This is a genomic window from Sphingomonas lycopersici, from assembly GCF_026130605.1.
Lineage (GTDB): Bacteria > Pseudomonadota > Alphaproteobacteria > Sphingomonadales > Sphingomonadaceae > Sphingomonas > Sphingomonas lycopersici.
In genome coordinates this window covers 53659-109550 of sequence record NZ_JANFAU010000007.1, presented here as the reverse complement: position 1 = coordinate 109550, position 55892 = coordinate 53659, and the positions used below count along the sequence as shown (strand labels likewise).

General features: G+C 68.3%; 53 protein-coding genes (2 of these 53 only partly in view). 36 read left to right on the top strand and 17 right to left on the bottom strand.

The annotated features are described in order from the left end of the window. Together NED98_RS14925 and NED98_RS23190 are read right to left on the bottom strand one after the other, a co-directional pair. Positions 1 to 261, bottom strand: the beginning of a protein-coding gene (locus tag NED98_RS14925) for a glutaminyl-peptide cyclotransferase (protein ID WP_265313532.1). Its footprint begins 528 nt before the window's first position; only the first 261 of its 789 coding nucleotides appear in the window; it begins with the start codon at positions 259 to 261; its stop codon lies beyond the left edge, outside the window. A 239-nt stretch (positions 262 to 500) separates the two neighbouring features. Further along, a complete protein-coding gene (locus tag NED98_RS23190) occupies positions 501 to 1298 on the bottom strand; it encodes a cold-shock protein (protein WP_179513009.1) in 798 nt (265 codons plus the stop codon). Between the two features lie 366 nt (positions 1299 to 1664). Here NED98_RS23190 and NED98_RS14905 point away from each other — a divergent pair, with 366 nt between their 5' ends. The 5 genes from NED98_RS14905 (at position 1665) to rpoN (ending at position 5905) form a co-directional block, all read left to right on the top strand. Then, positions 1665 to 2285 (top strand): ribonuclease D, encoded by a 621-nt coding sequence (locus NED98_RS14905; protein ID WP_265313531.1) that lies wholly within the window; start codon positions 1665 to 1667, stop codon positions 2283 to 2285. After that, complete coding sequence (lptC, locus tag NED98_RS14900; RefSeq protein ID WP_179513007.1) at positions 2278 to 2916, top strand: LPS export ABC transporter periplasmic protein LptC; 639 nt, start codon at positions 2278 to 2280, stop codon at positions 2914 to 2916. The genes NED98_RS14905 and lptC overlap by 8 nt, the downstream gene beginning before the upstream one ends. A gap of 8 nt (positions 2917 to 2924) precedes the next feature. Further along, positions 2925 to 3500, top strand: a complete 576-nt coding sequence (locus NED98_RS14895) for an LptA/OstA family protein (protein WP_265313530.1) — start codon at positions 2925 to 2927, stop codon at positions 3498 to 3500. Positions 3501 to 3600: 100 nt separating this feature from the next. Then, positions 3601 to 4377, top strand: a complete 777-nt coding sequence (gene lptB / locus NED98_RS14890) for an LPS export ABC transporter ATP-binding protein (protein ID WP_265313606.1) — start codon at positions 3601 to 3603, stop codon at positions 4375 to 4377. Between the two features lie 52 nt (positions 4378 to 4429). Continuing rightward, positions 4430 to 5905 carry an RNA polymerase factor sigma-54 gene (gene rpoN / locus NED98_RS14885; RefSeq protein WP_265313529.1) on the top strand — a complete coding sequence of 492 codons (1476 nt, stop codon included), beginning with the start codon at positions 4430 to 4432 and terminating at the stop codon, positions 5903 to 5905. A 109-nt stretch (positions 5906 to 6014) separates the two neighbouring features. Here the strand turns inward: rpoN and NED98_RS14880 are convergent, their stop codons facing one another. Continuing rightward, positions 6015 to 6875, bottom strand: coding sequence for a LysR family transcriptional regulator (locus NED98_RS14880; protein ID WP_265313528.1), 861 nt, complete (start codon positions 6873 to 6875; stop codon positions 6015 to 6017). A gap of 129 nt (positions 6876 to 7004) precedes the next feature. On the opposite strand from NED98_RS14880, the gene NED98_RS14875 reads away from it, so the two are divergent. Further along, on the top strand, positions 7005 to 8501 hold the full coding sequence (locus NED98_RS14875) for a CoA-acylating methylmalonate-semialdehyde dehydrogenase (protein ID WP_265268788.1): 1497 nt from the start codon (positions 7005 to 7007) through the stop codon (positions 8499 to 8501). Positions 8502 to 8610: 109 nt separating this feature from the next. Here the strand turns inward: NED98_RS14875 and NED98_RS14870 are convergent, their stop codons facing one another. After that, positions 8611 to 8919, bottom strand: coding sequence for a GIY-YIG nuclease family protein (locus NED98_RS14870; RefSeq protein WP_265268789.1), 309 nt, complete (start codon positions 8917 to 8919; stop codon positions 8611 to 8613). A gap of 100 nt (positions 8920 to 9019) precedes the next feature. Here NED98_RS14870 and NED98_RS14865 point away from each other — a divergent pair, with 100 nt between their 5' ends. From NED98_RS14865 to alr, 7 genes are all read left to right on the top strand, one after another. After that, positions 9020 to 10165, top strand: coding sequence for an acyl-CoA dehydrogenase family protein (locus NED98_RS14865; RefSeq protein ID WP_265313527.1), 1146 nt, complete (start codon positions 9020 to 9022; stop codon positions 10163 to 10165). After that, entirely contained in the window at positions 10162 to 11196 is a 1035-nt protein-coding gene (locus NED98_RS14860; protein WP_265313526.1) for an enoyl-CoA hydratase/isomerase family protein, read from the top strand. The genes NED98_RS14865 and NED98_RS14860 overlap by 4 nt, the downstream gene beginning before the upstream one ends. A 114-nt stretch (positions 11197 to 11310) precedes the next feature. Next, positions 11311 to 12093, top strand: a complete 783-nt coding sequence (locus NED98_RS14855) for an enoyl-CoA hydratase-related protein (RefSeq protein WP_179512999.1) — start codon at positions 11311 to 11313, stop codon at positions 12091 to 12093. A 186-nt stretch (positions 12094 to 12279) separates the two neighbouring features. Next, positions 12280 to 13164, top strand: a complete 885-nt coding sequence (mmsB, locus tag NED98_RS14850; RefSeq protein ID WP_179512998.1) for a 3-hydroxyisobutyrate dehydrogenase — start codon at positions 12280 to 12282, stop codon at positions 13162 to 13164. After that, entirely contained in the window at positions 13161 to 13634 is a 474-nt protein-coding gene (locus tag NED98_RS14845; protein WP_179512997.1) for a GreA/GreB family elongation factor, read from the top strand. The genes mmsB and NED98_RS14845 overlap by 4 nt, the downstream gene beginning before the upstream one ends. Before the next feature lie 148 nt (positions 13635 to 13782). Continuing rightward, a complete protein-coding gene (locus NED98_RS14840; protein WP_265268794.1) occupies positions 13783 to 15390 on the top strand; it encodes an MFS transporter in 1608 nt (535 codons plus the stop codon). Between the two features lie 40 nt (positions 15391 to 15430). Further along, positions 15431 to 16456 carry an alanine racemase gene (gene alr, locus NED98_RS14835; protein WP_265313525.1) on the top strand — a complete coding sequence of 342 codons (1026 nt, stop codon included), beginning with the start codon at positions 15431 to 15433 and terminating at the stop codon, positions 16454 to 16456. Positions 16457 to 16462: 6 nt separating this feature from the next. On the opposite strand, the gene NED98_RS14830 is transcribed toward alr, so the two are convergent. The 3 genes from NED98_RS14830 to NED98_RS14820 are packed head-to-tail and all read right to left on the bottom strand — an operon-like array spanning position 16463 to position 19112. Continuing rightward, positions 16463 to 16849, bottom strand: a complete 387-nt coding sequence (locus NED98_RS14830; protein ID WP_179512994.1) for a VOC family protein — start codon at positions 16847 to 16849, stop codon at positions 16463 to 16465. Further along, positions 16846 to 18021 (bottom strand): acetyl-CoA C-acetyltransferase, encoded by a 1176-nt coding sequence (locus tag NED98_RS14825; RefSeq protein ID WP_179512993.1) that lies wholly within the window; start codon positions 18019 to 18021, stop codon positions 16846 to 16848. Before NED98_RS14825 ends, NED98_RS14830 begins: the two co-directional genes overlap by 4 nt. Continuing rightward, positions 18018 to 19112, bottom strand: coding sequence for an alpha/beta fold hydrolase (locus NED98_RS14820; RefSeq protein ID WP_265313524.1), 1095 nt, complete (start codon positions 19110 to 19112; stop codon positions 18018 to 18020). The genes NED98_RS14825 and NED98_RS14820 overlap by 4 nt, the downstream gene beginning before the upstream one ends. A 14-nt stretch (positions 19113 to 19126) precedes the next feature. Between NED98_RS14820 and phaR the strand changes: the two genes are divergently transcribed. Beyond that, complete coding sequence (gene phaR / locus NED98_RS14815) at positions 19127 to 19666, top strand: polyhydroxyalkanoate synthesis repressor PhaR (RefSeq protein WP_179512991.1); 540 nt, start codon at positions 19127 to 19129, stop codon at positions 19664 to 19666. Positions 19667 to 19790: 124 nt separating this feature from the next. Here phaR and NED98_RS14810 read toward each other — a convergent pair whose 3' ends face one another. The 3 genes from NED98_RS14810 to ada form a co-directional block, all read right to left on the bottom strand. Continuing rightward, on the bottom strand, positions 19791 to 20984 hold the full coding sequence (locus tag NED98_RS14810; RefSeq protein ID WP_265313523.1) for an aspartyl protease family protein: 1194 nt from the start codon (positions 20982 to 20984) through the stop codon (positions 19791 to 19793). A 181-nt stretch (positions 20985 to 21165) separates the two neighbouring features. Then, positions 21166 to 22680 (bottom strand): TadA family conjugal transfer-associated ATPase, encoded by a 1515-nt coding sequence (locus NED98_RS14805; protein WP_179512989.1) that lies wholly within the window; start codon positions 22678 to 22680, stop codon positions 21166 to 21168. Between the two features lie 57 nt (positions 22681 to 22737). Continuing rightward, the gene (ada, locus tag NED98_RS14800) at positions 22738 to 23766 is read right to left on the bottom strand and encodes a bifunctional DNA-binding transcriptional regulator/O6-methylguanine-DNA methyltransferase Ada (protein WP_179512988.1); all 1029 of its coding nucleotides are present in this window, start codon (positions 23764 to 23766) and stop codon (positions 22738 to 22740) included. 81 nt (positions 23767 to 23847) lie between these two features. On the opposite strand from ada, the gene NED98_RS14795 reads away from it, so the two are divergent. The 7 genes from NED98_RS14795 (at position 23848) to NED98_RS14765 (ending at position 30686) form a co-directional block, all read left to right on the top strand. Continuing rightward, positions 23848 to 24627, top strand: coding sequence for an enoyl-CoA hydratase (locus NED98_RS14795; protein WP_265313605.1), 780 nt, complete (start codon positions 23848 to 23850; stop codon positions 24625 to 24627). Between the two features lie 144 nt (positions 24628 to 24771). Further along, positions 24772 to 25341, top strand: a complete 570-nt coding sequence (locus NED98_RS14790; RefSeq protein WP_432423331.1) for a F0F1 ATP synthase subunit delta — start codon at positions 24772 to 24774, stop codon at positions 25339 to 25341. A 5-nt stretch (positions 25342 to 25346) separates the two neighbouring features. After that, positions 25347 to 26876 (top strand): F0F1 ATP synthase subunit alpha, encoded by a 1530-nt coding sequence (gene atpA, locus NED98_RS14785; protein WP_179512987.1) that lies wholly within the window; start codon positions 25347 to 25349, stop codon positions 26874 to 26876. A 48-nt stretch (positions 26877 to 26924) separates the two neighbouring features. Next, entirely contained in the window at positions 26925 to 27803 is an 879-nt protein-coding gene (locus NED98_RS14780; RefSeq protein ID WP_179512986.1) for a F0F1 ATP synthase subunit gamma, read from the top strand. 24 nt (positions 27804 to 27827) lie between these two features. Beyond that, positions 27828 to 29297 (top strand): F0F1 ATP synthase subunit beta, encoded by a 1470-nt coding sequence (gene atpD, locus NED98_RS14775; RefSeq protein WP_265268800.1) that lies wholly within the window; start codon positions 27828 to 27830, stop codon positions 29295 to 29297. Between the two features lie 45 nt (positions 29298 to 29342). Then, complete coding sequence (locus tag NED98_RS14770; RefSeq protein WP_179512984.1) at positions 29343 to 29594, top strand: ATP synthase F1 subunit epsilon; 252 nt, start codon at positions 29343 to 29345, stop codon at positions 29592 to 29594. Between the two features lie 147 nt (positions 29595 to 29741). Continuing rightward, the gene (locus tag NED98_RS14765) at positions 29742 to 30686 is read left to right on the top strand and encodes a phosphatase PAP2 family protein (protein WP_265313522.1); all 945 of its coding nucleotides are present in this window, start codon (positions 29742 to 29744) and stop codon (positions 30684 to 30686) included. On the opposite strand, the gene NED98_RS14760 is transcribed toward NED98_RS14765, so the two are convergent. Then, positions 30683 to 32851 carry a primosomal protein N' gene (locus NED98_RS14760; RefSeq protein WP_265313521.1) on the bottom strand — a complete coding sequence of 723 codons (2169 nt, stop codon included), beginning with the start codon at positions 32849 to 32851 and terminating at the stop codon, positions 30683 to 30685. The two genes, NED98_RS14765 and NED98_RS14760, sit on opposite strands and share 4 nt — an antisense overlap. Before the next feature lie 246 nt (positions 32852 to 33097). Here NED98_RS14760 and NED98_RS14755 point away from each other — a divergent pair, with 246 nt between their 5' ends. Beyond that, on the top strand, positions 33098 to 33994 hold the full coding sequence (locus NED98_RS14755; RefSeq protein ID WP_265313604.1) for a tyrosine recombinase XerC: 897 nt from the start codon (positions 33098 to 33100) through the stop codon (positions 33992 to 33994). Between the two features lie 89 nt (positions 33995 to 34083). Here the strand turns inward: NED98_RS14755 and gshB are convergent, their stop codons facing one another. The 3 genes from gshB to rsmI form a co-directional block, all read right to left on the bottom strand. Further along, positions 34084 to 35049 carry a glutathione synthase gene (gshB, locus tag NED98_RS14750; RefSeq protein WP_265313520.1) on the bottom strand — a complete coding sequence of 322 codons (966 nt, stop codon included), beginning with the start codon at positions 35047 to 35049 and terminating at the stop codon, positions 34084 to 34086. A gap of 182 nt (positions 35050 to 35231) precedes the next feature. Beyond that, entirely contained in the window at positions 35232 to 35585 is a 354-nt protein-coding gene (locus tag NED98_RS14745; RefSeq protein ID WP_179512980.1) for a YraN family protein, read from the bottom strand. Further along, on the bottom strand, positions 35582 to 36409 hold the full coding sequence (gene rsmI / locus NED98_RS14740) for a 16S rRNA (cytidine(1402)-2'-O)-methyltransferase (RefSeq protein ID WP_265268819.1): 828 nt from the start codon (positions 36407 to 36409) through the stop codon (positions 35582 to 35584). The genes NED98_RS14745 and rsmI overlap by 4 nt, the downstream gene beginning before the upstream one ends. Positions 36410 to 36422: 13 nt before the next feature. Between rsmI and NED98_RS14735 the strand changes: the two genes are divergently transcribed. After that, positions 36423 to 37613: a penicillin-binding protein activator gene (locus NED98_RS14735; RefSeq protein WP_265268820.1), complete on the top strand. Its 1191-nt coding sequence runs from the start codon at positions 36423 to 36425 to the stop codon at positions 37611 to 37613. Positions 37614 to 37661: 48 nt separating this feature from the next. Here NED98_RS14735 and hemW read toward each other — a convergent pair whose 3' ends face one another. After that, positions 37662 to 38810: a radical SAM family heme chaperone HemW gene (gene hemW / locus NED98_RS14730; RefSeq protein ID WP_265313519.1), complete on the bottom strand. Its 1149-nt coding sequence runs from the start codon at positions 38808 to 38810 to the stop codon at positions 37662 to 37664. A gap of 12 nt (positions 38811 to 38822) precedes the next feature. On the opposite strand from hemW, the gene NED98_RS14725 reads away from it, so the two are divergent. The 6 genes from NED98_RS14725 (at position 38823) to pdeM (ending at position 46309) form a co-directional block, all read left to right on the top strand. After that, positions 38823 to 39401 carry a CAP domain-containing protein gene (locus NED98_RS14725; RefSeq protein WP_265313518.1) on the top strand — a complete coding sequence of 193 codons (579 nt, stop codon included), beginning with the start codon at positions 38823 to 38825 and terminating at the stop codon, positions 39399 to 39401. A 106-nt stretch (positions 39402 to 39507) separates the two neighbouring features. Then, positions 39508 to 40428 (top strand): helix-turn-helix domain-containing protein, encoded by a 921-nt coding sequence (locus NED98_RS14720; protein ID WP_179512975.1) that lies wholly within the window; start codon positions 39508 to 39510, stop codon positions 40426 to 40428. A 164-nt stretch (positions 40429 to 40592) separates the two neighbouring features. Next, positions 40593 to 43013, top strand: coding sequence for a ligase-associated DNA damage response DEXH box helicase (locus NED98_RS14715; protein WP_265313517.1), 2421 nt, complete (start codon positions 40593 to 40595; stop codon positions 43011 to 43013). Positions 43014 to 43055: 42 nt separating this feature from the next. Next, positions 43056 to 44003 carry an aspartyl protease family protein gene (locus NED98_RS14710; RefSeq protein WP_265313516.1) on the top strand — a complete coding sequence of 316 codons (948 nt, stop codon included), beginning with the start codon at positions 43056 to 43058 and terminating at the stop codon, positions 44001 to 44003. Positions 44004 to 44077: 74 nt separating this feature from the next. Next, positions 44078 to 45475, top strand: coding sequence for a M20/M25/M40 family metallo-hydrolase (locus tag NED98_RS14705; protein WP_265268826.1), 1398 nt, complete (start codon positions 44078 to 44080; stop codon positions 45473 to 45475). Positions 45476 to 45646: 171 nt separating this feature from the next. Next, positions 45647 to 46309: a ligase-associated DNA damage response endonuclease PdeM gene (gene pdeM / locus NED98_RS14700; protein ID WP_265313515.1), complete on the top strand. Its 663-nt coding sequence runs from the start codon at positions 45647 to 45649 to the stop codon at positions 46307 to 46309. Positions 46310 to 46436: 127 nt separating this feature from the next. Here pdeM and NED98_RS14695 read toward each other — a convergent pair whose 3' ends face one another. Next, a complete protein-coding gene (locus NED98_RS14695; RefSeq protein ID WP_265313514.1) occupies positions 46437 to 47651 on the bottom strand; it encodes an FAD-dependent monooxygenase in 1215 nt (404 codons plus the stop codon). A gap of 119 nt (positions 47652 to 47770) precedes the next feature. On the opposite strand from NED98_RS14695, the gene NED98_RS14690 reads away from it, so the two are divergent. Next, positions 47771 to 50050, top strand: a complete 2280-nt coding sequence (locus NED98_RS14690; RefSeq protein WP_265313513.1) for an FtsK/SpoIIIE family DNA translocase — start codon at positions 47771 to 47773, stop codon at positions 50048 to 50050. Between the two features lie 186 nt (positions 50051 to 50236). On the opposite strand, the gene NED98_RS14685 is transcribed toward NED98_RS14690, so the two are convergent. Next, positions 50237 to 50938 carry a dienelactone hydrolase family protein gene (locus tag NED98_RS14685; protein WP_265313512.1) on the bottom strand — a complete coding sequence of 234 codons (702 nt, stop codon included), beginning with the start codon at positions 50936 to 50938 and terminating at the stop codon, positions 50237 to 50239. 138 nt (positions 50939 to 51076) lie between these two features. Between NED98_RS14685 and NED98_RS14680 the strand changes: the two genes are divergently transcribed. The 6 genes in view from NED98_RS14680 to NED98_RS14655 are tightly spaced (at most 8 nt apart) and all read left to right on the top strand, a layout consistent with a single transcriptional unit that may run on beyond the window. Then, on the top strand, positions 51077 to 51310 hold the full coding sequence (locus NED98_RS14680; RefSeq protein WP_179512968.1) for a DUF6489 family protein: 234 nt from the start codon (positions 51077 to 51079) through the stop codon (positions 51308 to 51310). Beyond that, positions 51310 to 52587 carry a tRNA uridine-5-carboxymethylaminomethyl(34) synthesis GTPase MnmE gene (gene mnmE, locus NED98_RS14675; protein ID WP_265313511.1) on the top strand — a complete coding sequence of 426 codons (1278 nt, stop codon included), beginning with the start codon at positions 51310 to 51312 and terminating at the stop codon, positions 52585 to 52587. The genes NED98_RS14680 and mnmE overlap by 1 nt, the downstream gene beginning before the upstream one ends. Before the next feature lie 8 nt (positions 52588 to 52595). Next, a complete protein-coding gene (mnmG, locus tag NED98_RS14670; RefSeq protein WP_265313510.1) occupies positions 52596 to 54308 on the top strand; it encodes a tRNA uridine-5-carboxymethylaminomethyl(34) synthesis enzyme MnmG in 1713 nt (570 codons plus the stop codon). Then, entirely contained in the window at positions 54305 to 54919 is a 615-nt protein-coding gene (locus tag NED98_RS14665; RefSeq protein WP_265313509.1) for a 16S rRNA (guanine(527)-N(7))-methyltransferase RsmG, read from the top strand. The genes mnmG and NED98_RS14665 overlap by 4 nt, the downstream gene beginning before the upstream one ends. Further along, a complete protein-coding gene (locus NED98_RS14660) occupies positions 54916 to 55698 on the top strand; it encodes a ParA family protein (protein WP_179512964.1) in 783 nt (260 codons plus the stop codon). The genes NED98_RS14665 and NED98_RS14660 overlap by 4 nt, the downstream gene beginning before the upstream one ends. Then, a protein-coding gene (locus tag NED98_RS14655; protein WP_265268833.1) for a ParB/RepB/Spo0J family partition protein crosses the window boundary here: on the top strand, positions 55695 to 55892 show its start. It continues 699 nt past the right edge of the window; 198 of the gene's 897 nt are visible here — the first part of the coding sequence; its start codon is at positions 55695 to 55697; the stop codon falls past the right edge of the window. The genes NED98_RS14660 and NED98_RS14655 overlap by 4 nt, the downstream gene beginning before the upstream one ends.

The window sequence follows — 55892 nt, the reverse complement described above, 5'->3', positions numbered from 1 at the left end:
GGCGCGCGCCAGCACGCGCCCGCTGGCGAGATCGACGCGCCGTACGTCCGACTGCCCTTCGAGCCCGACGCTCTCGTAGAGATGACCACGATGCCACAACAGCCCCTCGGTGAAGGCCTGGGGATCATGCGGATAACGCGCAACGACGACCGGGGTGATGACCGCCGGCCGCGATTCGGCGGGGGCGGCCTGGGGCGGCGCGGCGGCCGCGCTCCCCGGCATCGGGGCGGCGGCGAGCAGCAATAGGGGGAAAAGACGCATCGCCCGATTCGCTAGCACGATGCGGCGAACGCCGTGCGTAAAATATGAGGCGTTCGCCCTGAGCGTGTCGAACGGCTGCCCTTCCTCTGCGGAAGAAAATGCAGGGTTTCGACAAGCTCAGCCCGAACGGGGAAAGGGACCCCCCGATTCAATCCACCACGAACGGCATCCGCCCCAAAACGACAGCGGCCCGCCCGACTCGCCAGTCGGACGGGCCGCCATCAATCGATCGGGTTCGATCAGCTCGACTGCTGCAGGTTCACTGCGGCATATTTGCCGCGACGATCGACCTCCAGCTCGAACGACAGGCGATCGCCTTCGTTGAGACTGCTCATCCCGGCGCGCTCGACGGCCGAGATGTGGACGAACGCATCGGGCTGCCCGTCGTCGCGCTGAATGAAGCCGAAGCCCTTCATCGCGTTGAAGAACTTGACCGTGCCGGTCGCCTTCTCGCCGGTCAGCTGGCGCTGCGGGCCACCCGCACCGCCGGCGCCGCCACGCGGGGCGCCGCCGAAGCCGCCGTCACGCGGCGCGCGTTCCTCGACCGGCATCGGCTCGCCGTCGATCTTCAGCTCGGTGGCCGAGATGCGGCCGCCGCGATCGACGAGCGTGAAGCCGAGCGGCTGGCCTTCCGCCAGACCGGTCAGCCCCGCCTGCTCGACGGCCGAAATGTGGACGAACACGTCCTCACCGCCGTCATCGCGAACGATGAAGCCGAAGCCCTTCTGGCCGTTGAAAAATTTAACGACGCCCGTGCCCTCGCCAACGACCTGGGGGGGCATGCCGCGGCCGCCGCCGAAGCCGCCGCCACCGCCGAAGCCACCACCGCCGCCGCGCGGGCCGCCGAAGCCGCCACCGCCGCCACGGAAGCCACCGCCGCCGCCACGATCACCGAAGCCGCCGCCGAAACCGCCACGGTCGCCGAAGCCGCCGCCGAAGTCACTGCCGCCGCCGAAATCATCTCCGCCGCCGAAACTGTCGCGCTTGTCGCGGCCACGTCCGCCACGATGCCCGCGGCTACCTCTGTCGAAACTCATAACCCCGTTCGTTTTCCTGTCCGCCCGACTTCGCCGTCAAGAGGTGCGCGCCGGACGGCGAACAGCAACCACACCTCTTCGGGCGCCAAACCTTTTGCGCCACACAACATGCCATAGCGGAGCTTTGGCCAGACAGCGAACAGAATCGTGCGAAAAGTGGGCAGAAAGTGGCTAATCGTTGCACTACTGTCGCATCATTAGCACAGGTTGGCGCAGTTCACGCCTTATGACGACGCGAAGATCGATCGCAACGGGCGCGAGAATCATGCCTAAATAATTGTTCGGCCGTTGATTCGCAGTCTTTTCTTCGATCTTGCCGATTCGCGGACCATTGAGCCGCGCGATGCACCCCGCTAGTGCGGGCGAATGACCGTGCATTTTCATGAGGAAGATCTTCCGCTCGACGTCTTCGCCCCGGGTGCGTCGATCGCCGTCGATACCGAGACGATGGGGCTGATCACCCCGCGCGACCGGCTGTGCGTGGTGCAGCTGTCCGACGGCGGCCCGGACGAGCATCTCGTGCGGTTCGGCCCGACCTCGGATTATGCCGCGCCGAATCTGCGCGCGGTGCTGGCCGATCCGGCGCGGCTCAAGCTCTATCATTTCGCGCGGTTCGATCTCGCCGCGATCGGCCATTATCTCGGCGTCGTCGCGGCCCCGGTCTATTGCACCAAGATCGCCTCGCGGCTGGTGCGCACCTATACCGATCGCCACGGGCTCAAGGAGCTGGTGCGCGAATTGCTCGGGCAGGACATTTCGAAGCAGCAGCAATCGTCCGACTGGGGCGGGCCGGAATTGTCCGACGCGCAGAAGGATTATGCCGCGTCCGACGTGCGTTTCCTCCACCAGCTCAAGACCGAGCTCGACCGGCGGCTGACGCGTGAGGGCCGCGCCGGGCTGGCGCAGGCATGTTTCGATTTCCTGCCGCATCGCGCGGCGCTCGATCTGGCCGGCTGGCCGGAGATCGACATTTTCGCGCATGTCTGAAGCCGCTGCCCCGCCGCTCGACGCGCGCCAGCGCTGGGCAGCGCCGGACAGCCCGCACGACCGTATCGTCACCACCGCCAATTGGGTGCTGCCGGTGCTGATCGGGGTGCTCTCCGCCTTTCTGGTGATGGCGCCGCTGACCACCGGGGGCGACGTGTCGTTCGTGCTCGACAAGAACAAGGTCGAGGTGGCGAAGGAGCGACTCAAGATCCAGGCGGCGCGCTATCGCGGCGCCGACGGCAAGGGGCAGCCGTTCGAGCTGACCGCGGGCTCGGCGATCCAGAAGAGCTCGGCCGAGCCGATCGTCCGCCTCCAGCAGCTCGCCGCCGACATCAAGCTCAACGACGGCCCGGCCTCGCTCGTCGCCGAGCACGGGCGCTACAATATGGATACCGAGCAGGTGAAGGTCGACGGCCCGATCTCGTTCCGCGGCCCCGACGGCTATACGCTCGACACCGTCAACGCGACGGTCGATCTCAAGACGCGCAAGATGCAATCGGGCGGCGCGGTGACCGGCACCGTCCGGCAGGGAACGTTCAGCGCCAACCGGCTCGACGCCGATCTCGACGCGCATAGCGTGACGCTGACCGGCAACGCCCGCTTGCACATCGTGCCGCGAGGGGCGAGATAGCGGCGACCATGAAGCGCCTGATCCCCCTCCTCCCGCTGCTCGCCGCCACCGCGGCCGGCGCGCAGACGCGCCACGACACCAACGCGCCGATCGATTTCGGGGCGAACCAGATCCAGCTCCAGGACAAGGCGAATCGCGCCGTGCTGACCGGCAGCGTCGCGGTCAAGCAGGCCGAGATGACGCTCAACGCGCAACGCGTGACGGTCGCCTATACCGGCCAGGTGGTCGACGGGAATCCGCAGGTCTCGCGGCTCGACGCGGCGGGCGGCGTGGTGGTGCGGCGGCCCAATCAGGTCGCGAAGAGCCAATATGCGGTCTATGACCTCAATCGGCGCGTCATCACGATGATCGGCGCGGTCTCGCTCCAGCAGGGCGGGGCGAACACCGTCAACGGCGGGCGGCTGACGATCAACCTCGACAGCGGGCGCGCGGTGATCGACGGCTCGACCGCCGCGGGCGGCAACAGCCCGGTGCCCGGCGGCACCGTGACCACCGCGCCCTCGGGCCGCGTGACGGGCACCTTCTCGGTGCCCAAGCGCGCGCAATCGGACAAGCCGTCGCCCCCGTCCGACAGCAAGAACTGATCCACCCGATGAGCTTTCGTCGCGGCGGGGGTTTCCTCGACGCGCGGGCTCGGGCAAAAGGACATGCATGAATCCTGCCAACCGCGAGGCCGGCGTCGATATGGATGAAGTGACCAGCCTGGGCACGATCGAGCCGATCACCGAGCCGCCCGTCGCCAACGGGCTGCAGGTGGTGTCGATCGCCAAGAGCTACGACAAGCGCGTCGTGCTGAGCGACGTTTCGGTCTCGGTCGGGCGCGGCGAGGTGATCGGCCTCCTCGGCCCCAATGGCGCGGGCAAGACGACCTGTTTCTATTCGGTGATGGGGCTGGTGAAGCCCGACGCCGGGCGCATCATGCTCGACGGGCGCGATATCACCGGGCTGCCGATGTATCGCCGCGCGATCCTCGGGCTCGGCTATCTGCCGCAGGAAACCTCGATCTTCCGCGGGCTGACGATCGAGAAGAACATCCTCGCGGTGCTCGAGCTGAGCATCCCCGATGCGGCGACGCGGCAGGACCGGCTCGACAAATTGCTCGACGAATTCGGCCTCACCCGGCTGCGCGCCGCCCCGGCGATGGCGCTGTCGGGCGGCGAGCGGCGCCGCGCCGAGATCGCGCGCGCGCTAGCGGCGGACCCGACGATCATGCTGCTCGACGAGCCCTTCGCCGGGATCGACCCGATCTCGATCGCCGACATCCGCGATCTGGTGAAGGATCTGAAACGGCGCGACATCGGGGTGTTGATCACCGATCACAATGTGCGCGAGACGCTCGATATCGTCGACCGCGCGTACATCATCTACGACGGCCGCGTGTTGTTCACCGGCTCGCCCGAAGAGCTGGTCGCCGACGCCAATGTCCGCCGGCTCTATCTCGGCGAGGGATTCTCTTTGTGATGCGACGGCTTGGCTTCGCCTCGCGGGCGGCGCCGGATTTGCGGGACCGATAATGTCGCTCGCGCCGCGCCTCGATCTGCGCCAGTCGCAATCCCTGGTGATGACGCCGCAGCTCCAGCAGGCGATCAAACTGCTGGCGCTCTCCAACCTCGAGATCGAGGGCGTCATCGCCGAGGAACTCGAGCGCAACCCGTTGCTCGAGGCGAGCGCACCGGCCGACGACGCCCCGGCTGCCGAGCGCGAACCGGCTGAAGCGCCGCGCGACGAGCCCGCCGGCGCCGACGAACTGGTGATGGGGGGCGAGGCGGCGGGCGAATCGCTCGATGTCGATATCGCCGCCGAGCGGTTCGACGATGCGCCGGCCGACACGGTCGGGCTCGGCGGCGCGGGGAGCGTCGGCGGGTCGGGCGAGGACGCCCCCGATCTCGATTCCTTCGCCAGCGACGCGCCGAGCCTTGCCGAGCATCTCGCGCAGCAGGCCGGACATGCCTTGTCCGGGGTCGAGCTGATCATCGCGCAGCATCTGATCGATCTGATCGACGAGGCGGGCTATCTCGCCGCCGATCTGCTCGACATCGCCGGGCGGCTCGGGGTGCCGCTCGCCTTGGTCGAGCGCGTGCTCGGGGTGATCCACACCTTCGAGCCGACCGGGGTCGGCGCGCGCAACCTCGCCGAATGCATCGCGCTCCAGGCCAAGGAGGCCGATCGCTACGATCCGTGCATGGCGCGGCTGATCGATCACCTCGATCTGCTCGCACGCGGCGAGATCGCGCGGCTCAAGCGCATCTGCGGGGTCGACGACGAGGATATGGCGGACATGATCCGCGAATTGCGCGGTTACGACCCCAAGCCCGGCTGCCGCTTCGGCGGGGAGCCGGCGCCGGCGGTGGTGCCCGATCTGTTCGTCGCGCGCACCGCATCGGGCTGGGCGATCGAGATCAACAACGCCACCCTGCCGCGCGTGCTGGTCAACCGGCGCTATTATGGCGAGCTCGCCGCCGGGCCGCAGAACAAGGCGTCGAAGGCGTGGCTCAGCGATTGCCTCGCCAGCGCCAATTGGCTGGTCAAGGCGCTCGACCAGCGCCAGCGCACGATCATCCGCGTCGCGACCGAGATCGTGAAGCAGCAGGAAGCGTTCTTTCTCAATGGCGTCGCGCATCTCCGCCCGCTGACCTTGCGGCAGGTGGCGGAGGCGATCGAGATGCACGAATCGACCGTCAGCCGTGTCACCAGCAACAAATATCTGAGCTGCGCGCGCGGCCAGTTCGAGCTCAAATATTTCTTCACCTCGGCGATTCAGGCGGCCGACGGCGGCGACGCGGTGTCGGCCGAGGCGGTCAAATCGGCGATCCGCGCGCTGATCCACAACGAGGGCGCCAAGGTGCTGTCCGACGATACATTGGTCGAGCTGCTCAACGCGCGCGGCTTCGATATCGCGCGGCGCACCGTCGCCAAATATCGCGAGGCGATCGGGATCGGCAGCTCGGTCCAGCGCCGCCGGCAAAAGGCGCTCGAGGGGGTGGGCTAAGCGCTCACCCGAAGAAACTTCCGTCATGCCGGGCTTGACCCGGCATCCAGAGTCACAAGCGACGCCGCCCGCGGCTCTGGATGCTGACTTTCGTCAGCATGACGGAATGTTACATACGCACCGCCTCGCGCAGCCAGGAAGTCACCGCCTGGATCCGCGGGGTCGATTGCCCGTCGGCGTGGGTGACGAGCCAGAAGGCGCGGCTCAGCTCGATTTCCGGCAGCACCGGCACCAGCCGCGCATCGCCCGCGGCGATGAAATCGGGCAGGATGCCGATCGCCGCCCCCGCCGCGATCATGCGGTGCTGGACATTGATGCTGGTGCTGCGCAGCCGTGCGGCGAGCCCGTCATGCACCTCCGACAGATAATCGAGCTCGGGCGCGTGGAGATGCTCGGGGACATAGCCCGCCAGCACATGCCGTTCGAGCGCGGCGGCGGTCTCGGGCGTCCCCGCCGCCGCGAGATAGCCGGGGGTGGCGTAGAGCCGCAGCCGATAGTCGATCAGCCGTTGCGTGATCAACTGGCGGCTGCGCGGGCGCGCGAGCATCACCGCGATATCCGCCTCGCGCTTCGAGGGATCGAGCAGCCCCGAGGCGGTGATCAGATCGAGCCGGATGCGCGGATGCGCCGCGGCGAAGGCCGGGACGCGCGGCGCCAGCACATGCGTCGCCAGCCCCTCGGCGACGCTTAGCCGGACATGCCCTGCCGCGCCCTGCGCCGCGGCGCCTTCGCTGGCCGCGGCGATGGTGGCGTCGATCGTCTCGGCGTGGTGGAGCAGCGCCTGCCCCGCCTCGGACAGCCGGCGCTCGCCCGCTACCGTCTCGAACAAGGGCGCACCGATCGCCGCCTCGAGCCGCGCGAGCCGGCGGCCGACCGTCGTCGCGTCGACGCCGAGCGTGCGCGCCGCCGCCGCGACGCGCCCGGCATGCGCCACTGCGAGGAACACGCGCAGATCATCCCAATTCTTCATCGGCCTTTTCCTTGTCGCGGTGCCCGCCCATCTGCAAAAATGCACCCCGCCCCGGCAAATTAAGCGGGTTGAATGCATATTTGCCGGGCGGTTACAAGCCCGGCCAAGCGATTTCGGCGGAGAGGTTTCATGCGCATCATCGATCATCATATCGTCGGGCATTCGGGCGGCGGCGCGGGTCGCACCGGCGACGTGTTCGATCCCAATACCGGCAAGGTGCAGGCGCGCGTGACGCTGGGGACCAAGGCCGATCTCGATCGCGCGGTCGCCGCCGCGCAGGCCGCGCAGCCGGCCTGGGCCGCGACCAACCCGCAGCGCCGCGCGCGCGTCATGTTCCGCTTCAAGGAGCTGGTCGAGGCCAATATGCAGAGCCTCGCCGAGCTGCTCGCCTCCGAGCACGGCAAGGTCGTCGCCGATGCCAAGGGCGATATCCAGCGCGGGCTCGAGGTGGTCGAATTCGCCTGCGGCGTCCCGCATGTGCTCAAGGGCGAATATACGCAAGGAGCCGGGCCGGGGATCGACGTCTATTCGATGCGCCAGCCGCTCGGCATCGGCGCGGGGATCACCCCGTTCAACTTCCCCGCGATGATCCCCCTGTGGATGGGCGCGGTGGCGACCGCCTGCGGCAACGCCTTCATCCTCAAGCCGTCCGAGCGCGATCCCTCGCTCCCGGTGCGGCTCGCCGAACTGTTCATCGAGGCGGGGATGCCCGAAGGCATCTTCCAGGTCGTCCACGGCGACAAGGAAATGGTCGACGCGATCCTCGATCATCCGGCGATCGCGGCGGTGAGCTTCGTCGGCTCGTCGGATATCGCGCATTATGTCTATCGCCGCGGGGTCGATGCCGGAAAGCGCGTCCAGGCGATGGGCGGGGCGAAGAACCACGGTATCGTCATGCCCGATGCCGATCTCGATCAGGTGGTGTCCGATCTCGCCGGCGCCGCCTTCGGTTCGGCCGGCGAGCGCTGCATGGCGCTGCCGGTGGTGGTGCCGGTCGGCGACAAGACCGCCGACGCGCTGCGCGAAAAGCTGATCCCCGCGATCGACGCGCTGCGCGTCGGCGTCTCGACCGACGCCGAGGCGCATTACGGCCCGGTCGTCACCGCGCAGCATCGCGAGCGGATCGAAAACTGGATCCAGACCGGGGTCGACGAAGGCGCCGAGCTGGTCGTCGACGGCCGCGGCTTCAAGCTCCAGGGGCATGAGGAAGGCTTCTTCATCGGCCCGACGCTGTTCGATCGCGTCACCCCGCAGATGTCCGCCTATAAGGAGGAAATTTTCGGGCCGGTGCTGCAGATCGTCCGCGCCCCCGATTTCGAGACCGCGCTGCGCCTTCCGAGCGATCACCAATATGGCAATGGCGTCGCGATCTTCACCCGCAACGGCCATGCCGCGCGCGAATTCGCCGCGCGGGTCAATGTCGGGATGGTCGGGATCAACGTGCCGATCCCGGTGCCGGTCGCCTATCACACCTTCGGCGGCTGGAAGCGCTCGGCATTCGGCGACACCAACCAGCACGGCATGGAAGGCGTGAAATTCTGGACCAAGGTCAAGACGGTGACCCAGCGCTGGCCCGACGGCTCGCCGGACGGCGGCAACGCGTTCGTCATCCCGACGATGGGGTAAATCGGATGCCTTCCCCTTTTTCCGTCATGCTGACGAAAGTCAGCATCCAGAGCCGCAGCCACTACCGTTTGTGGCTCTGGATGCCGGGTCAAGCCCGGCATGACGACGATTATTGGGGCAAAGGATCGAATCCGAAGTCCTCGGCAAGATCGCGCCACGTCGGATTATCCTTCTCGACCAGCGCCAGCTTCCACGCCCGGCGCCAGTTCTTGAGTTGCTTTTCGCGCAGGATAGCGGATTCCATCCTTTCATGCAGTTCGAACCAGACCAGGCGTTTGACGTGATAGCGTTCGGTGAACCCCTCGATTTCGCCGCTGCGATGCTGATAGATGCGGCCGAGCAGGTTCGACGTGACACCGACATAGATCGTACCGTTGCGGTCGCTTGCAACGATATAAACCGCCGGCTGTCTGTCCATGTATGACGTCCGCTGCGCTATACATCTTCAATGCTTACATCCGGGACTCTGGATGCCGGATCAAGTCCGGCATGACGGGTAACGGGCTACAGGAACGCCAATGACCAACCAGTTCGACCTCACCGACGACCAGCGCGAGATCCAGGAGCTCGCGCGGCGCTTCACCGCCGATCGCATCACCCCCTTCGCCGCCGAATGGGACGAGCAGCATCACTATCCCGTCGACGTGTGGAAGGCGGCGGGCGAGCTCGGCTTCGGCGCGATCTATGTCGGCGAGGAATCGGGCGGGATCGGGCTCGGCCGGCTCGAGGCCGCGCTGATCATGGAGGCGATGGCCTATGGCTGCCCTGCGACCAGCGCCTATGTCTCGATCCACAATATGGCGACCTGGATGATCGATCGCTTCGGCGATCAGGCGATCAAGGGCCGCTTCCTCCCCGATCTCGTCACGATGGACAAGATCGCCAGCTATTGCCTGACCGAACCCGGCTCGGGCTCCGACGCCGCCGCGCTCAAGACCAGCGCGCGGCGCGACGGCGATCATTATGTGCTCAACGGCACCAAGCAGTTCATCTCGGGCGCGGGCTATAACGACATCTACGTCTGCATGGTCCGCACCGGCGAGGAGAAGTCCAAGGGCATTTCCTGCCTGGTGATCGAAAAGGGCACGCCGGGCCTGTCGTTCGGCGCGCCCGAGAAGAAGCTCGGCTGGAATGCCTCGCCGACCGCGCAGGTGATCTTCGAGGATTGCCGCGTGCCGGTCGAAAACCGCGTCGGCGCGGAGGGCGACGGCTTCCGCTTCGCGATGGCAGGGCTCGACGGCGGGCGGCTCAATATCGGCGCCTGCTCGCTCGGCGGGGCGCAACGCTGCCTCGACGAGGCGGTGAAATATGCCAAGGAGCGCCAGCAATTCGGCCAGCCGATCGCCGATTTCCAGAACACCCAATTCACCCTCGCCGATATGGCGACCGATCTGGAGGCGGCGCGCGCGCTGCTCTATCTCGCCGCGGCCAAGGTCAGCGCCAATGCGCCCGACAAGTCGCGCTTCTCGGCAATGGCCAAAAGGCTGGCGACCGACAACGGATCGAGCATCGTCGACCGCGCGCTCCAGCTTCACGGCGGCTATGGCTACCTCCGCGACTATCCGATCGAGCGCTTCTGGCGCGATCTGCGCGTCCATTCGATCCTCGAAGGGACCAATCAGGTGATGCGGATGATCGTCGGGCGGGATCTGACGCGGCAATGACCCAGGACCTGATCGCCGAAGCCGACGGCGGCGTCGGCCGCATCCGGCTCAATCGCCCGAAAGCGATCCACGCGCTCAACCGCGCGATGTGCGACGGCGTGCTCGACGCGCTGGAAGCGTGGCGCGACGACGCGGCGGTCCGCGTGATCACGATCGATCACGCCGAGGGCCGCGGCTTCTGCGCCGGGGGCGATATCCGTATGCTCGCCGAGAGCGGGGCGAAGGACGGCGCCGAGGCACGCGCCTTCTTCCACACCGAATATCGCATGAACCACCGGCTGTTCACCTACGCCAAGCCGATCGTGGCGTTCATGGACGGGATCACGATGGGGGGCGGGGTCGGCATCTCGCAGCCGTGCCGTTTTCGCGTCGCGACCGAGAATACCAAATTGGCGATGCCCGAAACCGGGATCGGGCTGTTCCCCGATGTCGGCGGCGGCTGGTATCTCTCGCGGCTGCCGGGGCGCATCGGGCAATATCTCGCGCTGACCGGGCACCGGCTCGACGGCGCCGAATGTCATGCGCTCGGGCTCGCGACGCATTACCTCCCCGCCGAGCGGCTCGCCGAGGCCAAGGCGCGGATCGCGCAAGGTCCGGAGGCGGTGCTCGACGCGCTCGCCGTCGCCGCACCCGACGCAGCGATCCTTGCGCATCGTGACGAGATCGACCGGCTGTTCGCTTCCGACCGGCTCGAGGATATCTTCGCCGCGCTCGCCGCCGACGACAGCGATTTCGCGCGCGCCACGCTGGCGACGCTCGAGACCAAATCGCCGCAGACGATGAAGGTCAGCCTCAAATTGCTGCTCGACGGCAAGACGATGCCCAGCTTCGCCGACGAGATGCGGCAGGAATATGCGGTCGGCAGCCGCGTCGTCCAGCGCCACGATTTTCTCGAAGGCGTCCGCGCGGTGATCGTCGACAAGGACAATTCGCCCCAATGGAACCCGCCGACGCCGGACGGGGTGAGCGATCATCTGATCGACCAGATCTTCGCGCCGCTGCCGGATGATGAGGCCTGGACGCCGCAGTAAATTGCGTCGTCGCAATACCCTATGTCACCCCAGCGGAAGCTGGGGTCGCATGCCACAAAGGTCGCGCTAGCGGCCTGAGATCCCAGCTTTCGCTGGGATGACGGAGGAACAGAGATGACCGACTACGCCACGATCCTCGTCGAACGCAGCGGTGCGGTGACGCTTGTCACGCTCAACCGCCCGCAGGCGCTCAACGCGCTCAATTCGGACGTGCTGGCCGATCTCTCGGCGGCGTTCGGCGCCTATGACAAGGACGCTAGCCAGCGCTGCCTCGTCCTCACCGGCGCGGGCGAGAAGGCGTTCGCGGCGGGCGCCGACATCAAGCAAATGGCCGATATGCCCGCGGCCGATTTCTTCCTGCAGGATTTCTTCGTCGGCTGGCAGACCGGGGTGGTCGCGACGCGCAAGCCGTGGATCGCCGCGGTCAACGGCTTCGCGCTCGGCGGCGGGTGCGAGCTGGCGATGATGGCCGATTTCATCATCGCCGCCGATAGCGCCAAATTCGGCCAGCCCGAGATCAAGCTCGGCGTCGCGCCGGGGATGGGCGGGTCGCAGCGGCTGACCCGCGCGATCGGCAAGGCCAAGGCGATGGAAATGTGCCTTACCGGGCGGATGATGGACGCCGGCGAGGCGGAGCGTTCGGGGCTCGTCGCACGCGTCGTGCCGCTGGACTCGCTGGTCGAGGAAGCGCTCAAGACCGCCGCGACGATCGCAAGCATGCCGCCGATGGCCGCGATGGTGAACAAGGAAATGATCAACATGGCGTTCGAAACAACGCTCGCACAGGGCATCGTCACCGAGCGCCGGCTGTTCCAGATCCTCGTCAACACTGAGGACAAGGCCGAGGGCATGGCCGCCTTCATCGAAAAGCGCCCCGGGGTGTGGAAGGGGCGGTAACTGCCGCCCGGTTCGACGCTGTCGATCAACTCTTTGCCGTCATGCCCGGCTTGACCCGGTATCCAGGGCAACGAGCGTCGACATTGGTGGCTCTGGATGCCGGGTCGAGCCCGGCATGACGGAAATGGTATAGCGGACCGAAGCCGGACTTTCAGGCGTTTCGGTTGTGATTTGAGAGGACACGAAATGGCGCGCGTCGGTTTCATCGGGCTGGGCAATATGGGCGGGGGCATGGCCGCCAATCTGGCGAAAAAGGGCCATGACGTCCGCGCCTTCGACCTCTCCGCCGAGGCGCTCGAACGCGCCAGGGCCGCGGGCTGCCTCCCCGTCGTCACTGCCGCCGAGGCGGCCGAGGGGGCCGAGGCGATCATCACGATGCTGCCCGCGGGCACGCATGTCGAGCAGGTCTATGCCCAAAGCGTGCTCGATGCCGCCCTGCCCTCGGCGATCCTGATCGATTGCTCGACGATCGACGTCGCGACCGCCAAGCGCGTCGCCGAAATGGCAGCGGCCAAGGGGCTGGTCGCGGTCGACGCCCCGGTCTCGGGCGGGATCGCCGCGGCCAATGCCGGGACGCTGACCTTCATGGTCGGTGGTTCGAAGGATGCCTTCGGGCGCGCCGAACCCTTTCTCGCCGATATGGGCAAGGCGGTGATCCACGCCGGCGCCAATGGCGCGGGGCAGGCGGCGAAGATCTGCAACAATATGATCCTCGGTGCCGAGATGGTCGCGACCTGCGAGGCGTTCCTGCTCGCGCAGAAGCTCGGGCTCGAGGCGCAGGCGTTCTTCGATATCGCCAGCGTGTCCTCCGGGCAGAGCTGGTCGATGACGAGCTATTGCCCCGTCCCCGGGGTCGGCCCGGAGACCCCCGCGGACCACGATTATCAGGGTGGGTTCGCCGCCGCGCTGATGCTCAAGGACCTGCGCCTCGCGATGGCCGCGGCGGAGAGCGTCGACGCGCAGGTGCCGATGGGCGCGCGGGCGCGGGAGCTTTACGAGGCTTATGCCGGCGCGGGGCATGGCGGGCGCGATTTCTCCGGCATCATCAACATGCTCGCCGAAAAGCCATGAGCGTCGCCTTCCGCCGCGAGAGCGATGAGGAGCATAAGGAGCCGCGCTTCGAGCTGCCGATCCCGCCGGGGCCGAACCTCGTCACCCCGCGCGGCCGCGCGCTGATCGATGCGCGGATCGCCGAGCTCGACGCGGCGCAGGCGGAGGCGGAGGCCGACGAGCCGCGCCGCGAGGAGATCGCGCGCGACCTGCGCTATTGGCAGACGCGCCGCGTCACCGCGATCCTCGCCCCCGCCCCGCCGGCCGACGAAATCGCGTTCGGCAGCCGCGTCGAGTTCACGCTGAACGGCGAGCCCCGGACGATCGAGATCGTCGGCGACGACGAGGCCGATCCGGCCGCAGGCAAGATCGCCTTCTCGGCGCCACTGGCCCGCGCACTGATCGGCGCGGGGGAGGGCGATGTGCTGCCCTTCGCCGGGCGCGATGATGCGATCGAGGTGATCGCGGTGGAAGCGACCTTCGCCGATTGACGGGAGGGCGCGGATAATCCGTTTGCGCTGAGCTTGTCGAAGCCCGAACGGTTTAGTTGCGCCCGCGCCGGCCTACTCTTGCCGCCGCCTCCCGGCACGCTACAGCTAGCGCCGGGCCGAAACGGCCCGAAGAGGGGTAACCGGCACGATGGCGACGATCGCTGAACAGGGTCACGACGACGCGGACGAGCCGTCGACCGCCGACATCCGGCTCGTCATCTCGGCCTCGGCGCTGGGCACCGTGTTCGAATGGTATGATTTCTTCATCTACGGCACGCTCGCCGCATCGGGGATCATCGGGCGCACCTTCTTCCCCGGCGGCAATGAGATGCTGCAGACCCTGCTCGCCTGGGCGGGGTTCGCGGTCGGCTTCGGCTTCCGCCCGCTGGGGGCGGTGATCTTCGGTTATCTCGGCGATCGGCTGGGGCGGAAATATACCTTCCTCGTCACGATCACCTTGATGGGCATCGCCACCGCCGGGGTGGGGCTGATCCCCTCTTATGCCGCGATCGGGATGGCGGCGCCCGCGCTGGTCATCCTGCTGCGGATCGCGCAGGGGCTCGCGCTGGGCGGCGAATATGGCGGCGCGGCGATCTATGTCGCGGAGCATTCGCCGCCGGGAAGATCGGGCTATTACACCAGCTTCATCCAGGCCGGCGTCGCGGGCGGGTTCATCCTCAGCCTGATCGTCATCCTGTCGTTCAAGGGCGTGTTCCACGGCGCGGCGTGGGAGGAATGGGGCTGGCGCGCGCCGTTCCTGTTCTCGATCGTGCTGCTCGGCATCTCGCTGTGGATGCGGCTCAAGCTTTCCGAGAGCCCGGTGTTCAAGAAGATGCGCGAGGCGGGCGAGCGCGCCAGCAACCCGCTGGTCGAAAGCTTCACCTATCCCGGCAATCTGAAGCGGATGCTCGTCGCTTTGTTTGGCATCGCCGCCGGGCTGACGGTGATCTGGTATACCGCGATGTTCTCGGTCCTCTCCTTCCTCCAGACGACGATGCGCGTCGACGAGACGACCGCGCAGCTGATCACCGCCGCCGGGGCGCTGATGGGGGTGGCGTGGTTCGTGCTGTTCGGGCGGATTTCCGATCTCGTCGGGCGCAAGAAGCCGATCGTTATCGGCTACATCATGACGCTCCTCCTACTCTTCCCGATCTTCGAGGTGATGGGTGCGGCGGCCAACCCCGATCTCGCGCGCGCCGCGCGGCATGCGCCGGTGATCGTCTCCGGCCCCGCCTGCAATTATTCGCCGTTCGCCGCGAAACAGAGCGACGAATGCGGCAAGTTGCTCGACTATTTCTCCAAGAAGGGCGTCGCCTATACCAAGCAGACCACCCCGGTGGTCAGCGTGTCGATCGGCGGCGAGCCGGTCCACGATCATTCGCCCGCCGCGCTCGACAAGGCTTTGGCCGACGCGGGCTATCACCTCGATCGCGTCCACCCCTCGGCACGCGACATCGTGCTGATCCTGCTCGCGATCCTCGCCATTTCGGCCTTGTCGGGAATCACCTACGGCCCGGTCGCGGCCTTATTGTCGGAGATGTTCCCGCCGGCGATCCGCTACAGTTCGCTGTCGATCCCCTATCACCTGGGCACCGGCTATTTCGGCGGCTTCCTGCCGTTCATCAGCCAATATATCGTCGCGCGCACCGGCGATCCCTTTGCCGGGCTGTGGTACACCTGGGGCGTCACGCTGATGGCGCTGATCGTCACCGTGCTGTGGCTGAAGGAAGATCGGCACGGCCATATCGTCGCCTGAACCGGTCGACGCGGATCGCGGCGCCCGCTAACCGGGCATCATGAACCGTTCCCCCTGCCGCCTGTCGCTCGACGCCGCCGCCCTTGTCGATAACTGGCGCCGGCTCGCGGCGATGAGCGGCGCGGCGGCGTGCGGCGCGGCGGTGAAGGCCGACGGCTATGGGCTCGGCGCGCGCGAGGTGGTGCGGCGGCTGGCCGATGCCGGATGCCGCGATTTCTTCGTCGCGACCTGGGCCGAGGCGCGCGCGCTGGTCGACACCGGCGTTTCGATCTCGGTGCTCCACGGGGTCCGCGCCGACGATATGGCGCTGGCGCGGCTGCGCAACGCGCGCCCGGTGCTCAACACCGCGCGGCAGATACAGCGCTGGCGCGACGCGGGCGGCGGGCTGTGCGACGTGATGGTCGATACCGGGATGAACCGGCTCGGGGTGTCGCCGGCGGATATCGCCGACGGGCTGCTCGAGGGGCTCAGGATCGATACGCTGATGAGCCACCTCGCCTCGGCCGACGAGGATTCGCCGCTCAACGAGCAGCAGCGGGCGCGCTTCGTCGCGCTTGCCGGGACGACGGGGGCGCAACGGATGAGCCTCGCCAATTCGGCCGGCATCGCGCTGGGCGCGGACTATCGTTTCGATCTCGTCCGCCCCGGCATCGCGCTCTACGGCGGCGTGCCGCGCGCCGAACTGGCCGGGATGCGCCAGGTCGCGACCCCGGAGGCGCAGGTCCTGCAACGTCGCCGCGTCGCCGCGGGGGAGTCGGTCGGCTATAATGCGACCTGGACGGCGCAAACGGATACCGAAGTGGCGATCCTCAACCTCGGCTATGCCGACGGCTATTGGTGCGGTTTTTCGGGCAAGGGCGCCGCGCGCGCGGGGGCGACGCGGCTGCCGGTGCTCGGACGGGTATCGATGGACCTGATCGCGGTCGATTGCGGCGCGGCCGATGTCGCGGAGGGCGACTGGCTCGCGCTCGATTACGCGCTGCCCGAAGCCTCGGCGATCAGCGGCATGTCGCAATATGAGCTGCTGACCGGGCTTGGCGCGCGGTTCGACCGGATCTGGAGGTGAATCGCGTCACGCCGGGGCGTGGCACACCGCTTCGACATTGACCCCGTCGAGATCGAACACGAACGCCCCGTAATAATCGGGGTGATAATGCGGCCGGAGCCCCGGCGCGCCATTGTCGCGCCCGCCATGCGCCATCGCCGCCGCGTAGAATGCATCGACCGTCGCGCGATCGGGCGCGGTGAAGGCGACATGGATACCCGCCCCGCGCGCGCCGCCCGACGAAACCCAGAAGAACGGCTTGTCGCCGCGGCCATAGCCGACGCCTTGATAGCCGCCGCTCTCCTCCGCGGTGATCTCCATCACCGGCACGATGCCGAGCGTGGCGAGCGCGGCGTCGTAGAAGCGCCGCGCCGCGGCATAATCGGCCGCGCCGATCCCGATATGGTCGATCATGCGCGTTCCACGCACATGGCGATGCCCATCCCGCCGCCGATGCAGAGCGTCGCCAGCCCCTTCTTCGCATCGCGGCGCTGCATCTCGTAGAGCAAGGTGGTCAGGACGCGCGCGCCCGAGGCGCCGATCGGATGGCCGATCGCGATCGCGCCGCCGTTGACGTTGACCTTCGCCGCATCCCAGCCGAGCGCCTTGCCGACCGACAAAGCCTGCGCGGCAAACGCCTCGTTCGCCTCGATCAGATCGAGATCGGCGAGCGTCCACCCCGCTTTCTCCAGCGCGCGCTTGGTCGCCGGGACCGGGCCGATCCCCATGATCGACGGATCGACCCCGGCCGACGCCCAGGAGCGGATCGTCGCGAGGATCGGCGCGCCGCGCTTTTCCGCTTCGGCGCGGCTCATCACCACCAGCGCCGCGGCGCCGTCGTTGAGCCCGCTGGCATTGGCCGCGGTGACGCTGCCGTCCTTCTTGAACGCCGGGCGCACCCCCGACACGCTCTCGAGCGTCACCCCGGCGCGGATATATTCGTCGGCATCGACGATCGTGTCGCCCTTGCGCCCCTTCACCGTGACCGGTGCGATCTCATCGGCGAAGCGCCCCGCGGCGCGCGCCGCCTCGGCCTTGTTCTGGCTGGCGACCGCGAACTCATCCTGCTCGGCGCGGGTCACCTGATATTCGGTGGCGAGGTTTTCCGCCGTGATCCCCATGTGATAGCCGTTGAAGGCATCGGTCAGCCCGTCCTTGATCATCGTATCGATCAATTCGAGCGACCCCATCTTCTGCCCGGCGCGCAACGCCTGCGCGTGGTTCGACAGCGACATGGATTCCTGCCCGCCGGCGACGACGATCGTCGCATCGCCGGTCTGCACCGCCTGCGCCGCGAGCGCCACCGCGCGCAGGCCGGAGCCGCATACCTGGTTGACGCCCCAGGCGGGCACCTCCTTGGGCACCCCCGCCGCCATCGACGCCTGCCGCGCGGGATTCTGCCCTTGCGCCGCGGTGAGCACCTGGCCGAGGATCACTTCGCTCACCTCGTCGCCCGATACCCCCGCCTGCGCCAGCGCAGCCTCGATCGCGATCCGGCCGAGCTCATGCGCCGGGGTGGCGGCGAACGCGCCGAGGAAGCTGCCGACCGGGGTTCGTTTGGCGGCGGTGATGACGACGTCGGTCATGGCGCATGTTCCTCTTTGGACTGTCCCGGCTCCCTACCCCCGGCGACGCCGTGAAGCCAGTCCCTCAGCGGCTCCCACAATTGCCGCCGCGCGCTGCCGCCGACGATCATCCCGACATGCCCCGCGCCGAGATCGCGCCGCGCCGCCAGCCCGGCGGCGGTCGCGGCGGGGACGATCCGGTCGGAGAGCGAGACATAATCGATCGACGGGCAATCGACCCGCTCGGGCCCGACCGCCACACCGCCGACACGCCACAGCCCGCGCCCCGGCAGATCCTCGCCGATGAAACGCTCGAACAATTCGGCGCCCGCGGCATAGGTCAGCGGCTCGCCGGCATTGGCCCAATCCTCGAGCGCGACGAACATCGCGGCGCGATCGCCCTCCAGTTTCGCGAACGCCTCATATTTCGCGACGGTCCGCGCCGGATCGAGCCGCCAGAAGCCGGTCTGCAGCACTTCCATCGGCACCACACCCAATTGGTCGCAGGTCGGCCGCGCGCTTTCCCACAAGGCGGCGATATCGCGCGCCGCCGCGCCATAGCCGGCGAAGCGCCACGGCGAGGCGATCGTCGCCAGCCCGGCGACCTTCATCCGGCTCGCCGCGGCGAGCGCCATCGTTCCGCCGAGACAATAGCCGATAAGCAGCGGCGGCGCGGGCAGCTTCGCCAGCAACGGTTCGAGCACGCGCTCGACATGCGCGGCGACGTCCATGTCGCGGTCGCGCGGATCGGTGACGCCCCAGTCGACCAGCCAGGCGTGGAACCCCGACGCCGCGATCCACCGTACCAGCGAGGTGGCGGGGGTGAGATCGAGCACGAACGGCGGGTTGATCAGCGACGGGACGAAGACCACCGGCGGCCCCTCCCCGCCATAATCGCGCAGTCGCGCGCGGCGCTTGCGGAAGCGCGCCGGCATCGCGCGGCGCACGCGGCCGCGCGGCGCTTCCTGATAGCGGCGCAACCCTTCGAGTACGGCAGGCAGGCGCTCGGGCGATGCTGCGGTTTCGCTGCGCACCATATCGAGGAACAGCGGCAGCGGCCGGGGGCCGTGTTGCGGTGCGGAAGTTTGTGCTGTACCGCGGTAAACACTCATTGCGGGAGCTTTCGATGAAGAAGCAGCATGCCGGCGACGGCGCGGTGATCATCAAGAAATATGCGAACCGCCGTCTCTATAATACCGAAAGCTCGTCCTACATCACGCTCGATCATCTCGCGCAGATGACGCGCGAAGGCCGCGAATTCCGCGTGGTCGACGCCAAGACCGATGAAGACATCACGCACAATGTGCTGACGCAGATCATCATGGAGGAGGAAAGCCGCGGGCAGACGATGCTCCCGGTCAATTTCCTGCGCCAGCTGATCGCGATGTACGGCGATTCGATGCAGGCGATGGTCCCCGCCTATCTCGAAGCGTCGATGGAAAGCTTCCGCCGCAACCAGGCGCAGTTCAAATCGGCGGTCGAGGGCGCCTTCGCCAATTCGCCGTTCGCCGAAATGGCCAAGCGCAACATGGCGATGTTCGAGGCCGCGGCGAGCGCGTTCAAGCCCAAGGGTAGCGCCGATGCCGCGGGCGCGAAGGACGACGAGATCGCCGCGCTCAAGGCCGAGCTCGCGCGGCTGCAGGACAAGGTCGACAAGCTGGGGTGACCTGACCTCCGCCACCCGTTCGCCCTGAGCTTGTCGAAGGGCTATACTGCTTGGCGAAGAAAAGCAGGCTTCGGCAAGCTCGGCCCGAACGGGGACAGGTAATCCTACTTAAATTCCTGCCGGCTCAATAAAAATCCGCCAGCGTCAGCCGCCGCGTCGTGCCGTCGCACATGCCGAGCGCCACCGTCCGCCCCGGCGTATCGGCGGACCAATGCGCGAGCGGGCTGGTGGCATAGTCGCGCGGCACCGGGGCGCCGTCGATCGCGCAGATCATATCGCCCTCGCGCCAGCCGGCCGCCGCCGCCGGGCCGCCACGCATGACATGCAGCACCCGCAGCCGATCGGGCTCGACCCCGACGAGCAGCCCGCTGGTCGAGCGCAGCGGCGGCTCGTCCGCGTCCTCGCCGGCGGAGAGCACCATCCGCCCCGCGCCGGGATCGAGCAGCACGCGGTAATTCTGCAAGAAACCCGAGCCGACGCGCCCCGCCGCGCCGATCGTCTCGGAAAAGCCGCCGACCGGCTCGACCCGCACCTCGACGTTGCGCGCGACGAGCTGCCCCATCCGCAGCATCGGCACGATGCCGATCGTGCTGACCACCGGCCCGGCGAGCCCGAACGAGATCGCGGAGGTGGTGCGCACCCCGGCGAGCTTCGCCTCGCGCCAGCCCTCCGCGGTGACGGTGATCGACGAACCGTCGCCGGTGTCGACCACCATCGGCTTGAGCTCGGCCGCGCCCAGCGCCACCTCGCCGATATAGACGCGCTTGTCGCGCGCGATGGCGAGCGGCGCGACCTGCCCGCGGAACGGCATCCGCCCCGAGCGCAGCAAGCGGAAGCGCCGCGCAGCATAATCGATGTCGAGCGCATAATCGCCGATCAGATCGCGCCCGACGAGCAGGTCGACCGGCCTGGCGCTGCCGGTGGCGATCGCGGGCAGATCGGCGACGGTGAGCCCCCCGCCGATGCGCGTCAGCCCGCCGAGCCGCATCTCGCGCGTCGCGACCCAGCCGATATCGACCGCGCCGCCGATCGCGGTGGCGCTGCCGCCGGCGGTCACCGCGAGCTTGGTGGCGTCGGCATAGCGCCGCGCGAGCACCGAATAGCTCACCCCGGTATCGAGGATCGCGGTCACCGCGCGGCCGTCGACCGTCATGTCGAAACGGATCTGGTTCCCCGGCGTCAGATCGAACGGCACCCAGCGCGCCTCGGTATCGGGCGCGAGCCGCCCCGCCCCCGGCGCATGCGCGACCGGCGGCAATGCGGTGGCGAGCGGTGCCTGGATCGCGGCAAGCAACGGGAAGAACAGGGCGAGCGCCATAGCGTCGCCATGCACGTCTCAACGACGAAATGCCACCGTTTGTCGCTGGAGCGAGTGGCTTCGCTCTCCCGTTCGCCCTGAGCTTGTCGAAGGGCTGGCTGTCTTCATGAGAAGAAAAGTGCAGGGCTTCGACAGGCTCGGCCCGAACGTCGAGAGGCTGTGCGCGATAAACCCGCTCAGCTTACAGGCAGGATTCCAGAAACGCCTGATCGAAGCCGAACTGCTTGGCTTTGTCGATCGTATAGGGACGCAACCCCATCGAGCGATATTCGCCGAGGATGCGGCCGTCCGCGGTCTCGTCGAGATATTCGAATTTGAACAATTCCTGCGTCACGATCACCGGACCTTCCATCCCGATCACCTCGGTGACGTTGGTCACGCGGCGCGAGCCGTCGCGCAGGCGCTTGACCTGGATGATCATATCGACCGAATCCGCGATCTGCCGGCTGATCGCTTCCTTGGGCACCTTGATGTCCGACATCATCACCATATTCTCCATACGCGCCAGCGCCTCGCGCGGGGAGTTGGAGTGGAGCGTACACATCGAACCGTCGTGACCGGTGTTCATCGCGGCGAGCATGTCGAAACATTCCGCGCCGCGGATTTCGCCCAGGATGATGCGATCCGGGCGCATACGCAGCGCGTTCTTGACCAGATCGCGGATCGAGATCTCACCCTGCCCCTCGAGATTGGCGGGGCGGGTTTCGAGCGGCAGCCAGTGCGGCTGCTGGAGCCGGAGCTCGGCGGCGTCCTCGATCGTCAGCACGCGCTCGCCGGGGTCGATCATCTTCGACAGCGCGTTGAGCATCGTCGTCTTGCCCGAGCCGGTGCCGCCCGAGATGACGATGTTGAAGCGGCACGCCCCGGCGATCTTGAGCGCGGTCGCCATCTTCACCGACATCGAGCCGAACCCGGCCATCATATCGAGCGTGATCGGCTTGGCGCTGAACTTACGGATCGAGATCGCGGTGCCGCGCAAGCTGAGCGGAGGCACGATCACGTTGACGCGGCTGCCGTCCTTGAGCCGCGCGTCGGCGAGCGGGGTGGTCTGGTCGACGCGGCGGCCGACCGAATTGCAGATGCGCTGCGCGATCTGGAACAGATGCGCCTCGTCGCGGAACTGGATCTTGGCCAGTTCGAGCTTGCCCTTGCGCTCGACGAAGGTCTGCTCGGGGCCGTTGACCATGATGTCCGACACGTCGGGATCGGCGAGCAATTCCTCGAGCGGGCCGAGCCCGAGCAATTCGTCGACCAGCACCTTTTCGAGCGCGAATTGCTCGCGGCGGTTAAGCGTCAGCTTGAGCTCGGCGAGCACCTCGCCGATGATCGGGCGGAATTCCTCGGCCAGCTCGTCCTTGCCCAGGGTCGCCGCCGCCTCGGGATCGACGCGCTCGAGCAGGCGCGGCAGCACCTGCTCCTTGATCTTGTGGATCGACGCCTCGAAGCCGTCGACCTTGCTCGATCCGGCGTCGCCGCTGGCGTTCTGGCGCTCCTGCAGCCGCTGCATCGCGTCGATCTGCGACGCGGGGAGCCCGGGGTCCTCCTCGATCGGGAAGGGAATCGTGTCGATCGGCGGGAATTGCTCGCCGCCCTCGGGCCGTGCCGCGCGACCGCCGCTCTGCATCGGCCGCGCCACGCCGAATGCGCCTCTGGCCGCGCCACTGCCGATCCCGTTGCGACGCCCGAACGCACTCATACTCACTCGTCCCCCATCATCGGACGAATGAGCTAGGCGCGAAGGCTTTAGATTTGCCTAACCACGCTCCCGCGTCTGGAGCACGCGCTTGCGTTCGAGGCCATAGGCATAGCCCCCCGCGCTGCCGTCGGTGCGCTGCGCGCGGTGGCACGGGATCACCACCGCGACCGGATTGGCACCGCAGGCGCTCCCCGCCGCGCGGACCGCGCCGGGGCTGCCGGCGATCGCCGCCAGCTCGGCGTAAGAGCGCGTCTCGCCCGCGGGGATCGCGCGCAGGGCCTGCCAGATCGCCTCCTGGAACGCGGTGCCGCGCACGTCGAGCGGCAGGTCGTGATCGCGCTCGGGCGATTCGACCGCCGCGACCACCTTCGCCGCGAGCGCAGCGAGCGCCGCGCCGCCCGGCTCGATCGTCGCGCGCGGGAAACGCCGGGCGAGCGCCAGCGCATCCTCGTCGAACGAGACGCGACACAGCCCCTTGTCGGTCGCCGCGACGAGCAGCGGGCCGAGGCTGGTCGACGCGATCGTCCAGCGGATCGTCACCCCCGCCCCGCCGCGCACCCAGGCGCCGGGCGACATGCCGAGCCGCTTGGCACCGTGCGCGTAGAAACGGCTCGGGCCGGAATAGCCCGCTTCGTAGATCGCCGGGGTCACCCGGTCCTCGTCGCTCAATGCCTCGGCCGCGCGGCGCGCCTTGAGCCCGCGCGCATAGGCCGCCGGGGTCACCCCGGTGGCGCGCTTGAACAGGCGGTGGAAATGATGCGGGGCATAGCCGACGCGAGCGGCGAGCTCGTCGAGCGGGATCGCCTCCTCGGCGGTCTCGATCGCGGCGACCGCCTCGGCCACCGCGATGCGATCGCGCCCCACTTCGTCGGGCTTGCAGCGCAGGCAGGCGCGATAGCCGGCCTGCGCGGCGGCCGCGCCATCGGCGAAGAAGCTGACATTCTCGCGCCTGGGGTGGCGCGCGGGGCAGCTCGGCTTGCAATAGATGCCGGTGGTGCGCACCGCGACGACGAAGCGCCCGTCGGCGTTGCGATCCCGGCTTTCGAAGGCGGCCCAGGCCGCGGCGGTGTCGATGGCGTCGGTCATGGGCTTGATGTAGGCGCAGTGACCGTCGCGGGCATCCCGTCGCTTGCGATCAAAGCGATCGATAGCAAGAGGAGGCCCGCCATCACCGATCTCGTCCTGGTCGACATCGCCGCGGGGGTCGCCACCGTGACGCTCAACCGCCCCGAGGCGATGAACGCGCTGTCGCTCGCGCTGCGCCGCGCGCTGCACGATGCGATGCGGCGAATCGACGCCGACCCCGATGTGCGCGCGATCGTGCTGACCGGCGCGGGGACGCGCGCCTTCACCGCCGGGCTCGATCTCAAGGAACTCGGCGCCACCGCGGGCGCTCTCGGCGCGGCCAATGCCACCGACGCCAGCGACAATCCGGTCAGGGCGATCGAATCGTGCCGCAAGCCGGTGATCGGCGCGATCAACGGCGTCGCCATCACCGGGGGATTCGAACTGGCGCTGGCCTGCGACATAGTGATCGCGAGCGAAAACGCGCGATTCGCCGATACCCACGCCCGGGTCGGGGTGATGCCCGGCTGGGGGCTCAGCCAGAAGCTCTCGCGACTGATTGGACTCGCGCGCGCGAAGGAACTCTCGCTGAGCGGCAATTTCATCGACGCCGCGACCGCCGAGCGCTGGGGCCTCGTCAACCGCACCGTCCCCGCCGCCGAGCTGCTCCCCGCCGCGCAACGGCTTGCCGCCGATATCGCCAGCGCCGATGCCGACTTCATCGCCGACTATAAGAGGCTGATCGACCAGGGCTTTGCGCTGGCGATGGGGGAGGCGCTGGCGCTGGAGCATCGCATCTCTTCCGCGGCCAATGCGCGAGTGACCCCGGAGGCGGTCGAAGCGCGACGTGCGGCGGTGCAGGCACGCGGTCGTGCGCAATAACGCAGCCGGCAAAGGATTTGACGCAAGGATTGCATCGCCGCACCCCCTTTGCTACGCGCGCCGCAACCCAAGCGTATAGGTGCGGCAACCGCGCCATCCGTTCGCTCGGGGCAACCCGTGTCGACGACGAGGAAAGCGAATCGCGTGGATAGTTCCAGCGGTATTCAAGGTGGCAGCATCCAGGCGAGCCTGGGCGGACGTTATGCGACCGCGCTGTTCGAACTGGCGGCCGACGCCAAGACGATCGAAACCGTCGAGGCGAGCCTCGGCAAGGTGCGCGCCGCGCTCGATCAGTCGGATGATTTCAAGGCGCTGACCACCTCGCCGGTCGTCGCGCGCGATGCCGCCTCCAAGGCGGTGCTCGCCACCGCGGGCGAGCTGGGGGTCGACCCGACGACCAAGAATTTCCTCGGCGTGCTGGCGCACAATCGCCGCCTCGCCGAGCTGCCGGCGATCATCCGCGCGTTCCGTGCGCTCGCCGCGCGCCACCGGGGCGAAGTCACCGCCGAGGTGACCAGCGCCCATCCGCTCGCCGACGATCAGGTCGCCGAATTGAAGCAGCAGCTGCGCCAGCGAATCGGCCGCGAGGTTTCGGTCGAACTGGCCGTCGATCCGGCGCTGCTCGGCGGGCTTGTCGTCCGCATCGGTTCCCAGATGATCGATTCGTCGATCCGCACCCGTTTGAATGCGCTCGCCAGCGCGATGAAAGGCTGACGTAAATGGATATCCGCGCCGCAGAAATCTCCAAGGTCATCAAGGACCAGATCGCCAATTTCGGCACCGAGGCACAGGTCAGCGAGACCGGCCAGGTGCTGAGCGTCGGTGACGGCATCGCGCGCATCTACGGCCTCGACAACGTCCAGGCGGGCGAAATGGTCGAGTTCGCCAATGGCGTGCAGGGCATGGCGCTCAACCTCGAAGCCGACAACGTCGGCGTCGTGATCTTCGGCACCGATTCGGAGATCAAGGAAGGCGACACCGTCAAGCGCACCGGCACGATCGTCGACGTTCCCGTCGGCAAGGGTCTGCTCGGCCGCGTGGTCGACGGCCTCGGCAACCCGATCGACGGCAAGGGCCCGATCGAGGCGACCGAGCGCCGCCGCGTCGAGGTGAAGGCGCCGGGCATCATCCCGCGCAAGTCGGTCCACGAACCGGTGCAGACCGGGCTCAAGGCGATCGACGCGCTGGTGCCGGTCGGCCGCGGCCAGCGCGAGCTGATCATCGGCGACCGCCAGACCGGCAAGACCGCCGTCGCGATCGACACCTTCATCAACCAGAAGGGCGTCAACAAGGGCAGCGACGAGAGCAAGAAGCTCTATTGTATCTATGTCGCGGTCGGCCAGAAGCGCTCGACCGTCGCGCAGATCGTCCGCCAGCTCGAAGAGAATGGCGCGATGGAATATTCGATCGTCGTCGCCGCCACCGCGTCGGAGCCGGCGCCGCTGCAGTTCCTCGCGCCCTACACCGGCTGCGCGATGGGCGAATATTTCCGCGACAACGGCATGCACGCCGTGATCGTGTATGACGACCTTTCCAAGCAGGCGGTCGCTTATCGTCAGATGTCGCTGCTGCTGCGCCGTCCGCCGGGCCGCGAAGCCTATCCGGGCGACGTTTTCTATCTCCACTCGCGCCTTCTGGAGCGCGCGGCGAAGATGAACGACGCCAACGGCAACGGCTCGCTCACCGCGCTGCCGATCATCGAGACCCAGGCGGGCGACGTGTCGGCGTACATCCCGACCAACGTGATCTCGATCACCGACGGCCAGATCTTCCTCGAAACCGACCTGTTCTTCGCGGGCATCCGCCCGGCGATCAACGTCGGCCTCTCGGTCAGCCGCGTCGGCTCCTCGGCGCAGACCAAGGCGATGAAGAAGGTGTCGGGCTCGATCAAGCTCGAGCTCGCGCAGTATCGCGAAATGGCGGCCTTCGCGCAGTTCGGCTCGGACCTCGACGCCTCGACGCAGAAGCTCTTGAACCGCGGCGCGCGCCTCACCGAGCTGCTCAAGCAGCCGCAGTTCAACCCGCTGCCGTTCGAGGAGCAGACGGTGTCGATCTTCGCCGGCACCAACGGCTATCTCGATACGGTGCCGGTGGCGGACGTGGTGCGGTACGAAGCGGCGATGCTGGCGCATATGCGCGAAGCGCATGCCGACATCCTCACCGCGATCCGCGACAGCCGCGATTTCGGCGACGAGGTGAAGGCCAAGACCAAGGCCGCGCTCGACGCTTTCGCCAAGACGTTCGCGTAACCCGATCGATGGGCTCCCGCCCCGCGCGGGAACACATGAAGGATTGAAATGGCTTCTCTAAAGGCCCTCAAGATCCGCATCGGCTCGGTGAAGTCGACGCAGAAGATCACCAAGGCGATGAAGATGGTCGCCGCCGCCAAGCTGCGCCGTGCGCAGGAGGCTGCCGTTCAGGGCCGCCCCTATGCCGAGCGGCTGGAGGCGGTGATGGCGAGCCTGGCAAGCAAGGTGACGGTGAGCGAAAGCTCGCCCAAGCTGCTCGCCGGCACCGGCAAGGATCAGGTCCACCTCCTGGTCGTCGCGACCTCGGAGCGTGGCCTCGCCGGCGCGTTCAACACCAACATCGTCCGCGCCGCGCGCCGCAAGGCCGCCGAGCTGGAAGCCGCGGGCAAGACCGTGCGTTTCTATATCGCGGGCAAGAAGGGGCGCGTGCTCAGGCGCTTCTTCCCCAACGGCATCGCCGCCGATCATGACATGAGCGCGATCAAGACGGTCGCGTTCGACGATGCGCAGGCGATCGCCAGCGATCTCATCCGCCGCTACGAGGCAGGCGAGTTCGATATCGCGCATCTGTTCTACGCCAAGTTCCAGTCGGCGCTGGTGCAGGAGCCGGTCGGGCAGCAGATCATCCCGGTCGCGGTGCCGACCAGCGTCGAGACCGCCAATGACGGCGGCGCGGCGGTGACCTACGAGCCCGACGAGGAATCGATCCTCGCCGATCTGCTGCCGCGCAACGTCGCGGTGCAGATCTTCCGCGCGCTGCTCGAAAACGCCGCGTCGGAACAGGGCAGCCGCATGACCGCGATGGACAATGCGACGCGCAACGCCGGCGACATGATCAATCGCCTCACGATCCAGTATAACCGCACCCGCCAGGCCGCGATCACGACCGAGCTGGTGGAAATCATCTCCGGCGCGGAAGCGCTCTAAGCTACGAGAAGCAGGAAGCAGAACATGGCCACCGTCCTCGAGGATCGCCCGACCACGGGCAGCAACAATGTGGGCCGCATCAGCCAGGTGATCGGCGCGGTCGTCGACGTGTCGTTCGACACCCACCTGCCGGCGATCCTGTCGGCGCTGGAAACCGACAATAACGGCAACCGGCTGGTGCTCGAGGTCGCGCAGCACCTCGGCGAGAACACCGTTCGCACGATCGCGATGGACTCGACCGAGGGCCTGACCCGCGGCCAGACCGTCACCGACACCGGTGCGCAGATCACCGTGCCGGTCGGTCCGAAGACGCTGGGGCGCATCCTCAACGTCGTCGGCGAGCCGATCGACGAGCGCGGCCCGGTCAATTCGGAGCATCATGCGCCGATCCACGCGCCGGCCCCGTTGTTCGTCGACCAGTCGACCGAAGCCGCGATCCTCGTCACCGGCATCAAGGTGATCGACCTGCTCGCGCCTTATGCCAAGGGCGGCAAGATCGGCCTGTTTGGCGGCGCCGGCGTGGGCAAGACCGTCCTCATCCAGGAACTGATCAACAACATCGCCAAGGGCCACGGCGGCACCTCGGTGTTCGCGGGCGTCGGCGAGCGTACCCGTGAGGGCAACGACCTTTATCACGAATTCCTCGACGCGGGCGTCATCGCCAAGGATGCCGACGGCAATCCGGTGAGCGAAGGCTCGAAGGTCGCGCTGGTGTTCGGCCAGATGAACGAGCCGCCGGGGGCGCGTGCGCGCGTCGCGCTGTCGGGCCTCACCATCGCGGAATATTTCCGCGACCAGGAAGGCCAGGACGTGCTGTTCTTCGTCGACAACATCTTCCGCTTCACCCAGGCGGGCGCGGAAGTGTCGGCGCTGCTCGGTCGTATTCCGTCGGCGGTGGGCTATCAGCCGACGCTGTCGACCGACATGGGCGCGCTGCAGGAGCGCATCACCTCGACCAACAAGGGCTCGATCACCTCGGTGCAGGCGGTGTACGTCCCCGCCGACGACTTGACCGACCCGGCGCCGGCCACCTCGTTCGCCCACCTCGACGCGACGACCGTGCTGAGCCGTGCGATCTCCGAACTCGGCATCTATCCGGCGGTGGACCCGCTCGATTCGACCAGCCGCGTTCTCGAGCCGCGCGTCGTCGGTCAGGAGCATTACGAGACGGCGCGCGCCGTCCAGTCGATCCTCCAGAAGTACAAGAGCCTGCAGGACATCATCGCGATCCTCGGCATGGACGAGCTGTCCGAAGAGGATAAGCTGACCGTCAGCCGCGCGCGCAAGATCCAGAAGTTCCTGTCGCAGCCGTTCCACGTCGCCGAAGTGTTCACCAACATCCCGGGCAAGTTCGTCCAGCTTGAGGATACGGTGCGCTCGTTCAAGGCGGTGGTGAACGGCGAGTACGACCACCTGCCCGAAGCCGCTTTCTACATGGTCGGCGGCATCGACGAAGTGGTCGCCAAGGCCGAGAAGCTCGCGCAGGACGCGTAACGGGAAATGCTCCCCTCCCCCGCGGGGGAGGGGCGGAGATTTGTGATGCTGCATTTCGAACTCGTCACCCCCGAACGGTTGATCCGGTCCGAGGCGGTGCATATGGTCACCGTTCCCGGTTCGGAGGGCGATTTCGCGGTGCTCGAGGGACACGCCCCGCTGATGTCGACGATCCGCGACGGCGAATTGCTCGTCCAGCGCACCGCCGGCGGCCAGCCCGAGGCGATCGCGATCCGCGGCGGCTTCGCCGAGGTCAATGCCAAGGGGCTGACCGTGCTCGCCGAGCACGCGGGCTGACTTTTTCCGACTAGGTTTACGGCAGGGACTCTCCCGGCAAGCCCGGGGGAGTCCTTGTTTCGTTCCGGCGCAGTGACATCGCCTCCTTCCGCCTGAATATCGTCTTCTCCTAACCGCAAATTAAGCTCGTGGCGGCAGGAGGGCCGCATGGACGCGCTGTACGGCTCTTCCCCGGCTTTGCCCGCGCCGCGCGCGACCCTCGGTCGCCTGTCGCCGCCGGCGGGCGCCTTGCCGAGCTATATCCTGCTCGGCATGATGATCGCGTTGATCGCCGCGCTGGTCGCCCGGCTCGATTTCGCGGTCGACCGCCACGATTTGCCGCTTATCGTCGCGATGCAGTTCTTCCTGCTGGGCGTCGCGACGCTGCTTCGGCTGCGCGGGTTCGGGCGGGTGGGGAGCGCGATCGAGGCGGCGGTACTGGTGCTCGCCGCGACAATGGCCACCGCCTGCCTCAGCGTGCTGGTCGCGACCATTGCGCTGCCCTATCGCGACGCGGCGCTGGCGCGTGCCGACGCATTGCTCTTTCCGTGGCTCGACTGGCGCGCGATGTTCGCGCTGCTCCACGATCGCCCGCGCATCGTGCGCGCGATGTGCGACATTTACCAGACGCTGCAATGGCAGTCTTTCCTGCTCGTCGCGTTGCTGCCGCTGGCCGGGCAGGAGCGGCGCTGCTGGCAATTCGTCCACGCCTGGTTCCTGACGTTGATTGCTTGCGTCGCGATCTTCCCGTTCGTCACCGCCGCCGGAAGCTATGTCCACTACGGGCTGACGCCCGCCGACATTCCTGCGCTCGACGTCGATACCGCGTGGCGCCAAGTCGCCGTGCTCGAGGCGATTCGCTCGGGCGCGATCCACGGGCTGACCCCCGCAAGCATGACCGGGCTCATCTCCTTTCCCAGTTTCCACGCCGGGGGCGCCACGTTGCTCGCCTGGGGCTTCCGCCGCATACCGATCATCGGCGGCGCGTTCGTCACGCTCAATATCGCGGTGGCGGCGACCGCGCCGCTGATCGGCGCGCATTATTTCGTCGATATCCTTGCCGGCGTCGCGCTCGCGCTCGTCGCGCTCCACGTCGCGCGGCGGATGCGTTAGAGGAAACTATACGGGTCGACGTCGACCGAGACCCTGACCTTCGCCGACCAGTCGAGCGCGCCGAGCCAGCCGCGGATCACGTCCTGCACGTCGAGCGTTCGCCGCGCGTGGACCAGCAGGCGATAGCGATGCCGCCCGCGCAGCATCGCCAGCGGCGCGGGCGCGGGGCCATAGACGTGCATCCCCTCCACCTCGGGCGCCGAGCGGCCGATCAGCCGCGCGATCTCATGCGCCGCCGGCTGATCCTCGCTCGACACGATGATCGCGGCATAGCGGCCGAACGGCGGCGCCCCCGCGTCGCGCCGCGCCTCGGTCTCGGCGGCGTAAAAGGTCTCGGCGTCGCCCGTCACCAGCGCCTGCATCACCTGCGCCTTGGGGCTGTGCGTCTGGATGTAGACATGCCCTGGCTTCTCGCCGCGCCCGGCGCGCCCCGAGACCTGACGGATCTGCTGGAAGGTGCGCTCCGCCGCGCGCAGATCGCCGCCCTCGAGCCCGAGATCGGCATCGACCACCCCGACCAGGGTGAGATTGGGGAAATGATAGCCCTTGGTGACGAGCTGGGTACCGACGACGATGTCGATCTCCCCCGCCTCCATCCGATTGACGAATTCCGCCGCCTTGGCCGGGGACCAGATCGTGTCCGAGGTGACCACCGCGACCCGCGCCTCGGGGAACAGCGCCGCCACCTCGTCGGCGATCCGCTCGACCCCCGGGCCGCAGGCGACGAGCGATTCCTCGTCGCCGCATTCGGGGCAGGCGCGCGGCACCGGCTCGACATGCCCGCAATGGTGGCAAGCGAGCCGCCGCGTCAGCCGGTGCTCGACCATCCAGGCGGTGCAATTGGGGCATTGGAAACGATGCCCGCAGGTGCGGCACAAGGTGAGCGGGGCATAGCCGCGGCGGTTGAGGAACAGCAGCGACTGCTCGCCGCGCTCGAACGTCTCGCCGATCGCCTTGACCAAGGAGGGGGCGAGCCAGCGGCCGCGATCGGGCTTCTGCTCCAGGAGGTCGATCGCCTCGATCGTCGGCAGCTCGGCGACGCCATAGCGTCCCGGCAGCCGCAGCTCGACATAATTGCCGAGCGCGACCTGTTGCCGCGTCTCGATCGCCGGGGTGGCGGAGGCCAGGATCACCGGACAGCCTTCGAACTTGCCGCGCATCACCGCCACGTCGCGCGCGTGATAATGCACCCCGTCTTCCTGCTTGAAGCTCGTCTCATGCGCCTCGTCGACGACGATCAGCCCGAGATCGGCATAAGGCAGGAACAAGGCCGATCGCGCGCCCACCGTCACCGCCGCCTGCCCGCTGGCGATCGCGCGCCACGCGCGGCGGCGCTGCGACGAACGCAGCCCCGAATGCCACGCCACCGGCTCGCACCCGAAGCGATCGTGGAAGCGCTTGAGGAAGGGTTCGGTCAGCGCGATTTCGGGGAGCAGGACAAGGCATTGCCGGCCCTGCCGGATCGCCTCCGCCACCGCCTCGAAATAGACCTCGGTCTTGCCCGATCCGGTCACCCCGTCGAGCAGCGTGGGGTGAAAAGCGTGTGCCGCGACGTCGGCAACCAAAGCATCCGCCGCCGCCGCCTGCTCGGCCGAGAGCGCGGGCGGGGCATGATCGGGGTCGGGCAGCGGATAGGGGCTGTCGATATCGACCTCGACCCCCTCGATCGCGCCGGCCTTCACCAGCCCGCGAATCACCCCGTCGGAGACGTCGGCGATCGTCGCCAGCTCGCGGATCAGCCCCTGCCGGTCGCCGATCCGTTCGAGCGCCTGCGCGCGCTGCGGGGTCAGCCGATCGGGGACATGCCCGGTGGCGCGATATTCGACGACGAGCTTCTGCCCCTCGAGCGCCGCGGTGGAGGACAAGGCCATCCGCACCACCGCGGCGGGCGCGGCGAGATAATAATCCGCGGTCCATTCGACCAGCCGGCGCAGCGGATCGCGCAGCGGCGGCGCATCGGCGACCGCGATCAGATTGCGCAGCCGGTTGTCGCCGACCTCGGCGTCGGACGGCATCCGCTCGGGCTCCCACACCACGCCGACCAATTGCCGCGGCCCCAGGGGCGCGACGACGATCGACCCCGGCTCGACCGTCATCCCGTGCGGGACGCGGTAATCGAGCGGGCCGAGCGCGGAATTGAGCACCAGGACACGGGCACGGGACATCGCCCGCCATATGGCGTGGAGACGCGCCGCGCGCAAAGCCGGCGGCAAAGTTCACGAAGTTCACACGTGTGAGAGGCCGGTCGCCTTGCCTGCTTCGATCGTCATGCCGGGCCCGACCCGGCATTCGGGGCCACTAAAGGCACCGCCTGAGATCTGGATGCCGGGGTCAAACCCGGCATGACGGAGGAGGGGGTGGTGCGCCTCTCCTTGTGGACCCGCGCACGATTCGGTCTTACCCTCGAAGCGATGAGCGAGCTGGCTCCTGCCTATGGCGCCTATCTGCGCCGCGACCGGCGTCGGTCGGCGCATACCGTGCGCGCTTATGAAGCGACCGCCAACCGGCTGATCGCCTTTCTCGCGCAGCATTGGGGCGGCGCGGTCGACCGCGCGGCGCTGGCGCGGGTCAGCGCGTCGGATCTGCGCGCCTATCTCGCGCACCGCCGCAGCGGGGGGCTCGGCGGCGACCTTTCCAACGCCTCCGCCGCGCGCGAATTGTCGGCGGTGCGCGGCTTTCTCGAATGGGCCAATGGCGAGGGCGCCGCACCGCGGCTTTCCGGGCCGCGGGTCAAGAAAGGCGTGCCGCGCCCGATCTCCCCCGACGAAGCCTGGGCGCTGGCCGAGGAAGTCGCGGAGGGTGCGCGGCACGAATGGGTCGGCGCGCGCGACTGGGCGGTGTTGCTATTGCTCTACGGCGCCGGCTTGCGCATCGGCGAGGCGATCGCGCTGACCGGAGCGGTGATCCCGCTCGGCGAGACGATCGTGGTGATCGGCAAGCGCGACAAGACCCGCATCGTCCCGCTGCTGCCTCCGGTGCGCGAGGCGATCGAGGCGTATCTCGCGCAATGCCCGTGGCCGCTCGCGCCCGGTGCGCCGCTGTTTCGCGGGGTGCGCGGGGGGGCATTGTCGCCGGGGATCGTCCGCGCCGGGGTACGCGCGGCGCGCGGGCGGCTCGGGCTGTCGGAGCGGACCACGCCGCACGCGCTGCGCCACAGCTTCGCGACGCATCTGCTCGGGCGCGGGGCTGATCTGCGCGCACTGCAGGAGTTGCTCGGACATGCCAGCCTGAGCTCGACGCAGGTCTATACCGCGGTCGATGCGGCGCATCTGCTCGACGTCTATCGCGCGGCGCATCCGCGGAGTTAGCACGGCGCTCGCCCTGAGCTTGTCGACGGGCGGCTCTCACTCACGGACCGCAGGACGCCCTTCGACAAGCTCAGGGTCAACGGTGAGAGCTAAGCTCCGATGCCTCCGCGACCGAGCTTGCGCTCTATGGCGTCCCAAATCATCCCCGCGACATCCGTCCCGTCAAACCGCTCGATCGCGACGATCCCGGTCGGCGATGTGACGTTGATCTCGGTCAGCCACTCGCCCCCGATCACGTCGATCCCGACGAACAGCAGCCCGCGCCGCTTGAGTTCCGGCCCGAGCGCCGCGCAGATCTCGCGCTCGCGCGGCGTCAGCTCGGTCTTTTCCGCCGATCCGCCGACCGCGAGATTGCTCCGGAACTCGCCCTCGCTCGGCAGCCGGTTGATCGCCCCCGCGACCTCGCCGTCGACCAGCACGATGCGCTTGTCGCCCTTCGCCACGGTGGGGAGGAAGGCCTGCACCATATGCGGCTCGCGCCACATATTGTTGAACACCTCGATCAGCGCCGAGAGATTCTCCCCCTCCGCGCCGACGCGGAAGATCGCCTTGCCGCCATTGCCGTGGAGCGGCTTGACGACGATCGCGCCGTGCCGCTTGAGAAACGCCCGCGCCTCGTCGAGCGAGCGTGTCACCAAAGTCGGCGGCATGAAGCGCGCATAATCGAGCACGAACACCTTTTCGGGGGCGTTGCGCACGCTCGCGGGATCGTTGACCACCAGGGTGCGGTCGGCGATCCGCTCGAGCAGATGCGTCGCGGTGATATAGCCGAGGTCGAACGGCGGATCCTGCCGCATCAGCACGACATCGGCCTCGTCGCCGAGATCGAGCCGCACCGGCTCGCCGAAGCGAAAATGATCGCCGACGACGCGCTGCACCGTCACCGGATGCGCGCGCGTCCACAAATGTCCGTCGGACCAGTTGAGATCCTCCGCCGCATAATGGAACACGCGATGCCCGCGCTGCTGCGCGGCAAGCATCAGCGCGAAGCTCGAATCGCCCGCGATATTGATCGATTCGAGCGGGTCCATCTGGACGGCAACGGTAAGGGTCATGCGGTCATCCCAAGATTGATCGGGGGGATTTAGGGGGTCTGCCTTCCCTCGTCACCCTCATCGTCATGCCCCGCCGCGGCAAAGCCGTGTCGTCGGACGGGCGCGCTGGCGCGACCCGCCGGCCGGGTCGGGCGCTGCGCTAACGCGCACCGGCGCCATCGCTGCGCCGACGCGCCTTCGCCCTACCCGATCCAAGCATTCTCGATATGCCGCGGCCGCGTCCCCGGCGCGAGCAGGATCACGTCGACGCGGATATCCTCCCCCGCGGTCGCATAGACCGGCATCAGCAATTCCGCCGCCGCCGCGACCCGCGCGAGCCGGCGTTCGTCGATCGCGAAATCGAGTTCGGCGGCGGTGGCGCGGGTCTTGACCTCGACGAAGGCGACCAGCCCGGCGCGCTTCGCCACCAGATCGACCTCGCCCGCCGGGGTGCGTACGCGCTGCGCGACGACGCGCCAGCCCTTGAGCCTGAGCCACCACGCCGCCAGCCGCTCGCCGCGCCGCCCGGCGGCCTCGGCGACACGGCGATCGCTCACGCCTTCAAGTCCATCGCGCGGGCGTAGAGCGCCTTGCGGTCGAGCCCGAAGCGCTTCGCCACTTCCCCCGCCGCCTTCGACGCGGGGAGCCGCGACAGCGCCTCGACCAGCGCAGCCTCGGCATCTTCCGCGCTCGGCGGCGGCGCGGCGCCGGGCGGGGCGACGACGATCACGATCTCGCCCTTGGGCGGGGCATCGGCATAACGCGCGGCGAGCGACGACAAGGTGCCGGTTACCGCTTCCTCGAACTTCTTGGTGATCTCGCGCGTCACCGCCGCCTCGCGATCCCCCAGCCCCTCGGCCAGCGCGGCGAGCGTTGCGGCGAGCCGCGGGCCGCTTTCGTAGAATATCAGCGTCGCGCGCACCCCCGCGACCTCGGCGATCGCGCTGCCCCGCGCGCCCTGTTTGGCGGGGAGGAAGCCCATGAACAGGAAACGATCGGTCGGCAGTCCGGCGAGCGTCAGCGCGGCGATCGCGGCGCAGGGGCCGGGGATCGTCACCACCTGGTGCCCCGCCGCACGCGCATCGCGCACCAATTTATAACCCGGATCGGAGATCAGCGGGGTTCCCGCATCCGAGACCAGCGCGATCACCTCGCTCGCCAGCCGCGCGATCAGCCCGGGGCGCACCTGATCGGCATTGTGATCGTGATAGGGCTGCATCGGGCGTTTCGCGCCGATGTGGCGCAGCAAGGTCGCGGTAACCCGCGTGTCCTCCGCGGCGATCAGGTCGGCGTGCGCCAGCACCTCCGCGGCGCGCGGCGAGAGGTCGCCGAGATTGCCGATCGGGGTGGCGACGATATACAGACCAGGAGAAAGCGACATCACGAGGGGTTTCATGGCAGAAGCGATGACCGTACCGCAACGGGTCCGCGGCTTGTTTCGGCTGACCGCACTGGCCGGGCTGGCCTTGCTCAGCGCGTGCCAGACGATCGTCCCGCGTGGGCCGGCGCCGGCGCCCGAGCAGAAGGCCCCGCCGCCGGTCTCCTCCACCGAGGTCCAGCCCGGGCTGCCGCGCGATACCGCGCGCAACCGCGTCGCGCTGCTCGTGCCGCTCAGCGGCGCCAATGCCGGGGTGGGCAAGAGCCTCGCCAACGCCACCCAGCTCGCGCTGCTCGATTCGCGCAACGACAAGGTGCGCATCACCAGCTACGACACCGCGACCGGCGCGGGCCCGGCGGCACAGCGCGCGATCGCCGAGGGCGCGCAGCTGATCCTCGGCCCGCTGCTCGCCGAGGATGTCCGCGCGGTGACCCCGGTGGCGCGCGCCGCGCACGTCCCGGTGCTGTCCTTTTCCAACGACGTGTCGGTCGCCGGCGACGGCGTCTATCTGATGGGCTATACCCCCGGCCAGTCGATCGAGCGGGTCGTTTCCTATGCGCGCAGCAAGGGCGTGACCAATTTCGGCGGGCTGATCCCCAATTCGCTCTACGGCTCGCGCGCCTCGACCACCTTCCTGCGCGCGGTGGAGAGCAGCGGGGGCAAGGTCGTCTCGCTGCAGACCTATGATCGCGCGGCGGGGGCGATGGCCGCCGCGGTCGCGCGGATGGCGAAGGATGCGCCGTTCGACGGGGTGCTGATCGCCGACAGCGGCGCCGCGGCCGCCGCCGGCGCGCCTTTGGTCCGCAAATCGAGCCCGCAGGTTCGCATCCTCGGCACCGAATTGTGGAATTCCGACAGCGGCATCGCCGCGCGCGGCGCGCTCGACGGGGCGTGGTATGCCAGCGTGTCGAACGGGCTCTATCGCCAATATGCCGCCAAATATCGCGCCCGCTTCGGCGCGGCGCCGTATCGGCTGTCGAGCCTCGGCTATGACGCGGTGCTGCTGACGGTGCGCATCTCGCACGACTGGAAGATCGGCGCTCCCTTCCCCGAGGCGCGGCTGCGCTCGGGCGAGGGCTATGCCGGGATCGACGGCGCGTTCCGCTTCGGCCGCGACGGCGTCGCCGAACGCGCGCTTGAGGTGCAGGAGGTCAAGGCCGGGGGGACGACGATCGTTTCGCCGGCGCCCGGGAACTTCGCGCGCTGACCGTCCCCGTCGCCCCGGCGGAAGCTGGGGTGACGGCGGCGGACGGGCTTATTCCCCGGCGCGCACGATCGCCGGCAGGATCGCGTCGAGCAGCAGCATCCCGGCGGGCAGCACGCGGAGCCGGTCGCCCTCAAGCCGCACCTTGTCGTCCAGCCGGGCCACCGCGGCGAGATCGACCAAGGCCTCGACCGGCCGCGCACCCAGCCGCGCGATGCGGGCAAGATCGACGCCCTCGGCGAGCCGCAGCCCCATCAGCAGCGCCTCCTCGGCCTGGACCGCGGGGGCGAGATCGTCCTCGACCTCGATGCCGTGGCCGTTGCGCGCCACCGCCGCGAGCCAATTCTCGGGCTTGCGCCGCCGCTGCGTCGCCACCCCGAGCCGCCGGCCGTGCGCGCCCGGACCGACGCCGGCATAATCGCGATACCGCCAATAGCTGAGATTGTGGCGGCTCTCCTCGCCGGCGCGCGCGTGGTTGGAAATCTCATAGGCGGGGAGCCTGGCGGCCGCGGTCATCGCCTGCGTGGTCTCATAGAGATCCGCCGCTGCATCGCCGTCGGGGACGACCAGCCGCCCGGCCGCCGCCTCGGTGGCGAAGCGCGTGCCGGGCTCGATCGTGAGCTGGTAGAGCGACAGATGCCCGGTGCCGAACGCGAGCGCGCGCGCCAGCTCATTTTCCCACGCCTGGACCGTCTGCCCCGGCCGGGCGTAGATCAGATCGAAGCTGACCCGCGCGAAGGCGCGCTGCGCGGTCTCCAGCGCGCGCAATCCCTCCGCCACGTCATGCGCGCGGCCGAGGAAGCGCAGCACGGCATCGTCGAGCGCCTGCAGCCCGAGCGAGACGCGATTGACCCCGACCGCGGCGAGATCGCCGAACCGCGCCGCCTCGACCGACGAGGGATTGGCCTCCAGCGTGATCTCGGCATCGGGAGCGAGGCCCCATGCCTGCGCCGCGGCCTCGATCACCGCGGCGACGGTATCGGGGGGCATCAGCGAGGGGGTGCCGCCGCCGAAGAAGATCGACGTGACCCGCCGCCCGGGCAGTGCGCGCGCCTCATGCGCGAGATCGGCGAGCAGCGCGGCGCGCCACGCCGCCTGGTCGACCTCCGCGCGGACATGGCTGTTGAAGTCGCAATAAGGGCATTTGGAGACGCAGAACGGCCAGTGGACGTAAAGCGCGAGGGAGTTGTCGTCGGGCATGCGAACGCCGATATGGCCGCGATGCCCGCCAAAGGCCATCGCGCGATCGCGCTTTCGCTCGCCCTCACCCTGCTTGCCGCGTGCGGCGGCTATGCGCCCGCGCGCGTGGTGGAACCGCGCCTTTCCGAGGCGCCCGCGCCGCGCGGCGCCGCCTTGCTCCGATCGGTGATGCTGCGCGGCCACAATGACGCACGCGGCGCGCTCGGGCTGGCCCCGCTGGCATGGGACGACAGCCTTGCCGATGCGGCGCGCGATTATGCCGGGGAAATGGCGCGCACCGGCCGTTTCGCGCATGCCGAACAGCCGCAAGGGATGGGGCGACAAGGCGAAAACCTGTGGATGGGGACGCGCGACGCCTATCGCTACGACGAGATGCTCGGCCATTGGCTCGCCGAGCGGCGCGATTATGTGAACCTGCCGACGCCGGGCTTCAGCCGCACCGGGCGCTGGCAGGACGTGTCGCATTACAGCGAGATCGTCTGGCGCGGCGCGCGGCGAATCGGATGCGCGGTGGCGTCGGACCGGCGCAACGACTTTCTCGTCTGCCGCTATTCGCCGCCGGGCAACGTAGTCGGCGAAACGGCCTATTAACCCCCCTTCCGCGATCCCGATTTAATACAGACTCGCCGAATCGGCGCTTTATCGCACCGCAGGCTCGCATTGCCGAAGGCGCGAAAGCTTCATAGACTGGCGCGTTATGGGCCTAACCCCACGTACGGGCACCTCGCGCGACGGCCATCCGCTGTCGCTCAGCCGCGCACCGAGCGGCGATCTGGCGCGATTCGTCGCGCGCTTCTTCATCCTGATCATCGAACGGCCCGATGATGCGGTGCTGGAAGATTTCCTGCTCCACGAGACCGCTTATGTCCGCGTGCCGACCGAGGGCCGGTGGGAGACCCAGGTCGCCGGCAAGTGGATCGCCTATGAAGGCCCGATGATCTTCGGGGCGCAGCGCAAGCGCTTCCCCGTGCGCTGCACCGGCCCGATCGTCGCCGCCGGCTTCGCGCTGCGCCCGGCGGCGTGGCTCGCCTTCGCCGACCGGCCCGCTTACCTGCTCGCCGACCGGCTCGAGACGATCGACGGCGCGTGGGGCGAGGCGCTGCGCTGGGCGTGCGAGGATATCCGCCAGACCGAGCGCACCTTCGACCGGCTCGAACAGGTGGTGCGCGAACGCATTGCCGCGCGCAACGCGCGGATCGATCCCGCGCTCGAACGCTTCGAGGCGATCAGCCGGCTCGATCCGGGGCGCACCGTCGCCGATATCGCACGCGAGCTGGGGATGATCCCGCGGCGGCTCGACCGGCACGTCCGCGCGCATTTCGGCCACCCGCCCAAGACGGTGCTCCGCCGCAGCCGCTTCCTCGATATGGCGGCGGTGCTGCGCGGGCTGGCGGTGCCCGATGCCGACGATCTGGCCGAGGAGCGTTTCTACGACGCCTCGCACCTCAACCGCGAATTCCGGCTGTTTCTGGACATGCCGCCCAATCGTTTCCGCAAGACCCCGACCTTGTTGTTCACCCCGGGGCTGGAGGTGCGCCAGCAGCGCAAGCTCACCGATATGGCGATGGAGCAGGCGGTGCCGTGGGTCGCCCCGAAACTGCCGCGCGCGGCGGAATAGCGGATCGCGCGCAACCTCTCCGTTCGGGCTGAGCATGTCGAAGCCCTATCCTTTCTTCCTCGGACGAGAAGGGCAGCCCTTCGACAAGCTCAGGGCGAACGGGGAGGATTGCGCTTGAACCAGCCTCTGGCGCCGACCCCCGCCCGCGCCCCATATAAAGCGCGGTGCCCGATCACGACACGCCCCTCCCCCCCGCGCTTGCGGATTGGTTCGCCGAGCGCGGGTGGCAGCCGCGCCGGCACCAATTGGCGATGCTCGCCGAGGCGCGCGCCGGGCATCACGCGCTGCTCGTCGCCGCAACCGGCGCGGGCAAGACGCTCGCCGGTTTCCTCCCGACGCTCGCCGAGCTGATCGAGCGGCCGAGCGACGGGCTCCACACGCTCTACGTCTCGCCGCTCAAGGCGCTGGCGGTCGATATCCAGCGCAATCTGATGACCCCGGTCGACGAAATGGGGCTCGATATCCGGATCGAGACGCGCACCGGCGACACTCCGTCGGACCGCAAGGCGCGGCAACGCGCGCGGCCGCCGCAGATCCTGCTCACCACGCCCGAATCGCTCTCGCTGCTGCTGTCCTATCCCGACGCTTTCACGATGTTCGCCGGGCTCAGGACGATCGTGGTCGACGAGGTCCATGCCTTCGCCAGCGGCAAGCGCGGCGATCTGCTGGCGCTGTCGATGGCGCGGCTGCAGCGGATCGCGCCCGAATGCCGCCGCGTCGCGCTCTCCGCCACGCTCGCGGATCCCGACGATTATCGCGCCTGGCTCGCCCCGGACGGCGACAAGCAGGCGGTGAGCCTCGTTATCGGCGATCCCGGGGTCGATCCCGAAATCGATATCCTGCTCCCCGAGGACAAGGTGCCCTGGGCCGGCCATTCGGGGCGTTATGCCGCGCGGCAGGTGATGGCGGAGATCGAGACCCACCGCACCACGATCGTCTTCTGCAACACGCGCAGCCTCGCCGAACTGATCTTCCAGGATCTGTGGAAGGAAAACACGCTCCAGCTGCCGATCGGGATTCACCACGGCAGCCTCGAAAAGGAGGCGCGGCGCAAGGTCGAGGGCGCGATGGCGGCGGGGCGGCTGCGCGCGCTGGTCGCCACCGCCAGCCTCGATCTGGGGGTCGATTGGGGCGATGTCGATTGCGTGATCCAGATGGGGGCGCCCAAGGGTTCGTCGCGGCTTCTCCAGCGCATCGGGCGCAGCAACCACCGGCTCGACGAGCCGTCAGAGGCGATCCTCGTCCCCGGCAACCGCTTCGAATATCTCGAGGCGCGCGCGGCGATCGATGCGGTGCGCGCGGGCGAGCTCGATGCCGAGCCGTTCCGCCCCGGCGCGCTCGACGTGCTCGCGCAGCATGTCATGGCCTGCGCCTGCGCGGCGCCGTTCGACGAGGCGGCGTTGCTCGATGAGGTGCGCTCGGCGCTGCCTTATGCCGCGCTAGATGCCGAGACCTTCGCGCGGCTGCTCGGCTTCATCTGCGACGGCGGCTATGCGTTGCGCGCTTATGACCGGTTCAAGCGGCTGACGCGCGACGCCGACGGGCATTGGCGGGTGAGCCACCCCAAATTCGTCGCGCAGCACCGGCTCAACGCGGGGATCATCGTCGAGGCGACGATGCTCAAGGTGCGGTTCCGCAACGGGCGCACGCTGGGCAAGGTCGAGGAAGCCTTTGCCGCGACGCTGGCGCACGGCGATACCTTCTTCTTCGCCGGCATGAGCCTCGAGGTCGAGAAGATCGACACCGAGGATCTGATCGTCCGCGCCACCGCGCGCCCGGCACGGATCCCGACCTATGGCGGGGCGCGGATGCCGCTCACCACGCATCTCGCCGACCGGGTGCGCGGCTTCTTCGCCGCGCCGGAGCAATGGCATCGCTTCCCCGGCGATGTGCGCGAGTGGCTCGAAATCCAGGCGCGCCGCTCGGCGCTGCCGCGCCCTGACCAGCTATTGGTCGAAACCTTCCCGCACGAGGGGCGGCATTATATGGTCGCATACAGTTTCGAGGGCTGGAACGCGCACCAGTCGCTCGGGATGCTCATCACCCGCCGGATGGAAACGCGCGGGCTCAAGCCTTTGGGGTTCGTCGCGTCGGATTACGCTCTGGCCTGCTATTCGCTCGATCCGGTCGACGATCCGGCGGCGCTCTTCTCCCCCGATATCCTCGAGCATGAATTCGTCGAATGGGTGCAGCAATCGCATCTGCTGAAGCGCGCCTTCCGCGAAGTGGCGGTGATCGGCGGGCTGGTCGAGCGCCAGCATCCGGGCAAGCGCAAGACGGGCAAGCAGGTCACCTTTTCGACCGACCTGATCTACGACGTGCTGCGCCGTTACGAGCCGGGGCATATCCTGCTCGAAGCCGCCTGGGCCGACGCGCGCGCGCGGATGACCGATATCGGCCGGCTCGCCGATCTGCTCGACCGCGCCGAAGAGACGATGCTGCACGTGACTCTGCCGCGCGTCTCGCCGCTCGCGGTGCCGGTGCTGGTGCTGATCGGGCGCGAACGCGTCGCCACCGGGCTCGCCGACGACGCCTTGTTGATGGAGGCGGAAACGCTGGCGCAGGCGGCGATGCGGATCGATTGATTTCGCTTGCGAAAGGGCCGGTTCGGGCGCACTCTCCAGTTCATGAAACGCATGCTCGCCATGCCCTTGCTGCTGCTTCTCACCGCGCAATCCCCCGTGCCGCAGCCGGCTCCCGCCATACCCCCGCCCCCGCCCGCCGATGCGACGACGCCGCTCGGCGATCTGCTCAATTTCGGCGGCAATGGCGAGCGGATGACGGTGCCGGTCCAGATCGGCAGCACCGGGCCGTATCGCTTCATCATCGATACCGGCGCGCAGCGCACCGTGGTGAGCCGCGAGCTCGCCGGCAGCCTGCGGCTCGCCGCCGGCCCCACCGTGCGCGTCACCGCGATGACCGGGGTGAGCGAGGTGAGCACCGTCGTCATCCCGTCGATCACGGTCGGCGCGCTGGGCGGCGAAAGGATCGAGGCGCCCGCGCTCGAGGGGCGCTATCTCGGCGCGCCGGGGATGCTGGGGATCGATTCGCTCCAGGGCCATGCGCTGGCGATCGATTTCGACAAGCAATCGATGGTCGTCTCGCCGTCGCGGCGCCGGTCCTCGCGCGAATCGAGCGACCCCGGCGAGATCGTGGTGCGCGCGCGCAGCCTGTTCGGCCAGCTCGTCGTGACCGAGGCGACGGTCGGCGACGTCAAGGTCCGCGTCATCATCGATACCGGCTCGGCGGTGACGATGGGCAACAGCGCGCTGCAAAAGGCGGTGATGCGCCGCGGCAAGGTGGGGATCCCGATCGCGCTGACGGGGGTGACCGGGGAGACGGTGACGGTCAATTACACCGTGCTCAACACGATCAAGCTCGGCCAGATGACGATCAACGACATGCCGATCGCTTATGCCGCGAGCGACGCGCCGCCGTTCAAATTGTTCGGGCTCGACAAGCGTCCCGCGCTGATGCTGGGGATGGATGCGCTGCGGCTGTTCCGCAAGGTCGATATCGATTTCGCCAACCGCGAGGTGCGCTTCAAGATGCCGCGCAACGCGTTCATCAGCTAGGAGCTCGTGAAAGAGTTGCGCCACGCAACTATCCCTGCAACGATCGCCCCCTGAGCGAAACAGGGGAATTAACGATGCGGGCTATGTGGTTGGCTGGAATCGCCGCGCTGGGGCTCGCCCCCGCTATCGCTGACGCCCAGGATCGACCCGACCAGAAGAATTTCTTCTCTCTTTACAAAGAGTTGGTTGAGACAAACACCGTCGTCGGGGTCGGCAGCTGCACCAAGGCCGCGGCGCAGATCGCGACCCGGCTCAAGGCGGCGGGCTATGCCGACGCCGATATCACCTCCTTCTCCGTCCCCGAGCATCCCGACGATGGCGGGGTGGTCGCGATCCTCAAGGGATCGGACGCCAAGGCCAAGCCGATGCTGCTGCTCGCGCATATCGACGTGGTCGCCGCCAAGCGCGAGGACTGGAAGCGCGATCCGTTCAAGCTGGTCGAGGAAAACGGCTTTTATTACGCGCGCGGCACCGTCGACGACAAGGCGATGGCCGCGGTGTGGGCGGATGCGATGATCCGCTTCAAGCAGCAGGGCTATCGCCCCAAGCGCACGATCAAGATGGCGCTGACCTGCGGCGAGGAAACCACCTATGCCTTCAACGGCGCGCAATGGCTGGCGGATAACCGCCCCGAGCTGGTGAGCGGCGAGTTCGCGCTCAACGAGGGCGGCGGGGGCCGGTTCGACGCCGATGGCAAGCCGCAGGCGCTGGCGGTGCAGGTCGGCGAGAAAGCCGCGCAGAATTTCACCTTCCTCGCCACCAACCCCGGCGGGCACAGTTCGGCGCCGACCCCGGCCAATGCGATCTACGAGCTGGATGATGCGCTCAGGGCGGTACAAGGCTATGAATTCCCGATAAAACTTACTGACACGACGCGCGCCTTCCTCGGCGCCACCGCGAAAGCGGTGCCGGCCGAAATGGCGGAGGCGATCACCCGCCTGCTCGCCAACCCTAACGACAAACAGGCCGATGCGATCGTCAGCCGCGACAAGGTGCTGCATTCGACGTTGCGCACGACCTGCGTCGCGACATTGGTCAACGCGGGCCATGCCGAGAACGCGCTGCCGCAGCGCGCCACCGCCAACGTCAATTGCCGCATCTTCCCCGGCGAGACAGTGGAGGGCACGCTCGCCAAGCTCAAGGAACTCGCCGGACCGAAGGTAACCGTCACCGCCAACGCCCCGATCCGCCCGATCGCGGTGCCGCCGGCGCTCGATCCGAAGATCGTCGGGCCGATGAAGACGCTGGCCGCGAAATATTTCCCCGGCGTGCCGATGGTGCCGATGATGTCGACCGGCGCGACCGACGCGGTGTTCTTCGGCAAGATCGGGATGCCGGTCTACGGCGCGCCGGGCATCATGCTCGAACAGGATCTCAACGGCATCCACGGGCTCGACGAACGTATCCGCGTCTCGTCGCTCTATCAGGGGCGCGACTATCTGTTCGATCTGGTCAAGGCTTATGGGGGCTGACCGGTCGATCGCCTGCCTCTCGTCATGCCGGACTTGATCCGGCATCCAGCGCAACGAGCGACGCCGCTTGCGGCTCTGGATGCCGGTTCGAGCCCGGCATGACGCTATTGCTTGCGCCAATCGCTTCCCAACCCAGTTGATCCCACCCCCGCGCTGCGGCATGGCGGCGTCATGGTTCCCTTTTCGTTCGCCGGCCACGAGCTCGTCGCGCTGCCGCAGGGCGCATTGTTCTGGCCGGCGCGCGCGGCCTTGCTCGTCGCCGATCTGCACCTCGAAAAGGCAAGCTATTTCGCCGGCGCGGGGCAGATGCTCCCGCCTTATGATTCGCTCGCCACGCTGACCGATCTCGCCGCGCTGGCAACCGCGACCGCGGCGCGCGAAATCTGGTGCCTGGGCGACAGTTTCCACGATGCGCGCGGCGGTGGGCGGCTGCCCGACGCGGCGCGGGCGATGCTGCACGCGCTGATGACGCGGGCGCGCTGGACGTGGATCACCGGCAACCACGATCCGATCGACGCCGATCGCTGCGGCGGCACGGTGGTCGAGGAAGCGGTGATCGACGGCCTCGTGCTACGCCACCAGGCCGATCCCGCCGAGATGCGCCCCGAGCTGTCGGGGCATTTCCACCCGCAATTGCGCATTCGGGTGCGCGGACGGCTCGTCGCGCGACGGTGTTTCGTCGCCAGCGGGCGCAAATTGCTGCTCCCGGCATTCGGCGCGCTGACCGGCGGGCTCGACGCCACCCACAGCGAGATCGCGCGCGCGATCGGTGCGCCCGCGGAGGCTTTGGTGCCAGTGGAGAACCGCCTGCTGCGCTTCCCGCTGGCGGCTTAGGATTCGCTACCTCCGTTCGCCCTGAGCCTGTCGAAGGGCTGTCCGTCTTCCTTGAAAGAAAAGTGCAGGGCTTCGACAAGCTCAGCCCGAACGGGGAGAGGGCAATTCACGGACTGTTAGGGCCACCTTAAACCGTCAGCCCCTGCAACAACTTGGGCAGCGCCCCGCTCTCGCCGCGCGCTTCGGCCATGAAACGCGCCTTGAGCGGGGTGATACGGTCGACCGCCGAAATGCCGAAGCGCCGGATCGCGCTCGCCGTGCGGCCGGGGATGCCGAACAGCCGGGTCAGCGTATCGGTCGCCCCCGCGACCATCAACGTATCGAGGCTGCGCCAGCGCTGGTAGCGATCGAGCAATTGCGCATCGCCCGCCTCCAGCCCGAGCCGCCGCCCCTCGACCAGCACCTCGACCAGCGCCGCGACATCGCGGAAACCGAGGTTGAGCCCCTGCCCCGCGATCGGATGGATGCCGTGCGCCGCGTCGCCGACCAGCGCGAGCCGCTCGCCGGTGATCGTCGCGGCATGATGGAAGCCGAGCGGGAAGCTCGCGCGCGGGCTGGCGCCGGAAAGCGCGCCGAGGAACCCGCCCATCCGTTTCTCCGCCTCGGCGAGAAAGGCGCGATCGCCGAGCTTGAGCATCGCCGGCGCGTCCGCCGCCTTCACCGTCCAGACGATCGCCGAGCGATGCCCGATCTCGTCGTCGACCAGCGGGAGCAGCGCGAACGGCCCGGCGGCGTAGAAAATCTCGTAAGCGATCTCCTCATGCGGCCGCTCGTGGTGGAACGCCGAGATGATCGCGGCATGATCGTAGCGCCATTGCGCGACCTTGATCCCGGCATCGGCGCGGGTCGGCGAATTGCGCCCCTCGGCCGCGACGAGCAGCGACGCGCCAACCGTCTCCCCCGAGGAAAGCGTCGCGGTGACGCCGGCTGGCCCACGCGTTACCGCGGTCGCGCGGGTCTTCATCCTGAGGTCGACCGTCGAACGCTTGAGCGCCTCGCCCAAGGCGATGCGCAGCCGGCGATTCTCGTACATCGTCCCCAAAGCGCCGTCGTCGGCATCGGGAATGAAATCGAGCTTGCCGGGTGCGAGCCCGTCGCTCACCCGGATATGGCGGATCGCGCAGCCATGGCCTTCGAGCCCCCCGGCGACCCCGATCGCCTCGAGCATGCGGTGGCTCGCGCTGGCGATGGCGGAAGCGCGGCCGTCGAAGCCGATCGCGGTGGTGACGGTCGGGTCGGCCGGGTCGACCACGATCGTCTTGAGGCCGTGGCGATCGAGCGCGATCGCCAGCGTCGCACCGACCAGCCCGCCGCCGAGGATGAGAACGTCAGCGTGATCCATCCGCCACGCTCTATCCGCGATCCGGCGCGCTGCCAATCGCGGTGTCTTGACGCGGGACTCGGTGAGGCAGATGATTCCGCCGGGCATATCTCATCACATCGGCGGGGGATTTAAAGGCAATGGCGAGCCGGGCGAACGCATCGCTATGGCGCGAAACGGTGAAGGCAGGCGCGGCGCGCAGCGGCGCGCTGATCGTCGCGATCGCGCTGGTATTGGCCACCGCGGCGATGGCGCTGGCGCTGGTGACCTATTCGCCGGGCGACGCCGCGCTCAACACCGCCGCCGGGGAGGGCGTGCATAACCTGCTCGGCAGCGCCGGCGCGTGGTTCGCCGATATCGCGCTGACCCTGCTCGGCCCGGCGGTCGCGCTGCTGCTCCCGGTCGGGCCGATCGTCGCGCTCCGGCTGTGGCGCGATCAGCCGGTCGGCGAATGGGGGCGGATGCTGCGCAATGCCGCGCTCGGGGTCGCGCTGATGGCCACCGCGCTCGCCTGCGTCGCGCGCGGCGCGGTGCCCGCGCTGCCGTTCGGCTGGGGCGGCGGCATCGGGCTCGGCGTCGTCGCGGGCGTCCGCTGGGCGCTGGGCTTCGCCAATAATCCTGCCGTGAGCTATTGGTCGGTGATCGCGCTCGGCCTGGTCTCGGGCATCGCCGGCGCGATCCTGTGGGGGCGGAGCATCGACATCGCGTTGCCGCGGGTATGGCGCGTCCGCCGCGATCGCCCGGCGGCGATCGACGACGAGGACGTGCCGCTCGAACTGGTGCGCCGCCCGGTCACCCCGCGCCCGGTGGCGCAACCCGATCCGCGCCCCGGCCCGGTAATCAGCGAGCGCAGCCTCGCACCCTCGGCCGCGCGCCCCAAACCCGCGGCGCAGGCGCAGCTCGATCTGCGCGACAATTATGTCCTGCCGACGATCGATCTGCTCACCCCGGCCCCGCCGTCGCAGAACAATGCGATCGACAAGACCGCGCTGGAGCGCAACGCGCGGCTGCTCGAGACCGTGCTCGACGATTTTCACGTCCGCGGCGAGATCAAGGAGGTCCGCCCCGGCCCGGTCGTCACGATGTACGAGCTCGAGCCGGCGCCGGGGATCAAGGCGACCCGCGTCGTCAGCCTCGCCGACGATATCGCGCGCAACATGTCCGCGATCTCGGCGCGCGTCGCGACGATCCCGGGGCGCACCGTGATCGGGATCGAACTGCCCAACGCCAAGCGCGAGACGGTGTCGCTCCACGAACTGATCGGCTCGCAATCGTTCGAGGATCAGTCGGCGCAGCTCCCCGTAGTGCTCGGCAAGAATATCGCGGGCGATCCGGTGATCGCCGATCTCGCGCCGATGCCCCACCTGCTCGTTGCGGGGACCACCGGCTCGGGCAAGTCGGTCGGGCTCAACTGCATGATCCTCTCGCTGCTGTACCGGCTGACCCCGGATCAGTGCCGCATGATCATGATCGATCCCAAGATGCTCGAATTGTCGATGTACGACGACATCCCGCATCTGCTCTCGCCGGTCGTCACCGATCCGGCCAAGGCGGTGCGCGCGCTCAAATGGGCGGTCGAGCAGATGGAGGATCGCTACCGCCAGATGTCGTCGCTCGGGGTCCGCTCGCTGAGCAGCTTCAACGACAAGGTGCGCGCCGCCCGCGCCAAGGGCGCCCCGCTCGGCCGCCGCGTCCAGACCGGGTTCGGCGAGAACGGCCAGCCGGTCTATGAGGAAGAACAGCTCGATTATCAGGTGCTGCCGCAGATCGTGGTGATCGTCGACGAGCTTGCCGACCTGATGATGACCGCGGGCAAGGAAGTCGAATTCCTCATCCAGCGGCTCGCGCAAAAGGCGCGCGCGGCGGGGATTCACCTGATCATGGCCACCCAGCGTCCCTCGGTCGACGTGATCACCGGGGTGATCAAGGCCAACCTGCCGACCCGCATCTCGTTCCACGTCACCTCGAAGATCGATTCGCGCACGATCCTCGGCGAACAGGGCGCCGAGCAGTTGCTGGGCAAGGGCGACATGCTCTACATGCCCGGCGGCAAGGGCATCGTCCGCGTCCACGGCCCGTTCGTCTCCGACGACGAGGTGCGCGCGGTGACCGATCACTGGCGCGCGCAAGGGGCGCCCGATTACGTCACCTCGGTCACCGAGGAGCCCGAGCAGAGCTTCGATCTCGAAGGCGCGCCGACCGGCGAGGATTCGGCCGAGGATCAGCAATATCGCGCCGCGATCCAATTGGTGTGCGAGAGCCAGAAGGCGTCGACCTCGTGGCTCCAGCGCCAGTTGCGGATCGGCTATAACAGCGCCGCCCGGCTGATCGAGCGGATGGAGAAGGACGGCATCGTCGGCCGGCCCGACCATGTCGGCCGCCGCGAAGTGCTTCGCGACGCCGACGGGCATCCGATCTGAACGCTTCGATTAAGCGAGATTGTCGCTCCCCGTTCGAGCCGGGCCTGTCGAAGCCCTGCACTTTCTTCCGACGAAGAAGCACAGCCCTCCGGCGGGTCCCATGAAAGTATTACTTTCATGGGCGCCCTCACAAGCTCAGGGCGAACGGGACGGCAATCTCGTCGCTCTTCTCTATCAACCTATTGTTTAGGCAAGGTTTTCCTTGAAGAACGCCGTGGTCCGCTGGTCCGCGAGATCGGCCGCCTGCGGCGAGCGGCGGTTGCCCATTTCGGTAGCGAAGCCGTGATCCTCGCCCGGATAATCGTGGATCGTCACCCGCGGATGATCGTCGAGCCCGGCGTGCATCCGCTGTTGCGCGGCCTTGTCGACGAAGCCGTCCTCGCCCGCGACATGCAGCATCACCGGGCGCGCAATCGCATGCTTCTCGCCGAGCAGCCCGTCGATCCCCACGCCATAATAGCCGACCGAGGCGTCGATATCGGTGCGGCACGCGGTCATGAAGGCGAGCCGGCCGCCGAGGCAATAGCCGACGCAACCGACCTTGCCCGTACCGCCGAGTAGCGCGCGCGCCTTGCGGATCGTTGCCTCGATATCGCGGATTCCGGCTTCCTGATCGAACTGGCCGAACAATTGCAGCCCGCGCTCGAACTCGGGTTTGACATCGGGATCGAGCTGTTCGCCCGGCGCGATCCGCCAGAACAGATCGGGGGCGATCGCGAGATAGCCGTCCGCCGCCAGCCGGTCGCACTTGCCGCGGATCCCGGCGTTCACTCCGAACACTTCCTGGATCACTACGATCGCCGCGGTCGCCGTCCCCGCCGGGCGCGCGACATAGGCGCCGAAATGCGCGTCATGGTCCAGCGTTTCGACCTCGATCATCTCACCCATTGTTCACTCCATTGATGTTCTTGGTTCAATCGCTGGTCGCCCGACCGCCGACAAGCGTTGCGATAAAGGCGGAATCGCGGGCATACATAGCAAGGGACGCTATCGCGCCAGCCCATGCGGCTCAAGGAGTGGTCGGGAATGAAAGTGAATGTCGAGGTGGATTGCACCCCGGAAGAGGCGCGGCGCCTGATGGGCCTGCCGGACCTCACCCCGATCCATGAAGCCTATATCGCCAAGATGCAGGATACGATCGACAACGGGCTCCGCCCCGAGATGTTCGAGACGATGATCAAGAATTGGGCGCCGATGGGCGAGGCCGGCGTCGCCTTCTGGCGGCGACTGTTCGAGGCGGGGACCAAGCCCGGCGGGTGATGGATACGATCTTCGCCGTTTCGAGCGGCCAGCCGCCCGCGGCGATCGCAGTGCTGCGCATCAGCGGCCCGCACGCCGCAGCGACGGTCGAGGCGCTCGCGGGTGGGCTCCCCCAACCCCGCCGCGCGACGTTGCGACGGTTGCGCGATGCGGACGGCGCGTTGCTCGACGATGCGCTGCTGCTGTGGTTTCCGGGGCCAGCAACCGCGACCGGCGAAGACCTCGCCGAACTCCACCTCCACGGCGGCATCGCCACGGTGGCGGCGGTCGAGCGGACGCTTGCCTCCCGCCCCGGGCTGCGCCGCGCGCGCGGGGGCGAATTCACCCGTCGCGCGCTGGAGAACGGCCGGATCGATCTGGCGCAGGCGCAGGGGCTCGCCGACCTGCTCGAAGCCGAAAGCGAGGCGCAGCGCCGCGCGGCGATCGCCAGCGTCGACGGCGAGATCAGCCGCGCGGTCGCGCGCTGGCTCGCGACGCTCGCCGGGATCGCGGCGCGGATCGAGGCGATGATCGACTTCAGCGACGAGGATGATGTGTCGCCCGCCGACGATCGCCAGCTCGATACCGCGATCGCGGCATGGCTCGGCGAGGTGTCGGCGCTGCTCGCGCGGCCGACGGTCGAGCGGCTGCGCGAAGGCTATCGCGTGGTTCTCGCCGGGCCACCCAATGCGGGCAAATCGTCCCTGTTCAACGCGATGCTCGAACGCGACGCGGCGATCGTCACCCCGATCGCGGGGACGACGCGCGACCTGCTCGAAGCGCGGGTGGTCCGCCACGGCCAGCTCTTCACGCTGATCGATACCGCGGGGCTGGCGGTGGAAACCGACGATCCGGTCGAGCGCATCGGGATCGAGCGTGCCCGGCGCGCCGCGGCGACCGCCGATATCGTGCTGTGGCTCGACGATGCCCCCGCCCCCGCCGACTGGCCGGTGACCGCGCTTCACCCGCGCAGCGACCTTCCCGATCGCGCGACGGTCCCCGCAGGCCGCATCGCGGTGTCGCGCGACGACCTCGCGAGCATCGACCGGCTGTGGCAGGTGGTCGAGGAGCGCGCCGCCGCGCTGTTCGCGATCGATGGCGCCTTGCTCCGCGACCAGCAACGCGCCGCGGTGGTCGCGGCGCGCGAGTCGATCGAGCGCGACGGCATGGATCGCGATCTATTGGTACGCGCCGAAGGAGTGCGCTATGCGATGCGGCAATTGGCGGGCATCGTCGGCGCCGACGCGACCGAGACGATGCTCGATGCGCTGTTCGCGCGCTTCTGCATCGGGAAATAGTGTTTCACGTGGAACATGCTTTTGACGTTATCGTGGTCGGCGGCGGCCACGCCGGAACCGAGGCCGCCGCGGCCGCCGCGCGGTGCGGCGCACGCACCGCGTTGCTCTCGCAGCGCCGCGACCGGATCGGGGCGATGTCGTGCAACCCGTCGATCGGCGGGCTCGGCAAGGGCCATCTGGTGCGCGAGGTCGACGCGCTCGACGGGCTGATGGGGCGCGCCGCCGACGCCGCCGCGATCCACCACCGCATGCTCAACCGCAGCAAGGGGCTCGCGGTGCAGGGGCCGCGCGTTCAGGCGGACCGCACGCGCTATATGCGTTCGATCCAGGCGCAACTTGAGCAACAGGACCGGCTGACGGTGATCGAGGGCGAAGCCGCGGCGCTGATCCTGCGCGGCGGCGCGATCGCCGGGGCCACCCTGCTCGACGGCAGCGCGATCACCGCGCGCGCGGTGGTGCTGGCCACCGGCACCTTCCTCGGCGGACGAATCTTCCGCGGCGACGAGCGCGACGACGGCGGCCGCGTCGGCGAAGCGGGGGCGAACGAGCTGGCGCGGCAACTCCGCGCGCTCGATCTGCCGGTTCGCCGGCTCAAGACCGGGACGCCGCCACGGCTCGACGGGCGGACGATCGACTGGGCGATGCTCGCGCCGCAACCGTCCGACGAAGATCATTGGACGATGTCGCCGATGACCCGCACGCGCGCCCTCCCCCAGCTCGCCTGCGCGATCTCGCGCACCACCGATCGGACCCACGCGATCATCCGCGACAATCTGCATCGCTCGCCGCTTCATACCGGCGCGATCGAAGCGGGCGGGCCGCGCTATTGCCCGTCGATCGAGGACAAGATTCGCCGCTTCGGCGACCGCGACGGGCATCAGATCTTCCTCGAACCCGAGGGGCTCGACGACCCTCTGGTCTATCCCAACGGCATCTCGACCTCGCTGCCGAGCGATGTTCAGCGCGCAATGGTGCGCTCGATTCCGGGGCTCGAAGACGTGGAGATCGTCACCCCAGGCTATGCGGTCGAATATGATCATATCGATCCGCGCGCGCTCGATCATCGGCTCGGGCTGGGTGCGCTCCCCGGCGCCTTCCTCGCCGGGCAGATCAACGGCACGACCGGGTATGAGGAAGCCGCCGCGCAGGGGCTGATCGCCGGCGCCAATGCCGCGGCGCACGCGCTCGATCTTGCGCCGCTCCAGCTCGATCGCGCGACCTCCTATCTCGCGGTGATGATCGACGATCTGGTGCTGCAGGGGGTGACCGAACCCTATCGCATGCTCACCGCGCGCGCCGAATATCGCCTCGCGCTCCGCGCCGACAATGCCGAGACGCGGCTGTCGCCGATCGCCGAAGCACATGGCCTGCTGAGCGATGAACGCCGCGCGCACCTCGCCCGGCGCAACGAGCAGCGCGCGGCAATCGCGCGCGGCGAGCATGACGGCGCCGACCCGGACCTGATCCGCGAGGCCGAGGAGGACGCGCGCTACGCCCCCTATCTCGAACGCCAGGCGGACGAGATCGCGCGGATGCGCCGCGACGCCGCGATCACGATCGCCGCAGGCGACGCGCTCGCCACGGTCAACGGCCTGTCGAATGAAATGCGCGAACGATTGCTCGAAGCCAATCCGCGGACGCTCGACGAAGCCTCGCGGATCCGCGGGGTCACCCCGGCGGCATTGACCGCGCTGTGGCTTCACGCAAAGGCCAATGCATGACCGAGAATGACGCGCGCGGGTGGATCGAACAGCGCTTCGGTGCCGAGGCGACCGAACGCGTCGCGCGCTTTGCCGATCGCGTGATCGCCGAAAGCGAGCAGCAGAATCTGATCGCACGCTCGACGCTCGACGCGATCTGGGCGCGCCATATTCTCGATTCCGCGCAGTTGATCCCGCTCGCCGGCCCGGTCGATGAAACGACGCGCTGGCTCGATATCGGATCGGGCGCGGGCTTTCCCGGCGCAATCGTCGCGCTGCTTCTCCCCGCGCAGGTCACATTGGTCGAGCCGCGTCGACGCCGCGCCGACTTTCTCGCCGATGCCTTGTGCGGCGCGCCCAACGCAACCGTGGTCACCGCCAAGATCGAGGGCGCAAAGCTTCCGCCGCAGCACATCGTCAGCGCGCGCGCGGTCGCGCCGGTCGACGAGCTGCTCCGTGCGACCCGCCACGTCGCCGACATATCCACACGTTATATCCTTCCCCGTGGACGAACCGCGCACGTCGAGCTTGAAAGCGCGCGCCGGGGCTGGCACGGATTGTTCCACGTGGAACCAAGCATCACCGATGCGGAATCCGGGATCCTGATCGCAGAAAAGGTTCGCATGCGATGATTTGTATCGCGGTCGCCAACCAGAAGGGCGGAGTCGGCAAGACCACCAGCGCGATCAACCTCGCGACCGCGTTGGCTGCGACCGGCAAACGCGTGTTGCTGATCGATCTCGATCCGCAGGGCAATGCCTCGACCGGGCTCGGGATCGGGCAGGCGGCGCGCGGCATTTCGAGCTATCACGTGCTGGTCGACGCGACCCCGATCGAACAGGGCGTCGTCGCCTCCGGCATTCCCCGGCTCGATATCCTCCCCGCGACCGTCGATCTGTCGGGCGCCGAGATCGAGCTGATCGAGCTCGAGGCACGCACCCACCGGCTGCTCCGCGCGATCGAGGAATGCCCGCCGCGCTGGGATATCGTGCTGATCGATTGCCCGCCCTCGCTCGGACTGCTGACGATCAATGCGATGGTCGCGGCGGATTCGCTGCTCGTCCCGCTGCAATGCGAATTTTTCGCGCTCGAGGGGCTGAGCCAGCTGCTTAGCACGGTCGAGCGGATTCGTGCGCGCTTCAACCCGTCGCTGTCGATCATGGGGGTCGCGCTGACGATGTACGATCGGCGCAACCGGCTGACCGAGCAGGTTGCCAATGATGTGCGCGCGGTGCTCGGCCGGGTGGTGTTCGAAACGGTGATCCCGCGCAACGTCCGTCTTTCCGAAGCGCCGAGCCACGGCCTGCCCGCATTGATCTATGATCATCGCTGCAGCGGGTCCGAGGCGTATATGGCATTGGCCCGTGAATTGATCGCGCGGCTTCCCCGCATGAACGAGGCCGCCGCATGACCGATCGCCGCCCCCGCCCCGGCCTCGGCCGCGGGCTCAACGCCCTGCTCGGCGATTTCGCGCGCGACGAGGCCGAGACCGCCAAGGAAGGCCATAACACCTCGGGCGTGCGGATGATCCCGATCAGTTCGATCGCGCCGCACCCCGGCCAGCCGCGCCGCCATTTCGACGAAGCGGCGCTGACCGAACTCGCC

What these genes read in the sequence shown, in the direction of transcription:
- NED98_RS14760 (WP_265313521.1), bottom strand. Translation starts at nt 32,851, where the DNA reads ATGTCCCGTGCCCGTGTCCTGGTGCTCAATTCCGCGCTCGGCCCGCTC.
- NED98_RS14810 (WP_265313523.1), bottom strand. Translation starts at nt 20,984, where the DNA reads ATGGCGCTCGCCCTGTTCTTCCCGTTGCTTGCCGCGATCCAGGCACCG.
- NED98_RS14685 (WP_265313512.1), bottom strand. Translation starts at nt 50,938, where the DNA reads ATGGGTGAGATGATCGAGGTCGAAACGCTGGACCATGACGCGCATTTC.
- ada (WP_179512988.1), bottom strand. Translation starts at nt 23,766, where the DNA reads ATGACCGACGCCATCGACACCGCCGCGGCCTGGGCCGCCTTCGAAAGC.
- pdeM (WP_265313515.1), top strand. Translation starts at nt 45,647, where the DNA reads ATGGTTCCCTTTTCGTTCGCCGGCCACGAGCTCGTCGCGCTGCCGCAG.
- NED98_RS14665 (WP_265313509.1), top strand. Translation starts at nt 54,305, where the DNA reads ATGACCGAGAATGACGCGCGCGGGTGGATCGAACAGCGCTTCGGTGCC.
- NED98_RS14875 (WP_265268788.1), top strand. Translation starts at nt 7,005, where the DNA reads ATGCGCATCATCGATCATCATATCGTCGGGCATTCGGGCGGCGGCGCG.
- NED98_RS14705 (WP_265268826.1), top strand. Translation starts at nt 44,078, where the DNA reads ATGCGGGCTATGTGGTTGGCTGGAATCGCCGCGCTGGGGCTCGCCCCC.
- mnmE (WP_265313511.1), top strand. Translation starts at nt 51,310, where the DNA reads ATGGATACGATCTTCGCCGTTTCGAGCGGCCAGCCGCCCGCGGCGATC.
- lptC (WP_179513007.1), top strand. Translation starts at nt 2,278, where the DNA reads ATGTCTGAAGCCGCTGCCCCGCCGCTCGACGCGCGCCAGCGCTGGGCA.
- NED98_RS14845 (WP_179512997.1), top strand. Translation starts at nt 13,161, where the DNA reads ATGAGCGTCGCCTTCCGCCGCGAGAGCGATGAGGAGCATAAGGAGCCG.
- NED98_RS14735 (WP_265268820.1), top strand. Translation starts at nt 36,423, where the DNA reads ATGGCAGAAGCGATGACCGTACCGCAACGGGTCCGCGGCTTGTTTCGG.
- NED98_RS14725 (WP_265313518.1), top strand. Translation starts at nt 38,823, where the DNA reads ATGGCCGCGATGCCCGCCAAAGGCCATCGCGCGATCGCGCTTTCGCTC.
- NED98_RS14830 (WP_179512994.1), bottom strand. Translation starts at nt 16,849, where the DNA reads ATGATCGACCATATCGGGATCGGCGCGGCCGATTATGCCGCGGCGCGG.
- NED98_RS14780 (WP_179512986.1), top strand. Translation starts at nt 26,925, where the DNA reads ATGGCTTCTCTAAAGGCCCTCAAGATCCGCATCGGCTCGGTGAAGTCG.
- mmsB (WP_179512998.1), top strand. Translation starts at nt 12,280, where the DNA reads ATGGCGCGCGTCGGTTTCATCGGGCTGGGCAATATGGGCGGGGGCATG.
- NED98_RS14820 (WP_265313524.1), bottom strand. Translation starts at nt 19,112, where the DNA reads ATGAGTGTTTACCGCGGTACAGCACAAACTTCCGCACCGCAACACGGC.
- NED98_RS14720 (WP_179512975.1), top strand. Translation starts at nt 39,508, where the DNA reads ATGGGCCTAACCCCACGTACGGGCACCTCGCGCGACGGCCATCCGCTG.
- alr (WP_265313525.1), top strand. Translation starts at nt 15,431, where the DNA reads ATGAACCGTTCCCCCTGCCGCCTGTCGCTCGACGCCGCCGCCCTTGTC.
- NED98_RS14905 (WP_265313531.1), top strand. Translation starts at nt 1,665, where the DNA reads ATGACCGTGCATTTTCATGAGGAAGATCTTCCGCTCGACGTCTTCGCC.
- atpD (WP_265268800.1), top strand. Translation starts at nt 27,828, where the DNA reads ATGGCCACCGTCCTCGAGGATCGCCCGACCACGGGCAGCAACAATGTG.
- lptB (WP_265313606.1), top strand. Translation starts at nt 3,601, where the DNA reads ATGGATGAAGTGACCAGCCTGGGCACGATCGAGCCGATCACCGAGCCG.
- hemW (WP_265313519.1), bottom strand. Translation starts at nt 38,810, where the DNA reads ATGCCCGACGACAACTCCCTCGCGCTTTACGTCCACTGGCCGTTCTGC.
- NED98_RS14690 (WP_265313513.1), top strand. Translation starts at nt 47,771, where the DNA reads ATGGCGAGCCGGGCGAACGCATCGCTATGGCGCGAAACGGTGAAGGCA.
- phaR (WP_179512991.1), top strand. Translation starts at nt 19,127, where the DNA reads ATGAAGAAGCAGCATGCCGGCGACGGCGCGGTGATCATCAAGAAATAT.
- NED98_RS14710 (WP_265313516.1), top strand. Translation starts at nt 43,056, where the DNA reads ATGAAACGCATGCTCGCCATGCCCTTGCTGCTGCTTCTCACCGCGCAA.
- NED98_RS14660 (WP_179512964.1), top strand. Translation starts at nt 54,916, where the DNA reads ATGATTTGTATCGCGGTCGCCAACCAGAAGGGCGGAGTCGGCAAGACC.
- NED98_RS14755 (WP_265313604.1), top strand. Translation starts at nt 33,098, where the DNA reads ATGAGCGAGCTGGCTCCTGCCTATGGCGCCTATCTGCGCCGCGACCGG.
- NED98_RS23190 (WP_179513009.1), bottom strand. Translation starts at nt 1,298, where the DNA reads ATGAGTTTCGACAGAGGTAGCCGCGGGCATCGTGGCGGACGTGGCCGC.
- NED98_RS14880 (WP_265313528.1), bottom strand. Translation starts at nt 6,875, where the DNA reads ATGAAGAATTGGGATGATCTGCGCGTGTTCCTCGCAGTGGCGCATGCC.
- NED98_RS14860 (WP_265313526.1), top strand. Translation starts at nt 10,162, where the DNA reads ATGACCCAGGACCTGATCGCCGAAGCCGACGGCGGCGTCGGCCGCATC.
- NED98_RS14895 (WP_265313530.1), top strand. Translation starts at nt 2,925, where the DNA reads ATGAAGCGCCTGATCCCCCTCCTCCCGCTGCTCGCCGCCACCGCGGCC.
- rsmI (WP_265268819.1), bottom strand. Translation starts at nt 36,409, where the DNA reads ATGTCGCTTTCTCCTGGTCTGTATATCGTCGCCACCCCGATCGGCAAT.
- NED98_RS14870 (WP_265268789.1), bottom strand. Translation starts at nt 8,919, where the DNA reads ATGGACAGACAGCCGGCGGTTTATATCGTTGCAAGCGACCGCAACGGT.
- NED98_RS14770 (WP_179512984.1), top strand. Translation starts at nt 29,343, where the DNA reads ATGCTGCATTTCGAACTCGTCACCCCCGAACGGTTGATCCGGTCCGAG.
- rpoN (WP_265313529.1), top strand. Translation starts at nt 4,430, where the DNA reads ATGTCGCTCGCGCCGCGCCTCGATCTGCGCCAGTCGCAATCCCTGGTG.
- NED98_RS14865 (WP_265313527.1), top strand. Translation starts at nt 9,020, where the DNA reads ATGACCAACCAGTTCGACCTCACCGACGACCAGCGCGAGATCCAGGAG.
- NED98_RS14805 (WP_179512989.1), bottom strand. Translation starts at nt 22,680, where the DNA reads ATGAGTGCGTTCGGGCGTCGCAACGGGATCGGCAGTGGCGCGGCCAGA.
- NED98_RS14825 (WP_179512993.1), bottom strand. Translation starts at nt 18,021, where the DNA reads ATGACCGACGTCGTCATCACCGCCGCCAAACGAACCCCGGTCGGCAGC.
- NED98_RS14855 (WP_179512999.1), top strand. Translation starts at nt 11,311, where the DNA reads ATGACCGACTACGCCACGATCCTCGTCGAACGCAGCGGTGCGGTGACG.
- NED98_RS14680 (WP_179512968.1), top strand. Translation starts at nt 51,077, where the DNA reads ATGAAAGTGAATGTCGAGGTGGATTGCACCCCGGAAGAGGCGCGGCGC.
- NED98_RS14840 (WP_265268794.1), top strand. Translation starts at nt 13,783, where the DNA reads ATGGCGACGATCGCTGAACAGGGTCACGACGACGCGGACGAGCCGTCG.
- NED98_RS14695 (WP_265313514.1), bottom strand. Translation starts at nt 47,651, where the DNA reads ATGGATCACGCTGACGTTCTCATCCTCGGCGGCGGGCTGGTCGGTGCG.
- atpA (WP_179512987.1), top strand. Translation starts at nt 25,347, where the DNA reads ATGGATATCCGCGCCGCAGAAATCTCCAAGGTCATCAAGGACCAGATC.
- gshB (WP_265313520.1), bottom strand. Translation starts at nt 35,049, where the DNA reads ATGACCCTTACCGTTGCCGTCCAGATGGACCCGCTCGAATCGATCAAT.
- NED98_RS14765 (WP_265313522.1), top strand. Translation starts at nt 29,742, where the DNA reads ATGGACGCGCTGTACGGCTCTTCCCCGGCTTTGCCCGCGCCGCGCGCG.